Raw genomic sequence first — 57,671 nt, 5'->3', positions numbered from 1 at the left:
GATCTCGACGCGCTGGGCCTTCCCGCCCGTCCGTCGCACTGGCGCAAGAACCTGATGGCCTGCTCCGGCATCGAGTTCTGCAAGCTCTCGTTCGCCGAGACACGCAAGCGTTCGCAGGTGCTCGTGCCCGAACTCGAACAGCGTCTCGCCGACATCAACAGCCAGCTCGACGTGCCGATCACCATCAACATCAACGGTTGCCCCAACTCCTGCGCTCGCTCGCAGATCGCCGACATCGGCTTCAAGGGTCAGCTCGTCGACGACGGTGAGGGGAATCAGGTCGAGGGTTTCCAGGTTCACCTGGGAGGCAGCCTCGGATTCGACAGCGCCTTCGGACGCAAGCTGCGCCAGCACAAGGTCACCAGCGTCGAGATGGGTGACTACATCGACCGCGTCGTACGTCAGTTCGTGAAGAACCGCAACGAAGGTGAACGGTTCGCCGAATGGGCAGTGCGCGCAGACGAAGGAGATTTGCGATGACAGTGGACATTTCGCGAGCAACTGCCGACGAGCTTCGGTCCATCGCCGAGCGCGGTGCCGTAGAACTAGACGGAGCCAACGCCCAGGAACTGTTGCAGTGGACCGAGGACACGTTCGGTGACTCGTACATTGTTGCGTCGAACATGCAGGACGGAGTGCTGGTTCACCTTGCCGCACAGGTGCATCCGGGCGTCGACGTACTCTTCCTCGACACCGGCTACCACTTCCCGGAGACCATCGGCACGCGTGACGCGGTCGAGCAGGTCTACGGCGTCAACGTCATCAATGCGCGTGCGCTGGCAAGCGTCGCCGAGCAGGATGTCGCCGAGGGCAAGGATCTGTTCGCCCGTGATCCCAACCGCTGCTGCGCATTGCGTAAGGTCGCGCCCCTCAAGCAGGCGCTGTCCGGCTACAGCGCGTGGGTGACCGGCATCCGCCGCGTCGAAGCTCCCACCCGCGCCAATGCTCCCCTGATCTCCTTCGACGAGGCCTTCGGACTCGTGAAGATCAACCCGATCGCTCCGTGGTCGGACGAGGAGATGCAGAACTACATCGACACCCATTCCATCCTCGTCAATCCTCTTGTCGACGAGGGATATCCGTCCATCGGCTGCGCACCCTGCACCAGCAAGCCAGCCCCCGGCAGCGATCCACGTAGCGGTCGTTGGGCCGGTGCCTCCAAGACAGAATGCGGGTTGCACGCATCATGACAGTTGACTTGACACTTTCACGTCCTCAGCTCGACGGCACACAGTTCGATACTCTCGACGCCCTCGAGTCCGAAGCGATCCACATCTTCCGAGAGGTGGCCGGCGAGTTCGAACGCCCGGTCATTCTCTTCTCGGGCGGCAAGGACTCCACCGTGCTGCTGCATCTGGCGATCAAGGCCTTCTGGCCTGCGCCGCTGCCGTTCACCCTGCTGCACGTCGATACCGGCCACAACCTGCAGGAAGTTCTCGACTTCCGCGACCACGTCGTGGCCAAGTACAACCTGCGCCTGCACGTGGCCAGCGTCGAGGAGTACATCGCGGACGGTCGCCTCACCGAGCGCCCCGACGGTATTCGCAACCCGCTGCAGACCGTTCCGTTGCTGGACGCGATCTCCGAGAACCGCTTCGACGCCGTATTCGGTGGTGCTCGCCGCGACGAGGAACGGGCCCGCGCCAAGGAGCGGATCTTCTCGCTGCGCAACGCTTTCGGTCAGTGGGACCCCAAGAAGCAGCGCCCGGAACTGTGGAACCTGTACAACGGTCGCCACTCCCCCGGCGAGCAGGTACGAGTCTTCCCGCTCAGCAACTTCACCGAGCTGGACATCTGGCGATACATCGCCCGCGACAACGTCGAACTCGCCAGCATCTACTACGCCCACCAGCGTCCGGTGTACCAGCGAGACGGCATGTGGATGACGCCCGGCGTCTGGGGTGGACCGGCTGACGGCGAAGAGCTGCAGACCCTTTCGGTGCGTTACCGCACCGTCGGCGACGGTTCGACCACCGGCGCAGTCCTCTCCGATGCGGCTGACAACGAGGCCATCCTGGCCGAGGTTGCGGCATCACGTTTGACCGAGCGCGGCGCAACCCGTGGCGACGACCGAGTTTCCGAAGCGGCCATGGAAGACCGCAAGCGAGAGGGCTACTTCTGATGAGCGATCTGCTCAGACTGGCAACTGCCGGCAGCGTCGACGACGGAAAGTCCACCCTCGTGGGCCGTCTGTTGTACGACACCAAATCCGTTCTCGCCGACCAAATCGACGCCGTCACCCGCGCGTCAGTGGACCGTGGTCTCGACACCCCTGACCTCTCGCTGCTGGTGGACGGTCTTCGCGCCGAGCGCGAGCAGGGCATCACCATCGACGTGGCGTACCGCTACTTCGCGACCCCCAAGCGCACGTTCGTGTTGGCCGACACACCGGGCCACGTGCAGTACACCCGCAACACGGTCTCCGGCGCCTCGACGGCGCAGCTCGTGATCTTGCTGGTCGATGCCCGCAAGGGTGTCATCGCACAGACACGCAGGCACGCAGCAGTTCTCGCGCTCCTCGGTGTTCCGAAGCTGGTTCTCGCCGTGAACAAGATCGACCTCGTCGAGAACCCCGAAGAGGTCTTCACCTCGATCTCCGCCGAGTTCAACGAACTCACCAGTTCTCTGGGCTGGGCGAGCGAAGACGTCGTGGAGATCCCGGTGTCTGCCCTGCACGGAGACAACGTCGCGATCCGCTCGGAAAAGACCCCGTACTACACCGGTCCCACGCTGATCGAGCACCTCGAGTCGATTCCGGTCGACGCCGAGCCGCATCGCGTCGGCCTGCGTTTCCCGGTGCAGTACGTGATCCGTCCCCGCACCGCCGAGTTCCTCGACTACCGCGGCTACGCCGGTCAGGTTGCCGCCGGTTCCGTCGTGCCCGGCGACGAAGTGGTGATCCTGCCCTCGGGTACGCGCACCACCGTCACACGTATCGACACGGCCGACGGCGAACTGGACGTCGCCCACGCGGGACGCAGCGTCACGTTGATCCTGGCTGACGACGTCGACGTCTCACGCGGCGACACCATCGCGTCGCCGTCTGACGCACCCGAGCCGATCGGCGAATTCGACGCCACTGTCTGCTGGCTGGCCGAGAAGTCGCTGCGCCCCGGTGCACGATTGCTGCTCAAGCACGGCACGCGTACGACGCAGGCCATCGTGGGCAGCTTGGTGGAGCGCTTCAACGAGCAGGACCTGACCACAGATCAGGGCCCGGACACTCTCGAGCTCAACGAGATCGGCAAGATCTCGATCCGAGTTGCCGAGCCGATCGTGGCTGACGACTACGCCGTCAACCGCCACACGGGCAGCTTCCTGCTGATCGATCCCGCGGGCGGGAACACCCTCGCCGCAGGCCTCGTCGGCGACGTCATCTCCGCCGTCGAATTGGGCGAGCGCGTCTAAGTAGATGGTTCCGCTCATTGCTGTTGCGCACGGAAGCCGCGATCCCCGTTCAGCTCGGGTGATCGCGGCTGCCGTCGCGGCTCTTCGTGAAACGCGGCCCGATCTCGACGTCCGGATGGCTTTCCTCGATCTCAACGCGCCATCCATCGATCAGGTCCTCGATGGTGTTGCTGCCGACGGACACACGCAAGCTGTCGCTGTCCCCATGTTGCTGGGCAATGCGTTCCATGCTCGGGTAGATCTGCCCGGGCTCTTGGCCGCAGCCGCGATCCGCCACCCCCAACTAACCGTGTTCCAAGCTGACGTACTGGGTCGTGATGCTCGGCTGATCGAGGCCGTGCGTGAGCGAATCTTCGAAGCAGGTGCCCAGCTGGACGATCCGTCGGTGGGGGTCGCTCTTGCGGCAGTCGGCTCGTCCGACGCGCGCGCCAACGCCGCAACCGCAGAATTGGCGTCCACACTTCTGACCGGAACCAACTGGTCGGGTGTTCGAATCTGCTTCGCCACATCCGCGGAACCGACAGTTGCCCAGGCGATCTCCGCTCTCGAGCAGGACGGCGCCGAACGTGTTGTCGTTGCACCGTGGTTCTTGGCTCCCGGCCTACTGACCGACCGACTCAGCGCTGCCGCAGCAACGGCATGTCCGCGCGCGCGTTTCGCCGACACGATCGGTGGGCACTCTCTACTGATCGAAACGATGATCGACCGTTACCGACAAGTCGCTGATGCACTACCCGACCGTCTGGTCCGCTCCGCCTGATCCGGTTTCACAGGCCGTTATCAGATTGTTACCGTAGTGTTGGACCTGTCCAGCTCGCGAAGGCACCTCCTTCGCCTGCGAAACAGATCTTTGGGTGCAATCCCCTCAGAGCGCCGCGAGAGGGAACACCATCACTCACAATCTTCGCCTCGGCACAGCTGGCATCGCATGGGTCCTGTCGGTGCTCTACCTGCTTGTCGAAATCTTCACGGCCGGAGCCTGGAAGACGCCGTACAGCTTCGCGCGCGACTCCATCAGTTCGCTGGGCGTGACGACATGCAGCGTGGATTCGTGTTCGCCGATGCACGACGTCATGAACGCGGCTTTCATGATTCTCGGTGCGCTCACCATCCTCGGTGCGGCCTTGCTGCACAAGTACATTCCGAACGGTCGTGCGAAGAAGTGGATTCTCGGTCTTGCCGTCGTCGTTGCACTGAGCACCGCGGCCACCGGCCTCTTCCCGGCCAACGACGGAACCTTCGTTCACTGGACTGCCGTGTTCCCCGGCTTCGTCGCCCGGCATGCCGTTCTCGTACTCATGGCCTTTTCTTTCTGGCGTCATCGTAGGTGGATCGCAGTGTGGTCGGGGCTGTGCGCGGCCACCGGAATCGTCGGCGCCGTACTGCTTCTCGGACGAACCCTCACCTTCGGCCTCGGTGAACGCCTGACGCTGTACCCACTGCCTATGTGGATGGCTGTCACCGGCGTCGCAGCCCTGCTCGCATTGATGCGCCGAACCGTGTTGAAGAACGTGGAACTGACACTGCCCGGTAACGGATTCATCACCGCTCTGTTGTCGTTGCGCCCGCGCCGATCTCGCGCAGCAGTGCCCACCGACGTTCTCGCGCCCCGGGAGCTGACCAGTTTGTAGCGAACCGGGGGTGAGCAGGGACACACTGGTAAGCAGGCGACGCGAGGAGACTTCCATGACCAGTGCATCTGTTCGACACGGAATCGTGGCCGGTATCGACGGCTCGGCAAGCGCGGTCAACGCCGCGAGGTGGGCAGCATCGGCTGCAAAGAGATTCGACGAACCACTTCGCCTGACCCACGTGCTGCCAGGACAACCCGAGTCCGGTGGAGGTACCAACGTCACCGACGAAGAGATGTTCGACCACCACCTTCGCGTCGAGGGTGCAAAATTACTCGACGAGGTCGAGGACGCCATCCGCGATGATCACACCGACGTCACCATCGAACGTGGCCTCGTGACTGGTACTCCCGCAACCACACTCGTCGAACTCTCGAAGTCGGCTCGCATCGTTGCACTGGGTCAGGCCGGCACCAGCGAAATGCAGTCCGTGTTTCTTGGATCCGACACCATTCGGGTGGTCAACCGTGCGCACTGTCCCGTGGCCGTATTCCGAGGTACGGGTGATCACGCGATGGCCGACACCAGGCCCATCGTCGTCGGCGTCGACGGGAGCAAGCTCAGCGAACTCGCCGTCGCGCATGCTTTCGAATTTGCCGCGTTCCTCGATGCACCGTTGGTTGCGGTCCACACTTGGAACGAGCACGCCTCGCTGGGCGGGTACTCCGAAGCCAGGCGCTTCGTCGACTGGGGTCCGTACGAGCAGCATGAGCACGCACTGCTGTCCGAGTGCCTCGCCGGCTGGACGGAGAGGTACCCCGACGTCGAAGTCACCCGCAGCGTCCAACGCAGTGGACCGATGAAGGCACTGCTCGAGCATTCAGCGGAGGCGCAGCTCGTTGTCGTCGGTAGCCATGGCCGCAGTCCGTTCATGGCGTCGATCGTCGGTTCGACCAGTCAGAGCCTGATCCACCACGCCCAGTGCCCGGTCCTCGTTTGCCGCGAGGGCTGAACACGCACAGCTGCCGCACCCCCATTTCTGAGCGAACGGCACTTTCGGCGCCTTCAGTAGACCGAAAGTGCCGTTCGCTCAACCGGGAGTGGGGGTTAAACAGGCCAAACAGGGCAGACACGGCGAGCAGGTCAAACCTGGCCGACGACGCTCACCGTGACCGGCTCCTGCACCGGCGTCGACACCGGGGTCTCCGGCAGATCCGGCACCCGAGTTGCCCGGGCGTACACCGTCTCCCCCGCCTCGAGGTGCAGCGCTGCACTGTCACCGCGCGTGACCTGAGCCGAGAACAGCTCACCGGTTGCCTCGTTGCGCAGGTCGACCCGAACCTCGAAGCCGAGGTACACGACGCGCTCGACAGTTGCGCGTGTGACGCCGAGGGACTCGGCCGTTCCGGACTCCTGAGCGAGAGCCATGCTCGGATCGCGGCCGAGGCGGATGTCGTGCGGACGGACCAGCTGCCCGTTGAGCTTCGCGACGGATCCGAGGAAGGACATCACGAAGTCGTTGGACGGGCGGTCGTACAGGTCGGCAGGTTCACCGATCTGCTCGATTCGCCCCTTGTTCAGCACTGCGATTCGGTCTGCGACGTCGAGAGCCTCTTCCTGGTCATGGGTGACCAGGACGGTGGTGACGTGTACTTCGTCGTGCAGGCGACGCAACCATGTGCGCAGGTCGGCACGGACCTTCGCGTCGAGCGCACCGAAGGGCTCGTCGAGCAGGAGAACCTGCGGGTCGACAGCCAGAGCGCGCGCCAACGCCATGCGCTGACGCTGGCCACCGGACAGCTGCGCCGGGTACCGGTGTTGAAAGCCGTCGAGGCCGACGATCCCCAGTAGTTCGTTGACCTTCTTCTCGATCTCCGGCTTCGGGCGCTTTCGGATCTTGAGCCCGAACGCCACGTTGTCACGCACCGTCATGTGCTTGAACGCGGCGTAGTGCTGGAACACGAAGCCGATGTCACGCTTCTGCGGCGAGATGCCGGTGACGTCCTTGCCTGCAATGGTGATGGTTCCCGAATCGAGTTCTTCGAGCCCGGCGATCGAACGCAGCAACGTCGACTTTCCCGAGCCACTGGGCCCGAGCAATGCCGTCAACGAACCCGAGGGAATGTTGACCGTCACGTCGTCGAGCGCCGCGAAATCACCGTAGTTCTTGCGGGCCCCGGTCACTGTGATCATGTGGTGCTCCTCTTACGGTCCAGCAGCGTCATCAGCAACAGGACAATGATGGCGATGCCCATCAGCAGCGTTGCCGCCGAATACGCACCAAAGGTGTTGTGGTCGTCGATGTATCGCGAATGCACCAGCAACGTCAGTGTCTGGGATACCCCTGGGAAACCGGAAGAGACCATGATGACTGCGCCGAATTCACCGAGCGAACGCGCCACCGTCAACACGATTCCGTACGTCAAGCCCCAACGGATCGCGGGCAAGGTGATCCGCCAGAACGTCTGCCAGCCCGAGGCACCGAGCGTCGCGGCCGCTTGTTCCTGCTCGTCGCCGATCTCGTGAAGTACGGGTTCGACTTCCCGGACGACGAAGGGCAGCGTCACGAAAATCGTCGCGATCACCATGCCGGGCAAGCCGAAGATGACCTTGAACCCCAACGATTCGATCCCGCCGAACCAACCGTTGGCACCCCACAGAAGAATCAAGGACACACCGACGACGACGGGCGAGACCGCGAACGGCAGGTCGACCACAGACTGCAGAACTCCGCGGCCCGGGAACCGACCACGCACAAGAGCGAGTGCGGTGACGACGCCGAACACCACGTTCACGGGAACCACGATCGCCACGATGATCAGCGAGAGATTCAGCGCCGAGATCGCTGCCGGTGTCGTGATCGATTCGATGAACGGACCGATCCCGTTCTCGAACGTTCGTGTCAGGATCACGCCGATCGGCACGACCAACAAGACGAACAGGTAGACGAGAGCGATGGTCCTCAGACCGATCTTCGATCCTCTGGACACGTTCATCGGGAACTCTCCTCACGTCGCTGTCCGCGCGAAGCGAAGATTCGCAGGACGAACAGCGTCACGAATGCGATGGCGAGCAACGCTACCGACACTGCAGCGGCGTTGGTCGGACGATCGATCTCGATCTGCTGCTGAATGTACTGCGACGTCATCTGTGTCACTCGCGGGATGTTGCCGCCGATGAGGACGACGGAACCGTATTCACCGATCGCTCGCGCGAACGCGAGTCCCGCGCCGGAGATGACGGCAGGCGCCAGCGTCGGAAGAACGACGGAGCGAAAGATCGTCCAGTTGGAAGCGCCCAACGATGCAGCTGCTTCCTCGACCTCACGGTCGACCTCCATCAGCACCGGCTGCACAGAGCGAACGACGAACGGCAAGGTCACGAAAGCCAGCGCCACGATCAGACCGGGCTGAGTTGCATTGAGGTGGATGTCGATCGGCGACTGCGGGCCGTAGAGGGACAACAGCACGATCGACGCCACGATGGTCGGCAACGCGAACGGCAGGTCGATCATCGAGTTGACGATGCGCTTGCCCGGAAAGTCGTCCCGGACCAGTACCCACGCGATGATCGTGCCCATCACCACGTTGAGCAATGCGACGATCACCGAGACGAACAACGTCACGCGCAACGACGCCAAGGCAACGGGTGCGGTGACGGCGTCCCAGAATCCGGAGATCCCCTCGTCGAACGCGGTGGCGGTCAACGCGGCGAGCGGAAGCAGAACGATCACGGAGAGCCACAGGGTGGCAACTCCGATTCCGAGCGGCCCCACACTCCCCGTGACCCGCGCGAGTTTTCGCCGACGAGCCACGGGGGTGGGGTCAATAGTGTCAGTCACGTCAGTCTTACTTGGTCGCGTTGTCGTAGATCACTGCGATCGAACCGGTGTCCTTGGTGAACAGAGCGCTGTCCACGGCCTTCCAGCCGCCGAGGTCTGAGATGGTCCACAGCTTGGTCGGCTCGGGGAACTTGTCGGTGAACTTGGCAGCGACGGCGGGATCAACGGGACGGAATCCTGCTTCGGCCCAAAGCGTCTGACCCTCGGTCGTGTACAGGTAGTCCTTGAACGCGGTCGCCTTGTCGAGGACCTTGCTGTTCGAGATCACGGCAACCGGGTTCTCGATCTTGAAGGTCGTGGGCGGGGTGACGTGCTCGACCGGGTCGCCGTTGCCTTCGATGAACAGTGCCTCGTTCTCGTAGCTGATCAGAACGTCGCCGCTACCCTGCAGGAAGGCTTCCGAAGCCTCGCGTCCCGACTTGGGCTGGATCTTGACGTGGTCGTTGACCAAGGCGGTGACGTAGTCGAGGCCCGCTTGCGGGTTCTTGCCACCGTCGCTCTTCGCGGCGTACGGCGCCAAGAGGTTCCACTTGGCCGAGCCGGAACTGAACGGGTTCGGCGTGACGACCTCGAGGCCGGGCTGAAGCAGGTCGTCCCAGTCCTTGATCCCCTTCGGGTTGCCCGGACGGGTCACGATGGTGACAACCGATCCGAACGGAATTCCGTTGTAGGCGTCCTGGTTCCAATTCTGATCGACCAGACCGGCATCGACCAGGCGGGTGATGTCAGGCTCGACGGAGAAGTTGACGAAGTCGGCCTCGGCACCGTCCTTCACCTTGCGCGACTGGTCGCCCGAGGCACCGTACGAAGGGTTGAAGTTGACGTTCTTGCCCTCGTCGGTCGCCTGGAAGGCTGCGGTGAGCTTGTCGAAGCCGGGCTTCGGCACGGCGTAGGCGAACAGGTTGATCGTGCCGGCGCTACCGTCGCCGGCGGCGCTGTCACCACCTACGGTGTCGCTCGAGCCACCACTGCACGCTGTGAGTACCACGGCCCCCATGGTCGCGATAGCAGTGAGAAGTGTGCGGGAACGGCGTTTCATTGCAGATACCTTCCTGAAAGGACTGACAAACGAGGGTTGATCAAACGACAAGTCCGAGACCTCTGGGGCTGAATCCATCGCGACGTTCAGACATGAAAGGCCGACGGGCAAAGAGCCCTGAATCGGGGGCGCGAGCTACGCGCAGAGAAGTTCGAGTGGGGTGCGCAGCACCACCGGAGAGGTCGAACTCAGGAAATCAACAACAGGCGACGTCAGCGACGTCGAGCATGCCGACAGCAATCAACGCCAACTGGTGGCGGATTACGGGAGCTGTTGCTTCGGACACGCGGTGGACTTTAGCAGAGCACCGGCGCCCGCTCTAATCGGGAGAACTAGCGGGTGAGAAGCCACGCCACGATCACGAGGAGAATCAGGGCGATCAGGGCGAGAGTGACCCGTGAGCGGGGCATCAGCTTTCCTCTACTTCTCGAGAATTCCTACGCAACCAGCCGAACAGCGGCAGAGCGAGTACGGCAGCCAACGCGCGATCCAGACCGATGGCCACCAGGCGGCACAGCGGAACGACGACGATCAGGACCAATGCGACCTGCGGGATGAACGGGAGCCCCGCCATCCACAGCTCGAAGCTGTCCCACCAATCCGCTATCCGATCCACGCCATCACCCTATCCTTCGACCGAAACAGTCCCGACAGCGTGTGGATTGGACGTGTGTCGATTCTGGCCGGATGATGTCCGAATGAGTGCTGACGACGAAGTGGTGCAGACGATTCCTCCCGCCTCCACGGGTCACCATCGAAGCAACTTTCCCCCGATCGACGACTACGCGTTTCTTTCCGATTGCGAAACCTCGTGCCTGATTGCCCGCAACGGATCTGTCGAGTGGATGTGCGTTCCCCGCCCCGACTCCCCCAGCGTGTTCGGTGCCATCCTCGACCGCAGCGCAGGCCATTTCCGTATCGGCCCTTACGGCCAGAACGTGCCCGCAGCCAGACGCTATCTGCCGGGCGGACTCATCCTCGAGACAACATGGCAGACGGAGACCGGCTGGCTCGTCGTTCGCGACGCACTGGTTCTCGGCCCATGGCACAACGTCGACAAGCGATCGAACACGCACAAGCGCACACCGACCGACTGGGACGCGGAACACACGCTTCTCCGTACGGTCAAATGCGTCAGCGGCACCGTCGAACTCGAGATGAGCTGCGAGCCCGCGTTCGACTATCACCGCGGCACCGCCAATTGGGAGTACACCGGCAAGGTCTACGAGGAAGCGACGGCAACGTGTCGCTCCGCCAAGCCCGGCGACCATCCGACATTGCGCTTGACCACCGATCTCCGATTGGGTCTGGAAGGTCGCGAGGCCCGGGCCCGGACGCGACTGGTCGAAGGCGACAACGTCTACGTCGCGCTCTCGTGGTCGGATCTTCCCGCGCCGCAGACGTTCGACGAGGCCGCCGACAAGATGTGGCAGACGTCGAAGTCGTGGCGCGAGTGGGTGACCATCGGCAAGTTCCCCGATCACCCGTGGCGCGGATACCTGCAACGCAGCGCGCTCACACTCAAGGGGCTTACCTACGCACCTACCGGAGCCCTGCTCGCGGCTTCGACGACCTCGCTACCGGAAACACCAGGCGGAGAACGTAACTGGGACTACCGCTACGCGTGGGTTCGCGATTCCACCTTCGCACTGTGGGGCCTCTACACGCTCGGGTTGGACCGTGAGGCCAACGACTTCTTCAACTTCATCTACGACGTGTCGAGTTCGGACAACGGTCAGCCACATCCCTTGCAGGTGATGTACGGCATCGGCGGCGAGCGCACGCTCGAGGAGTCCGAACTCAACCATCTGTCCGGCTATGACGGCGCCCGTCCGGTGCGTATCGGCAACGGGGCGTTCGATCAACAGCAGCACGACATTTGGGGCACCATGCTCGACTCGGTGTACCTCCACATCCGCACCCGCGAGCGCGTCCCCGAAGCGTTGTGGCCGCTGCTCAAGAAGCAGGTCGAGGAAGCGATCAAGCATTGGCGCCAGCCCGACCGCGGGATCTGGGAGGTGCGCGGTGAACCGCAGCACTTCACGTCGTCGAAGATCATGTGTTGGGTCGCCCTCGATCGCGGCGCCAAGCTTGCAGAGATGCAGGGCGAGAAGAGCTTTGCGCAGCAATGGACGGCCATCGCCGACGAGATCAAAGCCGACATCCTCGCGCACGGTGTCGACTCGCGTGGAGTTCTGACACAGCGCTACGGACACGATTCACTCGACGCGTCTCTACTGCTGGCTCCGCTGCTGCGCTTCCTGCCTGCCGACGATCCGCGTATCCGCGCGACGGTGCTGGCGATCGCAGACGAGCTCACCGAAGAAGGTCTGGTCCTGCGCTATCGCGTCGACACCACCGACGACGGATTGAGCGGCGAGGAAGGCACGTTCACCATCTGTTCCTTCTGGTTGGTGTCCGCCCTCGTCGAGATCGGCGAACTGGATCGCGCAAAGCATCTCTGCGAGCGTCTGCTCGGGTTCGCGAGCCCGCTCAAGCTGTACGCGGAGGAGATCGACGCGCACACCGGTCGCCATCTGGGTAACTTCCCGCAGGCATTCACGCACCTGGCGCTGATCAACGCCGTGGTCCACGTGATCCGCGCCGAGGAAGCTGCCGAAGCCGGCGCATTCCAGCCCGCGCACAACGCAACCTAGACCCACCTGCTGTGCGCCTTTATTAACCGCCCGCGGTTAATAAAGGTGCACAGCAGTTCTAGCCGGCCACCGCTTCGAGTTGCGGCGTGATCGATTCGAGCGAGTACTTCAGCGACAGCGACGACGGAGTGTTCAGCCCGGCAACAGTCGGATAGTCGACGATGGCCAATCCGCCGCCCTTGACTGCGGGCAGGTCGGCGAACCCTGGCAGCTTCATCATGTCTTCCAGCGACCCTCCGTTCGGCAGCAGCACCACGACGTCGGCGCTGAGAGCGTCGACCCGTTCCGGGCTGAGTATCAGCCGACCACCGGTCACACCGGCCTCTTCGACCAGCTTGGGCGGCAACGACATTCCCAGGCGCGTGAACAGTCCCGAAGCACCGTCCTTGGGATCGGCGACGATCACCAACTGTGACGTCGGGAAGACGTACTGCGACAGAAGTGCCGTCTTTCCCTTCAGCCCCGGCAGTCGTTGTGCGAGCGCATCGATCTGCCCGTTCGTGGACTCGACGATCTCGTCGGCTCGCGACTCCTCGTCGAGAATTCGACCGAGAATCTCGACCTGGTCCTGCCACGGATCGACCTGGACGTCGGACAGACCGGCAATTGTCGGAGCGATCTTGCTCAACTGATCAAAATCGTCCTGATCGGCGACGGAGAACCCACCGAGAATCAGATCGGGATCCAAGGCTGCAATTTCTTCGACTTTGAGCGGGACACCGAACTGCTGAATCGCCGAGCGATCGAGTTCCTTCGCCGACGTGTCGACGCGGCTCTCCCACGGGAACAGGCCACGCTCGTCACCCATTGGTCCGGCAGCCAGGTACCCCACAGGCTGGATTCCGAGTTCGAGCAGGGCGTCGAGCCACTGGGTGTCGGCCGCGACGATGCGCGTCGGCGTCCCCGTGATCGTGGTGGCGCCGAACTTGTGGTCGACCGTGATGACCCGACCGCCCACGATCTCGTCGGCGTCCGAAGACGAACAACCACTGATACCGACTACCAGTGCTCCCAAGAGAGCCACCGCCGAGAACTTCATCGCACGCACGAAATACTCCTCCACTAGTTAGTAGAGGCTTACCTTCCCATATTGGACACGTCTATGTCCGACCTTGCTTTCAGGCGAAACGAGAGAGCAAACGCTCCGCATCGGCACCGACGCGTCGGACCACGTTGCCGGCCGGATGGGTTCCGTGCACGAGTCCGACAGCTTCTCCGGCGTAGACGACACCGCTGTGCGGATCCGACGGGTCGTACGCCTTTGCCAACGTCTCCTCGTCGGCGTCGACACCGTGCCAGGCAGCGGTGAACTCGTTGGCCACCGCGCGGCCACCCCACCGCTGCGGCCACGGCTGACTTCGCGCTCGGTCGAAAACGGAGGTGTAGATCGTGTCGGTGCTTCCGGCTTCGACGACGCGGTCGCGGGCGTAGTCCGGTCCGATTGTCTCCGGGCTGGCGAGCAGCGCCGTGCCGATCATCACGCCTTCGCCACCGGCAGCCAGTACTGCAGCCAAGCCGCGTCCGGTTCCGATACCGCCTGCTGCCAGCACTGGAAGCGTCGTCGCTTCCAGGATCTCCTGCAGCAGCGGTAGGGTTCCGATTCGGCCGGTGTGGCCGCCTGCCTCACCGCCCTGTGCGATCACGCCGTCGACACCCGCGGCCTCGACGATGCGAAGGTCGTCGAGCGTATTGATCTGTGACACAACAGGAATACCGGCGTCGTGGATGCGTCCGACGTAGGCGGCGGGATCACCGAACGACAAGGTGATCATGGTCGGTGCGACGGCAATCGCGGCGTCGAGCATCAGCTCGTTCTCGGGCAGCGACCACGTCATCAGGCCGACGCCGAATATTCCGCCGATCGACCGGGCCACCTCGGCTTCGGCCTCGATCCACTCCGGTGTGTTGTACCGGGCCGCGCCCAGTAGACCCAAACCACCGGCAGCCGAGACAGCTCCGGCGAGCGCACCGCCAGCGCGGCCACCCATGGGCGCCCCGAGAACCGGGATTTCGATTCCGAACTCTCGGGACAACCAGGTGGTGACCATGCGCTCCTACTTCTTGGGCTTCTCGCCAACCGATTCCGACGTCAGGGCTGCGACGAATGCTTCCTGAGGCACCTCGACGCGGCCGATGGTCTTCATGCGCTTCTTGCCTTCCTTCTGCTTCTCGAGCAGCTTGCGCTTACGGCTGATGTCGCCGCCGTAGCACTTGGCAAGAACGTCCTTGCGGATTGCGCGAATGTTCTCGCGCGAGATGATCTTGGCGCCGATCGCTGCCTGGATCGGAACCTCGAACTGCTGGCGCGGGATCAGCTCACGAAGCTTCGACGTCATGCGTCCGCCGTAAGCGCCGGCGTTGGAGCGGTGCACGATCGACGAGAACGCGTCGACGGCCTCCCCTTGCAGAAGGATGTCGACCTTCACCAGGTCGGCCTGCTGCTCACCGGCCTCCTCGTAATCGAGGCTGGCATAACCCTTGGTGCGGGACTTGAGGGCGTCGAAGAAGTCGAACATGATCTCGCCCATGGGCAGTTCGTAGCGCAGTTCGACGCGAGTCTCGGAGAGGTAGTCCATGCCGCCGAGTTCACCGCGACGGGACTGGCACAGCTCCATGATGGCGCCGACGTACTCGCTCGGGGCGATGACGGTGCACTTGGCGACCGGCTCGTAGACCTCGCGGACCTTGCCTTCCGGCCAGTACGACGGGTTGGTGACGATGACCTCGGCCCCGTCCTCCATCACGACGCGGTAGACGACGTTGGGCGCGGTGGAAATCAGTTCCAGGCCGAACTCACGCTCAAGGCGGTCGCGGGTGATCTCCATGTGCAGCAGGCCGAGGAAGCCGCAGCGGAAGCCGAATCCGAGGGCAACCGACGTCTCCGGCTCGTAGGCCAATGCCGCGTCGTTGAGACGGAGCTTGTCGAGAGCGTCGCGCAGCACCGGGTAGTCCGAGCCGTCCATCGGGTAGAGACCTGAATAGACCATCGGCTTGGGATCGCGGTAGCCGACCAGCGGTTCGGTCGCGCCGTTGCGGGTTGTGGTGACGGTGTCACCGACGCGCGACTGGCGGACGTCCTTCACACCGGTGATGAGGTAGCCCACCTCGCCGACGCCCAGACCGATACTGGCCTTCGGCTCAGGGGAAATGATGCCGACCTCGAGCAGTTCGTGTGTGGTGCCCGTCGACATCATCGTGATCTTCTCGCGGGGACGGATCCGACCGTCGACCACACGTACGTAGGTGACCACGCCGCGGTAGGCGTCGTAGACGGAGTCGAAGATCATGGCGCGAGCCGGACCGTCAGCATCACCCACGGGTGCGGGGATCTGCACGATTACTTCGTCGAGCAGTTCCTTGACGCCCACGCCGGTCTTGCCCGACACGCGCAGGACATCGCCGGGCTCGCAGCCGGTGATGTGCGCGATCTCTTCGGCATATCGGTCGGGGTCCGCGGCCGGGAGGTCGATCTTGTTGAGGACGGGAATGATCTTGAGATCCTTCTCCATCGCCAGGTAGAGGTTGGCCAGCGTCTGAGCTTCGATACCCTGAGCTGCGTCGACCAGCAGAATTGCGCCCTCACACGCTTCGAGCGCACGGGAGACCTCGTACGTGAAGTCGACGTGGCCGGGAGTATCGATGAGGTGGAGAACAAACTCTTCGCCGTCGACGGTCCAGGGCAGACGAACGTTCTGGGCCTTGATGGTGATGCCGCGTTCACGCTCGATGTCCATGCGGTCCAGGTACTGCGCACGCATCGCCCGCTCTTCGACCACACCGGTGAGCTGCAGCATGCGATCTGCCAGCGTCGACTTACCGTGATCGATGTGCGCGATGATGCAGAAGTTCCGGATCTGCGCAGGATCCGTGAACGTCTTGTCGGCGAAGCTGCTGATGGGAGACCCCTTAGTCGGACCGGCACCGGCCCGGATCCGGGCCACTGTCAACCCTCAGGATATCCAAGTCTCGGCGCCGCCGTACCAGGGGTTCCCACGGGCAGGTGATTATGCTCGAACGCTATGGCAAGCATGTGGAAGCAGATCGGCAGAACCCTCGGCGCCCTCGCGGTGGAGAAGGGACCTGCGCTACTGCGCCAGTTGCAGTCGTCAACGTCTCAGTCGTCCACCTCGAAGCCTGGTCCGTCCGGCCGACCGATCGCCGCGCGGACATCTCCGACCGCACATCGCGCCAGGAGGGTGGAGTACTCCCCCGACCTCGACGGCAAAGCCGATCCGGGCGAGATCGTCTGGACCTGGGTTGCCTACGAGGAAGATCCGACCCAGGGCAAAGACCGTCCGGTGCTGGTAGTCGGCCGCGACGGCGACACGCTGCTCGGTCTGATGTTGTCTTCGCAGAGCAAGCGCGAAGGTGAGCGCGATTGGCTCGCAATCGGTTCGGGCCCGTGGGACGGCGAGGGCCGACCGAGCTGGATCCGGCTCGACCGGGTGCTCGATGTTCCCGAGAGCGGAATACGCCGCGAGGGCGCCGTCATGGATCATTTGAAGTTCGACGCGGTCGCGGCAAAACTTCGGGCCGACTTCAGCTGGAGCTGAAGCCGACCCGAAGGGATAGAAGCAGTATCGATCAGCTGTCCATACGGTTGAACCGTCCGAAGAGTGCTCGATAGATGAGTGCGCCGAGTGCACCGCCGATCAGCGGGAACACGATGAACAACCACACTTGACCTAGTGCGCCGTCCTGGAACGGCGCGACAGCGAGGCTTCGAGCGGGGTTGACGGAGGTGTTGTCGATCGGGATCGAGATCAGGTGAATGACGGCCAGGGTGAAGCCGATGGACACTCCGGCAAGCGGTACGTCCGAGATCTGATCGGTCGACGCGAGAACGACGAACACCAGCAGCGCTGTCAGCAGGATCTCGATGATCATGGCGGCACCGATGCCGTAACCGTCCGAGACCACGTTGCCGAGAAGGTTCTTCTCGGCAGACGGACTGTGTGCACCCCAACCGTTTGCGCCCAGTCCGTCAGCAGCACGGTTGTACGCCGGAAGACTGTTCGCGACCGTGTAGATCACGACGCCTGCTACCAAACCGCCGATCACTTGCGCGACAACGTAAATCGCCGCATTGACGGCCGAGATGCGCCCGATCACGAATTGACCGAGAGTCACCGCCGGGTTGACGTGGCAACCGGAAATCGGCCCGATCGCATACACGAGGAACAGCAGGGTCAAACCGAACGCGAGGGCCACTCCGAGATTGCCGACTTTCGCCCCTGCGAATACGGCAGTTCCGACCGCGGAGAACACGAGCACAAAAGTCCCCACCGCTTCGGCCGCATACTTCTTCACATCCGAGATCGGTTCGACCTCAGTCAATTCCTGTGCAGTTGGAGACATATTCCCACCTTCTTCTCATCGAACGGTAGTAATGCTCACGCCACTAGATTTGCCGGACTTTACGCAAGCCGGGTGATCTCCACAACAACTTCGAGATCTGTGGAGCGGCCACCGGAAAAGATTCCCTTCAAAGGCGGCACATCCGAATAGTCCCTTCCTATACCGACCGAGACGTGCTGTTCATTCACAGCTATCGCATTGGTCGGGTCGTATCCCCACCACGCGCCAGTCCACGCCTCGATCCACGCGTGCGATTCCCCCACCACCGTGTCCCCGACTGCCGCATCACGTTTGGGGTGGAGATAGCCGGAAACGTATCGACACGGAATGCCCATCGTTCGTAGCAATACCAAGGTCAGATGCGCATAATCCTGGCAGACGCCTTTCCTGGCAGACCAAGCCTCGACGGCCGACGTGTGCACTCCGGTCGTGCCGGGTACATATGACATTTCACCGTAAACCCATTGGGACGCAGCCACTACTGCATCTTCAGGTGATTTATCTTTGCGCAATTCCTTGGCAATTGTCGCCAGCTTACGATCACGCGGAACATATCTCGTGAAACTCAGTTGCTCGTTGAATCGATCTTTAATCGCTTCACCCGACAATTCATCCCAGTCGACGGTTTCCTCGGGCTGAACGAACGGTTCTGTTTCCACCACCGACAGTCCGGTCACTTCGAGTTCGGTGTGCGGGGCGTGCAAGTCGAACGCGGTCACCGCGGTGCCCCAGTAATCGGTGTATCGGTAGGAACGCGTTGCCGGTTGCGTTTCGACGCGCGTGAGGATCACCGTCTGCCTGGTGTCGCCGCGAGGTGTCAATCGCGCTTCGTTGTACGACGACGTCACCGGAGCGTCGTACGCATATCCCGTGGTGTGCACGACCCTCATTCGCCAGCTCACAGCTCTCCCTCCACCGTCGACTCCGCATACGCGGCGCCGGCATCCGTCCATGCGACCCACGGCGCAGCGTGGAAGTACTGAAGCGCAATCGCTTCACCCAGTTCGCGGCAGGTCTCCTGCCAACCGAGCAACCGACCTTGCAGATCTTCGAGCAACACGCCCTGCGGCAGAAATTCCAGTTCGCTGCGTGCGCGGCCGAGAAGCCGCGGCGCCTCCGCCCGAATTCCAACACGGCTGCCCGGCTGCGGGTCGAGTTCCTGCAGACACTTCTCGGCCTGCCTGATCGAGTGGAACACCGAACGCGGAAAGAGCCTGTCCAACAAGATGAACTCGACCACCCGATTGGCGTCGAGCGCTCCGCGATACGTACGCAGATACGTGTCATGCGCACCCGCCGAGCGAAGCACACTGACCCACGCCGGCGACGACGGGCGGTCACCGGCGCGCGCCAGCAGCATTCGCACGATCATGTCGACACGTTCGATCGAGCGCCCCAGCAGAAGGAACCGATAGCCGTCATCGCGGCTGAGCGTGGAATCCGCCAGGCCCGCGAACATCGCCGCGCGTTCCTCCACGTAGCGGAAGAACTCGTGCGGCCCCAACCTGCGTGATGCACGTTCACGCTCGGCCAATCCGTTGTACGTGGTGTTCAAGCACTCCCACATCTCACTAGACGTGACCTCACGCGCTCCGCGAGCATTCTCACGAGCACTCGCCAGCGAATCCACGATCGAACCAACCTGATTGCGACTGAACGCAACCAGATCGGTGAGCGAGCGTACGTCGAGCTTCTCCTCCGGCGCTTCGATGCCGAGGACACGCAAGAGCAGACGCGACGTGCGGTCCGGGTCGACGGTGGCGTCGTCGAGAAGTTGGTGGACGGCGACGTCGAGGATCCGAGCGGTGTCGTCCGCTCGCTCGACATAGCGGCCGATCCAGTAGAGGGACTCTGCGTTGCGAGCAAGCATCAGTCACCACGCTCCGTTCGCTGATAGTTCTTGGTAGCTGGGCAGTTCAGAGGAATTCACTGTTGCTGCTGCTGCTGTTGTGAGGTACTCAGCTCCGGCCCCTGCACCGGTTCCGCGGATTCCGGAGGCTCGGACACCAACTCCTCGCCGGACAGCTCCGGGTCCTCGTGTGAGGTGCGGCTCGCAAGCACCCATGTGTCCTTGCTTCCGCCGCCCTGGCTGGAGTTGACCACCAGCGAACCTTCCGGAAGCGCCACCCGGGTCAGGCCGCCGGGCAACACCCACACGTCTTCGCCGTCGTTGACGGCAAAGGGCCGCAAGTCCACATGGCGCGGGGAGAGAACGTCGTCGATCTTGGTCGGCACCGTGGACAACTGCACGAGAGGCTGCGCGATCCACCCGCGTGGGTCCGCCTTGATCTTGCGGGTGATCGCGGCCAGTTCCTTGGGGCTCGCGTCGGGCCCGAAGACGATTCCGTAGCCGCCGGACCCTTCCACCGGCTTGATGACCAGTTCCGCGACCCGGTCGAGGACTTGCTCGCACTCCTCGTCCAACCAACAACGGAACGTGTCTACGTTCTGCAAGAGCGGCTTCTCACCGAGGTAGTAGTCGATGATCTGCGGAACGTAGGTGTAGACCAGCTTGTCGTCACCGACTCCGTTGCCGACGGCACTCGAGATCACCACGTTGCCCGCTCGCGCCGCATTCAGTAGGCCGGCGACGCCGAGAATCGAATCCGGGCGGAAGTGCATCGGGTCGAGGTACTCGTCGTCGATGCGGCGATAGATGACGTCAACCTGGCGCTCACCTTCCGTCGTGCGCATGTAGACCATGTTGTCGCGGCAGAACAGGTCGCGACCTTCGACGAGTTCCACGCCCATCTGACGAGCGAGCAGCGAGTGCTCGAAATAAGCCGAGTTGGCAATACCTGGTGTGAGAACAACCACTGTTGGGTCCGCTTCGTTGAGTGCAGCACCCGCGCGCAGCGCTCTCAGCAGGTGTGTTGCGTAATCACCGACCGCCCTCACCTTGTGGGACATGAACAGATCCGGGAACACCCGAGTCATGGTGCGACGGTTTTCCATCACATAGGAGACGCCGGACGGAGATCGCAGGTTGTCCTCGAGAACTCGGAACTCCCCAGCCTCGTCACGGACCAGGTCGATACCGGCGACGTGGATTCGCACACCATTAGGCGGCACGATGCCGGCCGCTTCGCGGTGGAAGTGCTCACACGAGGTGACCAGACGGCGCGGCAGCACGTGATCGCGCAGGATTCGCTGCTCTCCGTAAATGTCCGCGAGAAACAACTCGAGCGCCTTCACACGCTGCTTGATGCCCTTTTCCAGCCGCGACCACTCCTGTGCGGCAATGACCCGCGGCACCAGATCCAATGGAAATGGCCGTTCCTGCCCGGACAGCGAGAATGTCACGCCCTGGTCGATGAATGCGCGTCCGAGCGCGTCGGCACGCGCGGCGAGGTCGGCACTGCTCGTCGGCGCCAGGGCTTTGAACACGCCCTTGTACGGAGCACGCACCGAGCCGTCGGGCTCGAACATCTCGTCGAAAGCCAACTCGTAGCGACCGATATCTGAATATCCGTCGAACACTGCAGCGGGACGCGCTCGGGTGGTGGTCGAACCTGTTTTACTCGAACTTTTCGAAGGCGGCGGCGTCATAGGGCAACATGCTGCTACAAGTGGGGCTATTCGGCAGCGCGGCGAGAAATCGGGCGCTCGGTGTACTCTTCTCGACAGACGCAACGTGCGACGGTTTGGGTTCTTGGGCCCTCGGCTGGTAATCTTGCCAGTCGGTGCATCAGTGCGCCCACAGCTTTCTCGACCGTAACCAGCTAAAGACGACAAGGATTTTACGCGTGGCCAACATCAAGTCCCAGGTGAAGCGAATCCGTACCAACGAGGCGGCCCGACTCCGTAACCAGTCGGTGAAGTCCTCGCTGCGTACCGCGATCCGTTCATTCCGCGAGGCTGCGGCAGCCGGTGACAAGGACAAGGCCAACGAGCTCCTCGTCTCCACCAGCCGCAAGCTCGACAAGGCAGCCAGCAAGGGCGTCATTCACGCCAACCAGGCTGCCAACAAGAAGTCTGCACTCTCGCAGGCTGCCAACAAGCTCTGACGTTTTCACTGTGACGGTTCGCCGTCATACTGGTTCGTCTCGATAGCCGCCAGGTCGAAAGACCAGGCGGCTATTTTGCGTCTTCAATCGGATCACATCCATGTCTTGCACCGAATATGTGGACCGGGCTGCAACCATCTGATGATGGCGGTCAACGGGCACGGGAGACGCCCTCGCAGCTGGTTGTTCACGACTGTCTTCTGGGCGGTCGTCGCTTTCGGCGTATTGGCCGCCCTGGGAATCCCTCGTTGGTGGGAATCATCGACGGTTGCAGTCGTCGGAGGTGCCGCAAGCTACGGATGGTGGAGGCGCAGGCAACGTAGCGAATTCCGGATCTTCTTCGGCATGATGTGTTCACTCGTTGCGGTTCTGGCGTTTCTCGCCGTTGGACGAGCGCTTCTCACCGCTGTGAAGGTGCCGGTGGACAGCGTCGGCCAAGAAACAATTGTCTGCGGCAGTGTGGTGAATCCGGTGCCGCACGACTCACTACGAGTGACCGACATCAGAACAGGTGAACCAACGACACGGCCTCAGGCCATTCCGCACACTCAGTTGGAGCAAGCCTGCGTGAAACGCCTCGACTACCGGGCGGGTGAGGCCGCGGCCGCCACTGTCATCGGACTCCTTCTGGCCGGCCGCGCAGTAGGCCACGTTGTTCTCAGTTCTTCCGCAACGCGCACACTTTCCGCACTGCCATCTCCAGGGCGAAGGACGAGTCGACTGCGGCGCCCTTCACGTCGGCGTTGAGGGCGGCGACGATCTGCATCGCAGCGCCGATCGACGTGGGATCCCAGCCGCCGACCTCCTTGATTGCCTTCTTGACCTTCCACGGCGGCATTCCGAGATCCGACGCCAACCGGAACGGGTCACCGCCCCGTGCAAACGGGCCGACCTTCGCGATCGTGTGGACTGCGTCGGCGAGGGCATCCGCGAGCAGAACATGGGCTGTTCCGATCTGATCGGCCCACCGGAGTGCCTCGAGTGCACCCCGGGTATCACCGACGATGACCTTGTCGGCCACGTCGAAGCCGGAGACCTCGGCCTTCCCCGAGTAGTACTTGTGGACCGCTTCGACGTCGATCTTGCCGCCGGTATCCGCCGCCAATTGTGAGCAGGCCGATGCCAGTTCACGGAGGTTGGAGCCGACACTTTCGATCATCGCCGCGATCGCATCTGGCGCAACCCTGACGTCTGGGGTCCGGAACTCACCGCGAACGAAGTCGACAAGCTGGCTCTTGTTCAGTTTTCCGCAGCTGTGCACCGTCGCGCCGAGCTTCTCGAGCGCCGGCGCCAACGCCTTCGCGCGACCACCGCCCGAGTGCACGACGATCAGAACGACACCTTCCGCAGGCTCACGCGCAGCCTCGAGAACAAGAGCTACGGCATCCTTGCCTGCTTCTGCAGCCGATTCCAAGACGATCACACGATCTTCGGCAAAAAGAGAGGGGCTCAGCAGCTCAGCCAACTCAGGAGCATTGGTGTCGCCCGCACGCATCTTCGTCACCGGGAGATCCGAAATACCCTGGCCGCGATCACCGCGGACGGCTCTGATGAGCTGCGACACCGTGCGGTCGATGAGGAACTCGTCGTCCCCCAGAACAAGATGCAGCGGATCGACTCCAGACGGATTACTCACCCGAAGATGGTCCCACGAGGAACCGACACGATCGACACAGACCCGCTGCCCCCGCCGTACACCGCGACAGTGCCGTCGACGTCCGTCCGAACCACCGCCCCGCCCAACGAATCCAGTTCGTCGAGAACCTCAGCATTCGGGTGTCCGAAACTGTTGCCGGCGCCGACGCTGATCATCGTCAACCTCGGACGCACCGCTTCCAAAAATGCCGACGACGTGGTCCGGGAACCGTGATGGGGCAGCTTCAACACATCGGCCTTCACGTCCGTCCCCGATCGGAGAATAGCCTCCTCCCCCGCAACTTCGGCGTCACCCGTCAACAGAATTCGACCCGCGTCCGTGTGCGCCATCACCACCAGCGATTGATCGTTGGCAGCATCCGCGGCGTCGACGGAATCGCGGGGCTCTGGAACCAACGGTCCGAGAACCTCCATGTTCACCGATCCCAATGTCAGCTCTGCACCCGCCCGCAACGAGACGACCGGAATGTCGTGAGAATCGGCAGCACTCTTGACCGATCGAAAACCCGACTCCGGCAACAACATCGAACCCACCCCTATCGCGGTGACCGAACGCCCACCCAGAACTGCTTCCAATCCTCCGATGTGATCGGCGTGAAAGTGACTGATCACGAGCAACGCGATGTCGCTGACACCCAACATGTTCAGACAACGATCCATCGAAGTGGGATCAGGACCGACATCGATGACAACTGCTCTGTCGTCGCCGGTCGCGAGCACAAGACCGTCCCCTTGACCGACGTCGCACATGACCACTACCCACCCCGGAGCAATACGACCACCCCCGAACACGTGTTGAAAGATCAGGGCCAGAACGACACCCAGCACGAGAACGCCGACCACCAGCCGCGAAATCCGATTCCACAGCGCCAGCGCTACGGCCAGTAAGACGCCCGCGATGACAAGAGCACCGATCATTCCTGACGGCACCACCACCGACGCTCCCGGAAGTGACGCGGTCCACTCGGACACGTACAGCAGCCACCCCATCGGAGGCCGGACGAGCGGAGCAATGAACACGGCAATCGATGGACTGATAAGCGCGCACAGGGCAATCACCGCACCGAACACCGTGATAATTCCGATCACGGGAGCTACTGCCATGTTCGCGGCAATCGTGACGACACTGAATGTTCCCGCCATGGCGCCCACCAACGGTGCAGTCACGACAAACGCGGCACTGGAGACGGCTGTCATCTCCGCGAGCCATCGAGGCCAACCTCGTCGATGGAGGACATCCACCCACACGGGGGCAATGATCACCAGTGCACCCGTGGCCGTGGTCGACAGCGCAAATCCCCAGTCGACGGCAAGCTCGGGCATCACGACAACCAGAACGATGACGGCGGCGGCAAGAGCAGGCAGCGCCTGTTTACGACGACCGACGACCAAGCTGAGCAGGGCGATCAGGCCCATCACCGACGCACGCAGAACACTCGGCGACGGCCTCGCGACGACAACAAATGCAACGAGGGCCATCAGTGCCAAGACGGCCCCGACCCGCGGACTCAGCGCCGCTGCTCTGACCAACAGCAGAACGGCCCCGAGCAGAATGCTGATGTTGGCGCCGGATACCGCGGTGAGATGGGAAAGCCCGGCAACGGTGAAGTTGTCCTTCACCACCGGAGACAACGCCGACGTGTCTCCGACGACGAGGCCAGGCAGCAGACCTGCCTGATCCGGCGGGAGCGCAGCCGAGCACGCAGCGGCGAAACGAGTGCGCACCACGCTCGCCCATCGCTGGTACCAGGGCACGTCTCCCACCGCGACTGGAGGCCCTTCGGATGTGATCACGGCGAGCGTGGAATCGCTATGCCAAGGCTGACTCGCCCGGCCGCGAACCGTGAGGCTCTGCCCTGGAACAACTTCGAGCCACGACGAACTGGGTGCCCGGATGGTGACCAAGCCGCCACCGGAGTACCTGTGGTTATGTGAAGCCACAGAATTGACGGTTGCCCTGAAGAAGACCTGCCCTTGACCAGCCGCGCCGGCGACCACGTGCGGATCCTCAGTGGGTTCCACTTCGACACTCACCCAGGCTCCTTCGAGGGCAGCTCGGGTCAGTGGGTGACTCTCCGCCTCGAACGCCCGCCATCCGCTGACGACACTGCATCCGGCACCGAATAGTAATGCCGCCAACATGATTCGTGACCACCCTGCAGATGTCCGGCGCACAACCACGTAGCTGAGGATTGCCGCTGGAACCGCACATGCCACTGCCAGTACCCACGCAGTGGTCGCACCGTACAAGGTCCCCACCGCGCTGCTCCCCCACACTGCGACGGCCGACAGAAGCAGTCGAGCGTCGAGGACCGGCGAGGCTTCCGGTTCGTTCACACCGACACCAGCACTCGAAGCTTCGCCAACCTTGCCGGGCCGATCCCGTCGACTTCCCCCAATTGTTCGATGTCCGTGAATTTTCCGTTGGAAGTGCGCCAGGAGATGATCGCCGCAGCCGTTACCGGCCCTACCCCGGGAAGATCGTCCAGTTCGGCCTCGGTGGCGGTATTGAGGTTCACCAGCCCAGTCCCGCCGGACTCCCCCGCAGCGGCGGGGCGGGCCCCTCCTGCAGTGGTACTCGAACTCGCTGAAACACCACCGGACTGATCGGCCGCACCCACCACGATCTGATCACCATCGGCAAGCTTCTGAGCCAGGTTCAGGCCCACCGTCTCCGCGCCGTCGAGCAGGCCGCCTGCCGCGGCGAGCGCGTCGGCAATGCGCGAGCCCGGAGGTAGGTTGACAAGCCCCGGCGTGCGCACGAGTCCGACGACACTGATCACCAGAGCCTGAGGCGGCTGCTCTGGTACGACGCCGGTAGGTACGGGACCGACTGATTCACCATCGTCAGCAGCGACATTCTGCGCCGTGACATTCTGGGGCGAGGGCAACGGTGGGACCGCCTGCATACTCGGAGAATCCCACCACACGGCGAACAAGCCGATCGCCGTGGCCAGAACTGCAACGATCGCCAACACCCCGGTCGCCGATCGGCTCGGGCGCCAACGTGTTCCGCGCCAACGCTCGGGCAGCCGATCGAACCTAGAGGCGTCGGGTTGAGCTTCGCATTCGTCCGCGTCGTAGTCCTGAAGCCACTCAGGGGATCTCTCGAAAGACGCTGAATCCTCGAATTCGTCGACGTCCTCATGTCGCCGCCTGTAGTTGCCGTCCATCGCCGCGAGGCGATCACGCGCCCGCTCGCGCTCCTCGCTGATCCTCATGACTGGACGATAACGAGAGACCTCGCCGCCAACGACGAACAATTTCAATCTGTGGAGAACTCCAGGGTTGTGGAGAAACGATCAGGCGCTCGCGTCGATCGTGATGTCGATGTCCGGTAGCGGACACACCACAACACCGATCGCGCCGACTCCGACGTGCGCTCCGATAACCGCACTGAAGTCGGTGACCACGGATTCCGCTACATCGGGAATGCGCTCGGCCAACTGTTCGGCTATCCCGTCCGCGCGCTCTCGTGCTCGCATGTGATGCACGGCTATCGCCACACGACCGAGACCGGCGCGTTCGACTGCCGAATCCACCAAGCGTGCAAGCGCTTTGGTGGTGGTGCGTGTTTTCTCGCCGAGCACGAGCTTGCCGTCCACCAGATGCAGGATCGGCTTCATCGCCAATGCAGTACCCAGCAACGCAGCCGCGGTTCCGATTCGTCCGCCCCGGCGCAACTGATCAAGTTTGTCGACCACGATGTAGCAGCGCCCACGGCTTGCGACGTCGACCGCCCGGCCGTACGCCTCTTCGAGTGAGGCACCCTTCTCGGCCAAGCGTGCAGCTTCGAGAGCGGGATATCCCAAACCCATTCCGGCGGACTGTGAATCGACGATCCGGACCGCGCCACCGAACTCCTGGGCAGCGACTCGTCCGGCTTCCCACGTTCCCGAGAGCTGACGTGAAATATGAATGGCGAGGACACCGTCACCGTCGCTCATCTCCAGGGCGCGTGCGTACGCTTCGGACAACTCGGCGGGCGACGCTCCGGCCGTTGTCACTCCCGACAGATCGTTCGGCATTGCGTCGACACCCTCACGCAAGTCGCAGCCGTCACGGAGCACATGGAGGGGAACCACCTGAATGCCACATGCGTCGGCCGACTCCTGCGGGATGCAGGCGGAGGAATCCGTGACGACGACGACCGGCATTCTGCTACCCGACTTCGCTCGGCGGTGATACCAGTTGCGGCGAAACCACTTTCTTCGACTCCACCCCGCGAATCGCAGCGATCATCGCGCGGGCTACGCCGACGTGACCGTCCCAACCCCAGTGGATACCGTCGGGATTGCCGTTCTCGGAAAAGACGTTGTCTCGCACTGCATCCGCGAGGTCGACCACGGGAACGTCTTTCTCCGTTGCCCACTCGGTGATCGCGGACACCGCGGCCGGCCGGCCGGCGTGCACGCTCGCGTAGGCATCGCTGCGGTGCACGGATGGCAGGGTCGCGATCATCGGCAGTTCCGGCCGCATGTACTCCAACGCGTTTCGCGAGCTTTCCAGATACTCGACGCTCAGCTTGGGAGGAAGGGCGACCGGGCGGCCCAGAGGTGCAAGCCGCGGCTGCAGCCACTGATAGCCCTCGCGCACCACGCGTCGAAGCGCCGGAGGACGAACGTAGCGGATGGTCTCGCGGAGCGCGGTAGGCAATGGGGACGGCAGCGAGTCCATACCGCCGACCGCGAACACGACGGCGCCGGCCCGCGGCACCGCCGCCCACACACGAGGATCCTGAGTCAGTGCCCACCACGCGTCGCGGCACGTCCAGCCGATACGCGCGACCAACTCGACATCCCAGCCGAGTTCGTCGGCCACGATGTTGGGCCAGATGCGTGGATGATCTGCCGCGAGGCCGCCTTTGGGGCCGAAATACGACAGCGAATCCGCGAGCACAAGGAGGACGGGGCGCTGCCCGTCGGCACTTTCAGAGGACGTCATTTGCGACACTCGCAGAAGCATTCCATACGTCGAGTCGCCACTCGATCGACTTGACGTCACCATGTCCGCTGAGTTGCACCCAACTTGTGTTTCCCAATCCGCCGAGGACGGCCCAGCGATCGATGGGCAGGTCGAGCAATGCCGCTGTCAGTGCCGCGATCAAACCTCCGTGCGCCACCAGAACCACGGGCCTCTCGGCCCAGTCCGGGTGCGTCTGGAGTAGTTCGTGAACTACGGGAAGGCTGCGATTAGCGACGTCGATTCGGCTTTCACCGCCGGGCGGCGCCAACGTGGCATCTGCCCGCCAGGCAGATCGCACACCGGGAGTGCGCTCGTCGACGTCGTGATGGGTCAGGCCCTGCCATTCGCCCAGGTGTGTCTCACGCAGACGCGTGTCGGTGAGGACCGGAAGTCCGGCGGCATCACCGACAGCGACGGCCGTGAAGTACGCCCGACGCAGATCCGAGGACACGATCGTCAACGGCTTGCGATCGGCGATCACCGGACCTGCACTCTTGGCCTGGGTACGCCCCAACTCCGACAGGTCGGTGTCGAGTTGCCCCTGCATCCGAGAGTCGGCGTTGTATTCGGTCTGCCCGTGACGTAGCAGGATGAGTCGGCGGACAGGGTTCGACGCCGCACTGGGCGCCGATGAAGTCACAGCGAGGGATCCTGCGCGTCCGGCTCGGAAACCGTGTCGGTCTCGAACACCGTGTTGGCGTCGGCGGGGCCGGGACGGTTCTGTCCGAGACCTTCGACCTCGACCGTCGGGCAGTCCTTCCACAGGCGATCGAGAGCGTAGAAGTTGCGCTCCTCGTCGTGCTGGACGTGGACGACGATGTCGGCGTAGTCGAGCAGTGCCCAGCGGCCCTCGCGGGTGCCTTCACGACGGACAGGCTTGTGTCCGGCTTCGCGGAGGCGATCCTCGATGTTCTCGACGATCGAGTTGACCTGACGCTCGTTGGTCGCGGACGCGATCACGAAGCAGTCCGTGATGACAAGCTGTTCGGACACATCGAGCACCACCACTTCGGTGGCCAGCTTCTCGTCGGCTGCCAGGGCCGCGATGCGTGCCATGTCGATGGCTTCGGTGTTTGCGCTCACTCGATGTTCTCCAGTTTCGTCTTCAGAAAATACAGATTGTTCTCGGCAAGCGAGAACGTGTTTTTAGTTCCCGGCTAGCTCGAGTCGGTTGCGCCCGGGACGGCTTCCGACTTCCCCGGCGCGGGCTCCGACATCGTTGTAGCTCCGTCGCGGCGCTCCGCGTCGACAGGTCGATACAGGTTCCGCTTCGAGATGTACTGCACCACTCCGTCCGGCACCAGGTACCAGACAGGGCGGTCTTCACTTGCCCGACGCCGACATTCAGTCGACGAAATGGCAAGTGCCGGAATCTCTATCAACGTGACCGCGTCGGCGGGCATGGTGTCGAGGTGACCGGCCAGGTGTTCGGCATTGAGATCGAAACCCGGTCGCGATACCCCGACGAACTTCGCCAATGCGAACAACTCTTCCCAATCTTGCCAGGAAAGGATGCTGGCCAGCGCATCGGCACCGGTGATGAAGAAGAGTTCGGCGTCGGGGTGGTAGGCCCGGAGGTCTCGCAGTGTGTCCACGGTGTACGTGACTTTCTCACGATCGACGTCGACCCGAGAGACGGAAAACCGCGGGTTGGAGGCGGTGGCGATGACCGTCATGAGGTAACGGTCCTCGGCAGGACTGACGCCCTTCCCCTGCTTCTGCCAGGGCCGTCCGGTGGGGACGAAGATCACTTCGTCGAGTCCGAACCTGTCGGCGACCTCACTCGCCGCAACGAGGTGCCCATGGTGAATGGGGTCGAAAGTGCCACCCATCACTCCGAGGCGTCGAGCACGTTCCACCGATAGTCCCTTCTGCACGAGTGTCGAGCTTACGGGTCAGACCGGCAGCAGTCGGGACACGACTTCAGCGAGCTGCTGGGCCGAGCGGCACTCATGCATGCTGATGACCTCGTTGTAGACCTTTGCAGCGGAGTCGCCCGTCCCCCATTGCCCCTTCGGCTCAGGGTTGAGCCAGTGCGCGTGCTTGGCTACTGCCACCATCTGCGACAGCGACTGGAGGTTGGGATCGCGGTAGTTGTTGCGACCGTCGCCCAGGACCAACAGCGACGTGCGACTGGTGATGCTCTGCGCGAACTTCTCCTGGAACACACCGAAAGCGTGTCCGTAGTCGGAGTGGCCGTCATAGGTGATCAGTTCGGCCTCACGCACCATCCGTGACATCGCGGACCCGAGGTCTGCGTTCGAGTCGAAGAACCGCGTGACCTCGTCGGTCGTGTCGATGAACGCGAACACCCGCACGCGCGAGAACTGCTCGCGCAACGCGTTGACGAGCAGCAGGGTGAAATGGCTGAACCCTGCCACCGAGCCGGATACGTCGCACATCACCACAAGTTCGGGCCGCGCTCGCTTCGGCTTGCGCTGCACCAGATCGATAGGCACTCCACCCGTCGACATGGACTTGCGCAAGGTGCGACGCAGGTCGATCGAACCCGCGCGGGAGCGGCTACGACGCACAGCGAGACGGCTGGCCAGCAGACGAGCCAGGGGGGCGACGTTCTTCTTCAGCGTGGTCAGTTCGGCGTCGGAGGCCCGCAGGAAGTCGACTTCCTCGGCGAGTTTCGGAACGCCGTACGTGGCGACCCGTTCCTTGCCCAGATTCTCAGCGGTGCGTCGACGCGTTTCCTTCTCGACCATCTTGCGGAAGTCCGCGATGCGCTGCGCTGCCGTGCGCTTGGCGACCTCGGATTGATAGTCGGAGTTGTCCTTGCCTTCGGACCCGGAACCCTCTTGATTGCCGAGAAGACCCTGCAGGATCTTGTTGAGCAAAGTCTCCGGCGCGACGTCGCGCAGTGCCTGGTAAGCGGAGAACGACGGGCCGTTGCTCGACTGGTACTGCCCGAGTTCCTCGACCATTGCCGCGGTGAGAAGTTCGGTCAACTCCATCGCCTCGTCGCTGCCGTCTGTCAGCAATTCGGCGATCAGCTCACGCAAGGCCTGCAGATCGATCGAACCGTCGGGCTTACGAGGCAGTGACACGTCGACGTCTCCGACCGCCCGGTCACCGATCGCTTTGGGAAACCACAGATCGAAGACGGCATCGAACGTGGCCCGGTGGGTCGGCCTCCGCAGGAGCGAGCACGCCAGCCCTTCACGAAGAGCCTCACGATCGAGCAGATCGAGAACCGACATGACCTGACCGGCGTCGACGGTCTCGGACGGTCCGACCATGATTCCGCGTCGTCGCAGCGCCTCGACAAAATCGACGAGGTGACCGGGAATCCCGTGCGGCGCTGCCAGGCCGCCAGGCGAAAGCGGCGACGTCGATCCTGCGGGAGCCATGTCAGACCTCAGTTCAGCCGAAGTTCAGCGGCGGCACGCACCTGGTCCGACTGGTGCTTGAGTATCACGCCGAGCGTGGCGCGAACGGCATCGTCGTCGAGAGTGTCCATGCCCAGAGCCAGGAGTGTGCGGCCCCAGTCGATGGTCTCCGACACCGAAGGGACCTTCTTGAGCTGCATTCCGCGAAGAACACGAATGGTGTTGACCAGCTGCTCGGCAATCGCTTCGGGCAGTTCCGGCACCCGACTGGCGAGGATGCGGCGCTCGAGGTCCGCATCCGGGAAGTCGAGATGCAGGAAGAGGCAACGACGCTTGAGTGCCTCGGAGAGTTCGCGAGTGGCATTCGAGGTCAACACAGTGAAGGGCTTGCGGGTGGCGGTAATAGTTCCGAGCTCGGGGATCGTGACCGCGAAGTCGCTGAGGACTTCGAGGAGCAGTCCCTCGATCTCGACGTCTGCCTTGTCGGTCTCGTCGATCAACAGCACCGTCGGGTCCTCGCGGCGAATGGCCTTGAGTAGTGGACGTGCGAGAAGGAACTCCTCCGAGAACACATCCGCCTTCGTCGAATCCCAGCTGTGGTCAACTGCGACATCACCCCTAGCCCCGCTCGCCCCGCCCGACTGAATTCGGAGAATCTGCTTCGCGTGGTTCCACTCGTACAGCGCACGAGCCTCGTCGACACCCTCGTAGCACTGCAAACGCACCAGTTCGGCACCCGTGGTCTGCGCGACCGCGCGGGCGAGTTCTGTCTTTCCGACACCGGCCGGGCCCTCGATGAGCAGCGGCTTGCCCAGGCGGTCGGCCAGGAACACCGAGGTGGCCGTGGCCTTGTCGGACAGGTAGCCGGTTTCGGCCAGACGTTCGATCACGTCGTCGACGGTCGAGAAGAACGGCGTCGTGTCGGGAAGTGCTCGGTCCACGGTTAACTCCTTGAGAGGTGGGGCAAGTCTGGTGAAAGATCAGGCGGGTCGGGTGTGCCCGTCGCCCCAGACGATCCACTTCGTGGACGTCAGTTCCGGCAGCCCCATGGGGCCGCGCGCGTGCAGTTTCTGGGTGGAGATGCCGATCTCGGCGCCGAATCCGAACTGTTCACCGTCGGTGAATGCAGTCGACGCGTTGACCATCACTGCCGCGGCGTCGACGCGAGCGGTGAACTCGCGGGCAGCCGAGAGATCGGACGTCACGATGGCTTCGGTGTGGCCCGTTCCGTACTGGTCGATGTGCTCGACGGCAGCGTCCAAGTCCTTGACGACCTTGAGAGCGACGTCGAGGGTGAGGTATTCCTTCGACCAGTCGTCCTCGGTGGCGGGGACCAGTCCCGGCAATTCACCGTGCACTACAACGTCGTGCATCTGGAGCGCTTCAAGCAGCTTCGGCACGGCGGTCTCGGCGATCGCAGCGTCGACCAGCACGGTTTCGGCTGTATTGCAGACACTGGGCCGACGGGTCTTGGAGTTGAGAAGAATCTTCTCGGCCATCAGGAGATCGGCGGCCGAGTGAACGTAGACGTGGCAGTTGCCGACACCGGTCTCGATGGTGGGCACGGTGGCATCACGCACGACTGCGCTGATCAAGCCGGCACCGCCGCGCGGGATGACTACATCGACGAGGCCGCGGGCCTGGATGAGGTGTGTGACCGTCGACCGATCCGCACTCGGCAGAAGTTGAACGGAGTCCTCGGGGAGGCCCTGAGCAACCAACGACGCGCGCAGCGCCTCCACCAACGATTCGTTGGACTTGACTGCCGAGGACGAACCACGAAGCAGCGCAGCATTTCCCGACTTGAGAGTCAGCCCGAAAGCGTCGACGGTGACATTGGGGCGAGCCTCGTAGACCATGCCGACGACACCGAGCGGAACGCGCTGCTGGCGTAGTTCCAAGCCGTTCGGCAGAGTTGATCCACGAAGCACCTCACCGATCGGATCGGGTAGCCCGGCAACCTGACGCAAACCCGACGCGATGCCCTCGATCCGGTCAGCGGTCAGCCGAAGACGGTCGAGCAGTGATTCCTCGGTGCCGCCGGCCTTCGCGGCGTCGATATCGAGAGCGTTGGCCGCGAGAGTCCGATCACTGGCCGCGAGTACCGCGTCGGCTGCGCCGTGGAGCGCAGCGTCCTTCTGCGCGGTGGTCAGCAGAGCCAGGACGCGCGAGGCCTTACGGGCTCGGCGGGCGGCGTCGTGCACGACGGCCTTGGTGTCGGACGCATTCGAGTCGACGGTTTCTGCGGTGGATGTCACAGCGGTCATGAATACACATTAACCACCCACCGTGGCGGCCTGCTCGGCGGAACAAGGCTGTGACCACCCGAGAACAATTCGGCGGACCGCCGGGGAACAATTCGGCGGACCGCCGGGGAACAATTCCGGCGCGAGGCACTGTTGCACCCACCGACCTTCTTCTTCGAGTCAGGAGCCATCCGTGAGTGTGTTGTTCGAGCCATTGACCCTGCGCGGCGTCACCATCCCGAACCGCGTCTGGATGGCACCGATGTGCCAGTACTCGGCTGACGTCATCGGCGACCAGGTCGGAGTGCCCAACGAGTGGCATCGCACGCACTTGGTGAGCCGCGCGATCGGCGGCACCGGCCTGATTCTCACCGAGGCGACGGCCGTCAGTCCCGAAGGCCGGATATCGGCAGCTGATCTGGGAATTTGGAACGACACGCAGGCGCAAGCCTTCGCCGAGATCAACGCACAACTCGCGTACTTCGGCGCAGTGCCTGGGATCCAGCTGGCACACGCCGGACGCAAAGCGTCGACGCAGGTTCCGTGGCGCGGAGGCAAGAGCCTGCCAGCCGATGACCGTCTGTCCTGGCAGACAGTGGCTCCCAGCGCGGTTCCGTTCGGCCATCTCGCCGATCCGGTCGAGCTCACCACCGAGGGCATCGAAAAGGTCGTCGCGAACTTCGCAGCGGCGGCAACCCGCGCACTGAAGGCCGAATTCAAGGTCGTGGAAATTCACGCGGCTCACGGATACCTGATCCATCAGTTCCTCTCCCCCGAGAGCAACAAGCGAACTGACCGCTACGGCGGAAGCTTCGAGAACCGCATTCGGTTGCTCCTGGAAATCCTGAGTGCCGTCCGCGAGGTGTGGCCGGCCGAGTTGCCGCTCTTCGTCCGGGTCTCGGCGACGGATTGGCTGACGGAAGAGCGCGGACTGGAAGTCGACAGCTGGACCGCCGATCAGACCGTTGCCCTCGCCAACATCCTCTCCGACTACGGAGTGGATCTCGTCGACGTCTCCACCGGCGGTAATTCACCGGCGGCGCAGATTCCGGTGGAACCGGGATACCAGGTTCCGTTCGCCCGTCGGCTACAGAACGAGAGCCTGCTACCGGCCGCCGCCGTCGGCCTCATCACCGAACCCGAACAGGCCGAGAAGATCGTCGAGGACGGAAGCGCAGTGGCGGTGCTCCTCGGCCGCGAGCTGCTGCGTGATCCCTACTGGGCGCGCCGGGCGGCCCGGGAACTGAACGCCGAGGTAGGACCACATATCCCGTCGCAGTACGCCCGCGCCTTCTAGCCCGAAAATCGGCGCCCGCGCACAACTTTGATAGCGTAAGCGTCTTACTTGCCGGTAGTCCGGAGCCCTGTGGGCTCCGGACACTGCCGCGGGCCAGAGCCGTGCGACGGGGGTCGCAACGAGCCACAGGGCACGCGGACGCTCGATTTCCCGACCGGCTCATCGGCGAGTGGGCAACGAAAAGAAGCGTGCATCAGGTACGTGCCCCGCTCGGTTCGATGATTGCGCTGGGGAGCGCATGTCATGACTACACCAGAGAACTCGATCAGCGCTCTCGAAGTGGCCGAATCACCCGATGTCTGCGTCACCGACAATGCGTCCGTCAAGCGCGCTGTCAAGGCGACGATGCTCGGAAATGCCATGGAGTGGTTCGATTTCGGCGTTTACGCATATCTAGCTACCACTATCGGAAAAGTGTTCTTCCCGGACGCGAGCGGCAGCGCTCAACTCCTCTCCACCTTTGCAATTTTTGCGGCAGCCTTCATCGTCCGCCCACTCGGCGGATTGTTCTTCGGTCCGCTCGGTGACCGCATCGGACGCAAGAAAGTCCTGGCCACCACCATCATTCTGATGGCGGGCAGTACCTTCGCCATCGGCCTCATCCCGAGCTACGAATCCATCGGTATCGCCGCCCCGATCCTGCTGGTACTCCTACGCCTACTGCAGGGCTTTTCCACCGGCGGCGAATACGGCGGGGCCAGTACGTTCGTCGCCGAATACGCGCCGGACAAGCGGCGCGGATTCTTCGCCAGCTTCCTCGAATTCGGCACCCTGGCAGGATATGTGGCGGCAGCGGGCATCGTCACGATCATCCAGACCGTCGTCAGCGCCGAGGACCTCCTCCAGTGGGGCTGGCGCATCCCCTTCCTCATTGCCGGACCGCTGGGTCTCATCGGCCTGTATCTCCGTCTGCGCTTGGAAGAAACCCCCGCGTTCCAGATGATGGAGCAGGCCGAAGAGCGCTCCCTCGCAGACGAATCCACCGGCAAGAAACTGCGCGAAACTCTCGTCGACAACTGGCGACCGCTCGTCCTGTGCATCGTTCTCGTGGCCACGTACAACATCGCTCACTACGGCCTGCTCAGCTACATGCCGACGTACCTGACAAACACGTTGGGCTACGACGAATCCCACGGACTCATCCTGATGATCATCGTCATGATCGTGATGATGATGGGAATCAGCTACGTCGGAAAGTTCTCGGACCGAGTCGGGCGTAAACCATTGCTGCTCAGCGGCTTCATCGGATTCTTCGTCCTTTCCCTGCCCGCATACCTGCTGATCGGCGTCGGCAATTACGTGACAGTCTTCCTGGGACTCGCAATTCTCGGCGGATTGCTCCTGCTGTTCGTCGGAGTGTTCCCGTCGGTGCTGCCCGCACTGTTCCCGACCGGAATCAGGTACGGCGGCTTGGCAATCGGATACAACCTCGCGGTCTCCATCTTCGGCGGAACCACTCCCCTGGTGCTGACTGCCCTCGAAAGTGCAACGGGCAGCAACCTGGTCGCGCCGATGTACATGATGATCGCCGCAGTGATCGGCGGTATCGCGGTACTGCTCATCCCCGAGACGGCCCGCAAGCCACTCGACGGTTCGCCGCCCTCCGTCGCCACCGACGAGGAAGCACGTCGGATCATCCGCAAGGTTCGTCGAAAGAGAATGAAGGCCGATAGCCTCGAGGTATGAGCACGCCTCGAATCGTCGTCGTCGGCAGTATCAACATGGACCTGACCACCTCAGTAGCCAGATTTCCCGCTCCGGGAGAAACGCTGCTCGGCACTGCCTTTGCCACCACAGTGGGAGGCAAAGGCAGTAATCAGGCCATCGCCGCCGCGAAGGCAGGAGGCGACGTGTCGTTCATCGGAGCGGTCGGCGACGACGGTTTCGGCACCCAGTTGCGAGACACGCTAGAAGGCGCCGGCGTCGACACCGCATTGCTACGTAGTGTCGACGGCCCGAGTGGCGTTGCCGCCATCACCGTGAGCGAGGACGCGGAGAACAACATCATCGTCGTCTCAGGCGCCAATTCCTCGGTCACCTCGTTGTGCGATGCAGACCTCGACGCGATCGCACACGCCGACGTTCTCCTGTGCCAACTCGAAATACCCCTCGACACGGTCACCGCAGCGGCCCAGCACGCGCGTGCCAACGGAACAACCGTCATCCTCAATCCTTCGCCGGTACAAGACCTTCCGGGCGCCCTGATCGAGTCTGTCGACATCCTGATCGTCAACCAGACGGAGTCGGAGCAGTTGGCCGCGGTCACCGGTCACGTCCGATACCTCGTCACGACGCTCGGGGCAGGCGGCGCGGATCTCAGGTCGGGCGAGAAGACAATTCACGCCGACTCCCCGGCCGTGACCCCCGTGGATACAACCGGCGCAGGCGATGCCTTCACTGGGGCCTTCGCCGTGGAGTGGGTGCAGGACCAGGAACGCGCCCTGCAGTTCGGTGCCACGGCGGGAAGCCTGGCGACGACGGTTCGCGGCGCTTCGGTGTCGTCACCCACTCGCGCTGCGATCGAGAAAGTGCTGAAGCGTCAGGCTTGACTCTGACACGGAAAGCTCGGCTTGACTCTGACACGGAAAGCTCGGCTTGACCCTGACACGGAAAGCTCGGCTTGACCTTGACACGGAAAGCTCGGCTTGACCCTGACACCGTGTGAGGTCGTAAACCTGTAGGTGTCGGGTTCGTGAGGGAGAAACGGGGCAAGCAACCATGTTGAGCATCGGAGACTTCGCGAGAGCCAGTCGTGTGTCGGTGCGCATGCTCCGCCACTACGACGCCATCGGCCTGCTCACACCCGCGAGGGTCGACGCATCCACCGGGTATCGCTCGTACACCGCGGGCCAGTTGGCGCTGCTCAACCGCATCGTCGCGCTCAAGGAGTTGGGCCTGACCTTGACCCAGGTCCAGCAGGTGGTGGAGTCAGCGATCACCGTCGACGAGATCCGCGGGATGCTCACGCTTCGCCGAGCAGAGCTCGAAACCCGAATCCAGGAAGACACCGCGCGACTGGCGCATGTACAGGCGCGCCTCCGCATCATCGAAAGTGAGGGACAGATGTCCGCATACGAGGTTGTGATCAAGTCCGTTCCGGCGCTGCGGGTCGCGGAGTTGACCGGTACCGCCAAGACGATGGATCCGTCGTCGATCGGTCCGGTGGTTCGTGGGCTGTACGAGCGGCTTTGTACCGGCTTGGATCGCGCCGGCGTCGTCCCGATCGGACCCGCTGTCGCGTACTACGAGGATGCCGGTGACGACGAGAACGTCGTCGTCCATGCGGCGCTACCGGTCAACGCGGATCCTGAGGGCGACTACGAGTTCGCTGTGGTGGACCTGCGGGCCGAAGAGCAAGTGGCCTCGCTGCTGCACAAGGGTTCGATGGACAACTGCCTGCCCGCTTATCAGGCGTTGGCTCAATGGATCGACGCAGCGGGATACCGCAATGCCGGCCCCAGCCGTGAGGTGACGCTGGCGTGCCCGGAGGATGTCGACGGCTGGGTCACCGAGCTGCAGGAACCTGTTGCCAAGGCCTGAAGCCCGCACGTGTCGGCAGGGTCGTGCACCATGGGGTCCATGACCACCGCCACTGCCCCAGCCATGCGCGACGAAGCCGAGCGGCTGCTCCGCGAACTCGCGGGGCCGGATGCCCGCCTACGCGAGGACCAGTGGACGGCCATCGAGGCGCTGGTGGTGCAGCGCAAACGCGCGCTCGTCGTACAGCGGACCGGCTGGGGCAAGTCGGCGGTCTACTTCATCTCGGCGAAGCTGCTCCGGGCAACAGGCCACGGCCCCACGGTCATCGTCTCTCCGTTGTTGGCCCTGATGCGAAACCAGGTCAGTTCTGCCGAGCGTGCCGGGGTGCGCGCCGCAACCATCAACTCGGGCAACGTCACCGAGTGGGACGACATCCACGCCCGCGTTGCAGCCAACGATCTCGACGTACTGCTGGTCAGCCCCGAGCGCCTCAACAACCCCGACTTCCGCGATCAGGTTCTTCCGTCCCTGGCAGCTGATGCCGGCCTGGTAGTGGTCGACGAGGCCCACTGTGTTTCCGACTGGGGACACGACTTCCGTCCCGACTATCGGCGCATCAGAACATTGATCGCCGAACTCGGCGAGGGCATTCCCGTCCTCGCGACCACGGCTACGGCCAACAACCGAGTCGTCGAGGACGTGTCCGCCCAACTCGGCGTCGGCGGCGAGGAAACGCTCGTGCTTCGCGGCGGGCTCGAACGCGAGTCGCTTCACCTTTCCGTGGTTCACATTCCCGAGGCGACGGCGCGCGCTGCCTGGCTCGCCGACATGCTCGAGACGCTGCCGGGATCGGGCATCATCTACACACTGACGGTCTCGGCCGCACGAGACCTCGCAAGCCTGCTCTCCGAACGCGGGCATACCGTCGCTGCCTACACGGGCCAGACCGATCCCACCGAACGTGAATCCCTCGAGCAGGACTTGTTGGGCAATCGTGTCAAGGCCCTGGTGGCCACCTCGGCCCTCGGGATGGGCTTCGACAAGCCTGATCTCGGGTTCGTCGTCCACCTCGGCGCACCGTCGTCGCCGATCTCGTACTACCAGCAGGTGGGCCGCGCCGGTCGTTCCACCGACAGGGCCGACGTGATCCTGCTGCCGGGCGCCGAGGACAAGCAGATCTGGAGCTACTTCGCCTCGGTCGCCTTCCCCCGCGAGCATCTCGTCCGCAGCGTCATCGAGCACCTCGACACCGAAAAGGCCACGTCGACACCGGCACTCGAACCTCTGGTGGAGCTCAATCGAACGCGTCTCGAGATGGTCCTCAAAGTCCTCGACGTCGACGGCGCGGTCAAACGTGTCAAGGGCGGCTGGATCAGCACCGGCGAACCTTGGGTGTACGACGCCGAGCGCTACGGCCGACTCGACGACGCTCGCCAGGCCGAGCAGGCCGCAATGGTCAAGTACCAGAGCATCACGACGTGTCGAATGACCTTCCTGCGTGAACAACTCGACGATCCGGGCCTGACCTCGGAGAACTCACAGTGCGGTCGCTGCGACAACTGCACCGGCGATCGCTACGACACCACTGTCGACACAGCCGCCCTCGACGAGACTCGGGCGCGCTTGCAGCGCCCCGGATTCGACCTGGAGCCGCGCAAGATGTGGCCGACCGGCCTGAGCAAGCTGGGCGTCAAGCTGTCCGGGAAGATCACCGAGGGACCGGAAACCGGACGCATTCTCGGACGGATGTCGGACCTGGGCTGGGGCCAACGTCTCCGCGCGCTTTTCGACGGTCCCGACGCCGAGGTACCCGATGCGGTGGTCAGCGCGTGTATCAGCGTTCTGGCGGCCTGGAATTGGGCCGAGCGCCCCACCGGTGTCATGGCACTCGAATCCACGACGCATCCGTTGCTGGTGTCGAGCCTGGCTGCCAAGCTGGCCGAGGTCGGGCGATTGACCGACCTGGGCACCCTTCGCTTGCGACCCGACCACCCTCCGGTGTCGGCAGCGAACTCCGCCTATCGCGTGTCCGGACTGGTCGATGTTTGGGAAGTCCCGGACATGAGTATCCACCAGGGACCAATACTTCTTGTCGACGCAATCGCCGATACCGGTTGGACTTTCACGATGGCCGCACGCGCACTTCGACAGGCTGGTGCTCACTCTGTACTTCCGTTGGCGCTCGCGAGCCCGAAATAGCGAGTTTTTGCCCGAAATAGTCGCTCCGACAACGGCAAAAGTTACATAATGTGAGCACCATCACATTCATGTCCTCACCTGGGGCGCAACGGGTTCCCCACGGCCCGAAACGGACATCTGCATGACTTCGACAGCAATGATTGTTACGTTCAGATGACCGATGAAGCCTGTTGATACGAGAGCTATCCCGACCACCGCGCCGGACGCGGTGTTGTTCAGAAGCCCACAGATCCATGACGGAGTCCGGCTCTGGGAGATCGCACGTGATTCGAAGGTACTCGACCTCAATTCGAGTTATGCATACCTGTTGTGGTGCAGGGATTTCAGCGCGACGTCCATCGTCGCAGAGGTAGACGGCCGCGTAGTCGGATTCGTTTCCGGTTATACCCGTCCCAGCGCGCAGGAAACCCTGTTCGTGTGGCAAGTTGCGGTCGACGAAGACCAGCGCGGCAAGGCAATTGCTGCCCGCATGCTGTCCGACTTGATGGATCGCACTGCCCCGCTGGGTGTTACACACCTGGAGACGACGATCAGCCCCGACAACGAGGCTTCGATCGCACTCTTCACTGCGCTCGCACGTCGACGCGAAGTACCGATAACCAGGCAGACCTTGTTCTCGCCCAACGATTTTCCCGATGGACACGAAGCCGAAAATCTTTACACGATCGGCGCCTAGCGCACTTCGCGCTCGGCATACAGCATGCCCCGGAGGAACAAAGAAGATATGAATATCAACGAAGCAAGCATTTTCGAAACCCTCGAGTCCGAGGTTCGCAGCTACTGCCGTGACTGGCCCGCAGTGTTCACCAGCGCATCCGGATCCTGGATTCGTGACGAGAACGGACGCGACTACCTCGATTTCTTCGCCGGCGCCGGCGCACTCAACTACGGCCACAACAACCCGGTGCTCAAATCGGCACTGGTCGACTACATCATGAACGACGGCATCACGCACGGCCTCGACATGTCCACCGTCGCCAAACGCGAGTTCCTCGAGACCTTTCAGCGCAACATCCTCGAGCCGCGCGGCCTGGACTACAAGGTCCAGTTCCCCGGCCCGACCGGCTCGAACACCGTCGAGGCTGCACTGAAGCTGGCTCGCAAGGTCACCGGACGTTCGGCAGTCATCAACTTCACCAACGCATTTCACGGAATGACACTTGGTGCACTCTCGGTGACCGGCAACTCGATGAAGCGCGCGGGCGCCGGTGTCCCCCTCGTGCACACGACACCGATGCCCTTCGACAACTACTTCGACGGCGTCACCGAGGACTTCCAGTGGTTCTCCCGCGTTCTCGATGATTCCGGCAGTGGAATCAACCGCCCCGCGGCAGTGATCGTCGAAACCGTGCAGGGTGAAGGTGGCGTCAATGTCGCTCGCCCCGAATGGCTTCGGGCGCTGGCAACACTGTGCTCGGATCGCGGAATCCTGCTGATCGTCGACGACGTCCAGATGGGTTGCGGCCGCACCGGCCCGTTCTTCTCCTTCGAAGAGGCCGGAATCGTTCCCGACATCGTCACATTGTCCAAGTCGATCAGCGGCTACGGAATGCCCATGGCGCTCACGCTGTTCAAGCGTGAACTCGACGTCTGGGGACCGGGCGAGCACAACGGCACCTTCCGTGGCAACAACCCGGCGTTCGTCACCTCCAAGGTGGCACTCGACCACTACTGGTCCGACGACGCACTGACCAAGACAACGCTGAAGAAGGGCGCACGCATCAGCGAATGCTTCGCCAATCTCTCCGATCAGTTCCCCGGCGAGGTCTCTCACCGCGGACGCGGCCTGGTCCAGGGCCTGGTCTTCGACCAGCCGGAGCGCGCCGGAAAGGTCTGCCAGCTGGCATTCGACGAGGGACTGCTCGCCGAGACCTCCGGACCCTCCGACCAGGTTGTGAAACTGCTTCCGGCACTGACGATTACCGACGAAGAGCTCGAGCACGGCCTCTCCATCCTGGCCGAGGCGACACTCAAGGTCTGCAGCTAGAGGAAGGACTCTCCCATGATCGTTCGCACCACCACCGAGATCACCGACACCGACCGCGACATCACGAGTGAGGACGGCAACTGGCGCAGCAAGCGCATCGTCCTCGGCGGCGACCGCGTCGGGTTCTCGTTCCACGAGACCACCATCAAGGCGGGTTCGGTCAACGAGTTCCATTACGCCAACCACGTCGAGGCCGTCTGGCTCGTCGAGGGCACCGGCAAGCTGATCGACCTCGACAACAACAAGGAATACGACCTCGCACCGGGGTCGATGTACCTGCTCAACGGCCACGAGCGTCATCGGGTCGAGCCCGACACGCAGATGCGCATGCTGTGCGTCTTCAATCCGCCGGTCACCGGGCGCGAGGTACACGACGAGAACGGTGTCTACCCACTGGTGGAGGTCCCCGCGTAGCGTCTAGTCATGGCGACTGACACCTCTCCACGCGTAGCGATCGGCCCCGTCCCCGATGCACTGCTCGACAGCGCGGTGCTTCGGGGCGGTGGTCTGATCAGTCCGATCGACACTGCCGACGCCCTGATCTGGGCGGGCTCACCCGAAACATTTCCGTCTGAGTTACCGGCGTCGGTCAGGTGGGTGCAGCTGCCGTCGGCGGGAATCGAGGATTGGTTCGACTCCGGTGTGATTCCGAAGGACACGGATATCACGTGGACCTCGGCGGCCGGCGCGTTTTCGGCTTCGGTGGCCGAGCACGCGCTCATGCTGCTGTTGGCCGGAGTTCGTCACCTGCCCGCGCACATCGAAGCTCGAACGTGGCGTCAGTTCGAGTTCTTTCCCAAGATCGGCACCCTTCGTGGTTCGACGGTTGCGATCATCGGCGCAGGCGGTATCGGCCGCGCGCTGATTCCGATGCTGGCCGCGCAGGGGGCGGACAGCATCGCAGTCAATCGTTCCGGTAGCCCGGTTCCCGGGGCGATCTCCACGTACCCCGCATCCAGGATGGATGAAATCTATTCTCGCGCAGATCACTTCGTGATTGCCGCCCCGGCCACCCCGGCCACCCGTCACCTCGTGGGCCGTGCGCAGTTGGCGGCGATGCAACCCCATTCCTGGGTGATCAATGTCGCGCGCGGATCACTGGTCGACACCGACGCGCTGGTCGAGGCAATCGAGTCGGAACAGATCGGCGGCGCCGGTCTCGACGTCACCGATCCCGAACCCCTCCCGGACGGTCACCCTCTGTGGGATCTGACGAATGCGATCATCACACCCCACGATTCCAATCCGCCAGGCGTTCGCCCCGCCGCGTTCGCGGATCACGTCTCCAAGAACGTGACCCGCTTCGCGAAGGGTGAGGCGCTGGCTGCCCTCGTGGACCCCGTCGCCGGATACTGAGCACGCCGCCGAAGCCTGAATGATCCGGCGAAAGCTGCCGAAAGTTACTGTGGCGACTCCGTATCCGGGAAGAAGAGCGCCCGCGCCCGGCGAGCGACTTCCTCGGCAGGTACATCCTCGACCTTCGTGCATACTGCCCACCTGTGGCCGAAAGGATCGAGAAACACCCCATGCCGGTCGCCCGAAAATGTATCGGCCACAGCCGTGACCAGCGTGCCTCCCTCGGCGACGGCCCGAGCGACAAACTCGTCCGTGTCCTCGATGTAGACGACGATCGACGAATGCACCCAGCCGTCCTGCGGTGATTTGAGACCGAAGTCCGGCATCTCCTGCGAGAGTTGCAGCATCGAATCGCCGATCCGGATCTCCGCATGCATGAGGGAGCCGTCAGGTGCGTTCATCGCATCGACTATCTCGGCTCCAAGTGCTCGTTTGTAGTAGTCGAGTGCGGCATGACCGTCCGGCACCGCAAGGTAGGGAGTGATCGTGCGGTAACCAGCAGGGATTGGGTTCACTGTGTTCATGTCTACGAGTATTGACGATCGCACACGTGTTCTATTGAACATTTCGGACTTCCTCCGCGCCTCCGTCTCGCACACGCGCCTATCCTGGAATGGTGCCTACCGACAACAGCCGCCTCGACGCCCTTCCCGAGCTCCTGGCCGGCCGTCGCCTGGCAGTTCTGACGGGCGCCGGCATCTCCACCGACTCCGGAATCCCGGACTACCGCGGACCTGATTCACCCCCGCGCAATCCGATGACGTTCCAGCAGTTCATCGGCGATCCGGCGTTTCGGCGGCACTACTGGGCGCGCAACCACATCGGCTGGCGATACATGGACAGCTCGCGACCCAACCAGGGCCACCGAGCCGTCGCGGCACTCGAGCGAACAGGGCGAGCCATCGGTGTGATCACCCAAAACGTCGACCTCCTGCACACCAAGGCCGGCGCGCGAAACGTCATCGACCTCCACGGCACCTACGCGCAGGTTCGATGCCTGAGCTGCCAGCGGCTGATCTCCCGCACCACTCTCGCGGAGAGACTGGAAGAAGCCAACCCAGGATTCGCCGAAACAGTCGCTGCTGCAACAGGAGTCGAGATCGCGCCCGATGCAGATGCCGTGATCGAATCCACCGCACACTTTCGCGTCGTGGATTGCGCCGTGTGCGGTGGGCTACTCAAGCCGGACATCGTCTACTTCGGTGAATCCGTCCCCAAGGAACGTGTGGCCCGTGCATACAGCCTCGTCGACCAAGCCGATGCACTGTTGGTAGCCGGGTCGTCGTTGACGGTGATGTCCGGTCTGCGTTTCGTTCGGCATGCCGCCAAGACCGGGAAGCCGATCGCCATCGTCAATCGCGGAACGACTCGCGGCGACGAATTCGCCGAACTCAAGCTCGAAGTCGGTTGTGCTGAAGCACTTTCCGCCCTGGTCGAGCACGACAGTTACAGCGCCACCAAGTCGTCCGCGTGAACCACGGGACGCTGCATGTCGGCCGGTAGATCGGTGGTGGAGCGCCCCAGGATCTCCTCGATCTCCGTAGCGTCGAATGCGACGACACCCCGGGCGACGGGCTTCTCCCCCGGCCCCATCAGGGACACGACGTCGCCGGCGTGGAAGTCACCGGATACACCGACAATGCCCGCAGACAGCAGGCTTCGACGCTTGGACACGACCGCGCGAACGGCGCCGTCGTCGAGGTGGAGGTCGCCCTGTGTGTCGGCGGCGTGACGGACCCAGAATCGGCGAGCCGACAATCGCGTCGGCCGCGGCGCAAAAGCGGTTCCGACATCGGCACCACTGAGTGCTTGCGCGGCGTCCGAGGCTGCGGCCAGCAGAACCGGCACTCCGGAATCAGCGGCCAGGCGTGCTGCTGAGAGCTTTGACGCCATGCCTCCGGTACCGAGAGCGCCACCCGAACCGGCAACCACACCGTCGAGATCCTCGGGACTGTTGACCTCGGGAATCAGTGTGGCATCGCCCTTTCGGGGATCGCCGTCGTAGAGACCGTCGACATCCGACAACAGGATCAACGCGTCGGCACCGACCAGATGCGCAACCAGAGCAGCCAGCCGATCGTTGTCACCGAACCGAAGTTCGGTGGTGGCGACAGTGTCGTTCTCGTTCACGATTGCCACCGCGTGCAACGCCCGCAGACGATCGAGCGTCCGTTGAGCGTTCCGGTGCTGCGTCCGTCGAGCGATGTCATCCGCAGTGAGAAGGACCTGCCCGACGGTGCGCCCGTAACGGGCGAACGACGTACCCCAGGCGTGAGCCAGCGCCAACTGTCCGACGCTGGCCGCGGCCTGCTTGGTCGCGAGATCCCGCGGTCGCTTAGTCAGTCCCAGCGGTGCCAATCCAGCTCCGACGGCACCGGACGAGACGACGACAACATCGGAACCCGCACGCATGCGGGCCTCGATGGCATCGGCCAACAGATCGAGTCGGTGAGTATCGAGTCCCGCGACCAGACTGGTGAGCGCAGACGACCCGATCTTCACGACGATACTGTGAGCCGACGCTATCGACTCCCTGGTGGACCCGAGCACAGTCCCGTTCCCTCTCTTCGGTTTTCGTCCTGAAATCGCGTGTGTCAGGCGTCTTCGTCAAGCAGACCGCGGCGGACGCGACGAGCATGCTTGCGCTCGTCGGCGCCGATGCGCTCCACCTGATCGAGACGCGGATCGGTTCCACGGCCCGTTCGGGTCAGATCGATACCGGCCGGCGTCATCGGCTCCCACTCGAAGCTCACGTCACCGATGGTGACGGAAGCACCTGGCTGAGCGCCCTTCTTGACCAATGCGTCCTCGACACCCAATCGAGCAAGACGGTCTGCGAGGTAGCCCACGGCTTCGTCGTTGTCGAAGGCGGTCTGCCGAATCCACCGCTCCGGGCGAGTGCCGCGGACGACAAATCCGCCGGGAATATCGGGATCCTTCTCGATCGTGAAGCTGGAATCCTTGACCTTGACCGGGCGAATGACCTGGCGCTTCGGCTCGGGCTTCGGATGGGCTTCGCGGTAGTCACGGACCATCTTCGCCAGCGCGAAGGTCAACGGTCGCAGGCCTTCTCGGCTCACTGCGGAGATAGTGAAGACCGGCCATCCGCGGGCTTCGATCTCAGGCGTGACCATTTCGGCCAACTCGGCTGCCTCGGGAACGTCGGTCTTGTTGAGGATGACGACCCGCGGACGCTTGTCGAGGTCACCGAGTCCCGAGTCGCCGGAGAGCGCGGGCGTGTATGCAGCCAGCTCTGCTTCCAAGGCGTCGATGTCAGAGATCGGGTCGCGTCCCGGATCGAGAGTGGCGCAGTCGATCACGTGCGCCAACACGGCGCAGCGTTCGATGTGGCGCAGGAAGTCCAGGCCCAAACCGCGGCCTTCGCTGGCGCCGGGGATCAGCCCGGGCACGTCGGCGACGGTGAAGGTGGTGTCACCGCTCGAGACAACACCGAGGTTGGGGACCAGAGTTGTGAAGGGGTAGTCGGCGATCTTCGGCTTGGCCGCCGACAGAACGGACACCAGCGAAGACTTACCGGCAGAGGGGAATCCGAGCAGACCGACGTCGGCTACCGACTTGAGCTCGAGAACCAGGTCACGCTCGACACCGTCCTCACCGAGGAGTGCGAAACCGGGAGCTTTGCGGGCCTTCGACGCCAGCGCTGCGTTACCGAGTCCGCCGCGGCCGCCCTGAGCGGCGTCGTAGCGCGAACCGACTCCCACGAGGTCGGCCAGCACGTTGCCGTCGGTATCGAGAACGACAGTGCCATCGGGGACCTTGAGGATGAGGTCTTCACCGTTTGCACCCTCGCGATTGCTGCCGGCGCCCTGCTTGCCGTTGGTCGCCTTCGCGTTGGGATGGAAGTGAAAGTCGAGGAGGGTGTGGATGTTCTCGTCGACTACAAGGATGACGTCGCCACCGCGACCTCCGTTGGCACCGTCCGGACCGCCGAGCGGTTTGAACTTCTCGCGGTGTACGGAGGCGCAACCATTGCCGCCTTTTCCAGCGCTGACGTGCAGCACAACACGGTCAATGAATCGGGACATGACTGCCGGATCCTTCCTCAGTCAATTGCGGGTCTCACGCGATGAGCTGAACTTCTGGTGAGCAGGGTTGCTCGGGATAACCAGGTACTGCTTAAACAAACGATAGGGGCGGACCGGGTTATTTCAACCCTGGTCCGCCCCTATCGGGAGCTTGGAACGCGTCACTCTCTTACCGAAAGCAGAACCGGCTTACCGAAGTAGAACCGATGACGCACAACTAGCGAGAAAGACTAGACCTCAGCCGCAACGACGGCCGGAACGATGTTCACGGTCTTGCGTCCACGCTTCTGGCCGAACTCGACTGCACCGGCAGCGAGAGCGAACAGGGTGTCGTCGCCGCCACGGCCGACGTTGACGCCGGGGTGGAAGTGCGTGCCGCGCTGGCGAACCAGGATTTCGCCTGCGCTGACCGACTGGCCGCCGAAGCGCTTCACGCCGAGGCGCTGGGCGTTTGAATCGCGACCGTTACGGGAGCTGGATGCACCCTTCTTATGTGCCATGCTATTGACCCTCCTCGGGTGAAATTAGCTAGAAAGAACTGGTTACTTGATGCCCGTGACCTTGAGCACCGTGATCGGCTGCCTGTGGCCCTGACGCTTGTGGTAACCGGTCTTGTTCTTGAACTTGTGGATGCGGATCTTCGGGCCCTTGGTGTGCTCGACGATCTCACTGGTGACTGCGACCTTGGCCAGCTTGGCCGAGTCGGTGGTCAGGTCAGATCCGTCGACCACGAGAACGGGAGCAAGCGAGACAGCAGTGCCGGGCTCACCCTCGATCTTCTCGACCTTGACGAGGTCACCAACAGCGACCTTGTACTGCTTTCCGCCGGTCTTGACGATCGCGTACGTTGCCATCGGAGGGCTACCCCTTGCTTCTTCGAACTTGCTCGCGCTGCTGCCTGAGGCTTCAAATGCATCGCGACTGGTCTGGTTTATGTCACCTCGGCTCGGTACTGACGTACCGGGACATTCACGCGCACTCTAGGCACACGGAATCTCTACCGCCGGGTGGCGACCCTCCAAGGTTACGGGAAAGCAACCGTCAGGGTCAAACCGCCCCGCCGAGGGGTGGTGCTCACTACTCTGTACTGCTTCTACCAGCTGAAACTTCGGATAACGGTTGGATGTCCTAGCTCATCGCCAAGACATCCAACCGACCGAACGACGGTAGTTCTACTCTCCGTCGACCGGCGGACCCGCGGGACGTGCTGCTGCACGCCTGCGACGGGGCCGCTTGACGACGACAACTTCTTCCTCAGCCGGAATTTCGGCGGCCGGAGCCGGAGCGTCTTCCACGACCGCTTCCGCCACGGGTTCCGGAGTCGGAATCACGAAGACCGTGCCCACCTCGGGAGCTGCTTCGGCAACCGGTGCAGACGCCGCACGCGACGCCCGACGACTACGCCGACGACCTCGGGGAGCTGCTTCCCGCTCGTTACCCACTGCGGGAGCTTCTTCCGCAGCAGAGTCCACAACAGGAACGTCAGGGCGCTCAGTAGCAGCAGGAGCATCAAACGGCCGATCCTGTTGCCGATCGGCACTTTTGGATGCACCATCCCCCGAAGACGTACCGGCGGAATCCGACTCGATCGAGTCGGCCGCGACGGTCTCGTCGTCGTCGTGGTGATGCGAGGCCATCGCCAATGCCACCGGATGAGCCCGTTTGACCGTCGCGTCGACGGCCGGGACCTCCGGCGTCGGAGCTTCCTGTCCGTTGGATTCGGTCGAAGCCGACTTGTCTCCGCGGCCACGCTTGTTCTTGCGCGAGGTACCGGAATCACTGCGCTGCGAGCCCGAACGCGATCCGCCGTCGTCCGAGGACTTCACCTCGACGGGCTCGGAGTGGACGATGATGCCGCGTCCGTGGCAGTGCTCACAGGTAGTCGAGAAGGCCTCGACCAAGCCGGTGCCCAACTTCTTGCGCGTCATCTGCACGAGTCCGAGTGACGTGACCTCCGACACCTGATGGCGCGTGCGATCGCGACCCAGGCATTCGGTGAGCCGACGCAGGACCAGGTCCCGGTTCGATTCGAGGACCATGTCGATGAAGTCGACGACGATCATTCCGCCGATGTCCCGCAGGCGCATCTGGCGAACGATCTCCTCGGCAGCTTCAAGGTTGTTACGGGTGACGGTTTCCTCGAGGTTTCCGCCGGCTCCGGTGAACTTGCCGGTATTGACGTCGACGACAGTCATGGCCTCGGTGCGGTCGATCACCAGGGTGCCGCCAGACGGCAGCCACACCTTGCGATCGAGTGCCTTTGCCAACTGCTCGTCGATACGGCGAGCCGCGAAGACGTCGATTCCGTTGTTCGGCGTGTACTTCTCGAGCCGCGGAAGCAGGTCGGGAGCGACGGAGTTGATGTAGTTCTCGACCGTCGTGTGCGCCTTCTCGCCCTCGATGACCAGCTTGGAGAAGTCCTCGTTGAACAGATCGCGAATGACCTTGACCAGCATGTCCGGCTCTTCGTACAGCGCCTGCGGGTTGCCGGACTTGCCGGTGTCCGCAGCGGCGGCCTGCTCCTCGATGCCGGCCCACTGCGCCTGCAGACGAGTCACGTCGCGCGCCAACTCTTCTTCGCTGACACCCTCGGACGCCGTACGAATGATCACGCCGGCGTCGGCGGGAACGATGTCACGCAAGATTTCCTTGAGACGCTTGCGCTCGGTGTCCGGGAGCTTGCGGCTGATACCCGTGGACGTACCACCGGGCACGTAGACGAGGAAACGACCGGCAAGCGAAATCTGTGTGGTCAGTCGCGCGCCCTTGTGCCCAACCGGATCCTTGCTGACCTGAACGAGCACCTGATCGCCAGGCTTGAGAGCCTGCTCGATCTTGCGCGAGTTGCCACCGAGACCGGCTGCCTCCCAGTTGACCTCACCGGCGTAGAGCACGCCGTTGCGGCCGCGCCCGATGTCGATGAAGGCAGCTTCCATGCTGGGGAGCACGTTCTGGACGCGTCCGAGGTAGACGTTGCCGACCATCGACGCGGACGCCGAGTTGGTGACGAAGTGTTCGACGAGCACTCCGTCTTCGAGGACTGCTACCTGTGTAGTCGCGTGCGGCTGACCGCTGTCTGCTCGATCGCGCACGACCATGACGCGGTCGACGGCTTCACGACGGGCAAGGAACTCCGACTCGGTCAGAATCGGCGGGCGACGACGGCCGGCGTCACGACCGTCGCGGCGGCGCTGACGCTTCGCTTCCAGACGCGTCGAACCACTGATGCCCTGGACCTCGTCCTTGACACGGGTCTTGTTGCGCGGTTCGCGCTCGTGAACGACGGTGTTCGGCGGATCGTCCTCGGAAGTCGCAGTCGCGTCGGTGGCCGCATCGGTGCCAGTCTTACGACGGCGACGGCGACGGCGGCGACGGCTCGATCCGTCAGCGTCGAGGTCGGAATCGTCGGCGTTCTCGGATTCCGCATCCGCGTCGGACTCGGTCTTGTTTCCGGATTCTCCCCCGGAAGCGTCTTCGGTTTGCTTCTCGACTGCCTCGGGGGCAGTTTCCTGCTCCGCTTCGGTGGTCGTATCCGACTCGTCATCCGAGCCCTGCTCGCCGCCCTGTTCTCCACCCTGTTCGCCACCCTGTTCTCCGCGGCCACGGCCACGTCCACGGCGTCCACGACGACGGCGACGCGGCTGATCGTCGTCCTCGTCCTCGGACTCGGCGCTCTCAAGCTCGGTTTGCGGGGCGGTCACAGCCGGCTCTTCGACGGCTGGAATTACAACCGGCGAGACCTCGGGTGCGACTGTTTCTGTTTCCGCAGTTGTCTGCTTCTCTTCGACGACTGCCGGTGCAGCAGGCTCACGGCGGGCGCGACGACGACGCGGGGCCACCTCGGCTGCCTCGAGATCCGGCTGCAGGAACAGCGGAACCTGCGGCGCGGCGGGGGCAACCTCGGGCTGATGGGTCTGCGGTGCCTCGAAGGAGGTGAACAGATCTGACTGCTCGGCTTCCTTGCTCTGCAGCGCAGCAGCGGCGTCGAGTCCAGCGCTGATCTCGGCAACCGCCGGATCCACCACTTCTTCTGCTGCCGGTTCTTCGACAACTACAGTCTTTTTGCGGGTTCGCCGAGCCCTCACCGGCTTCTCGGCTGGAATCTCCGCAGCAGGCTGCTCGGCCGGAGTTTCCACAGCAGGCTGCTCGGCAGCAGGCGCTTCGACAACCGGGTCGATGAGGGCGTCGAGCTCGGCGACGACCGGCTCGATGGCCTCGGCCGCGGAAGTCAGCGAGGCATGAATCCGCTGAGCGATGTCACGTTGGAGACTCGACTGCGCACTGCGCAATTCGGTACCGAGCGCTGCAGCTTCGGCAAGGACCTGCTTGCTGGTGACGCCGAGCATCTTTGCCAGCGCGTGTACGCGCATCTTGTCGGGAAATTCCGGGGTGGTGCTGGAATCTGATTCGGTTGGGGATTGATCGGCCACGTAAGTCTCCTCAGCCCCCGGGCGCGTCCAACCCAGAAGTCGAGTTGTCACGCGGCCACGCGGGAGCGTGCTGTGTGTACTCGCACTCAGAAGTGAGTACGAGATTGTAAGGTCTCGCTCCGCATGGTCCGCAGTGCCCGTTATTCACTGCGAACACATGAAGTGCCTGGCTGGATGGCCGTTGTCCTGAGCGCGAGCGCCTGATCATCCAGCGTGCATAGGTCCAGGGATTTCCTGTTGACCTGGAGCAGCGATGAAAGGGCATCGAACCTAGGTGTCATCCGGTTGAACGTGCGTAAAACAAATTGCGGTTCAACTGAAAGCAGTATCCCACACCAACGCGCCTTCAACTGCAAAGGGCGCACCGATGTGGGATACGTGCCGAGAATTCGCTGTGGAGATGTGGGCCGAAGGCCCGGATAGAAGATTCAGATGGACGACAGCGCGGGGAACCACAGAGCGATTTCACGCTCTGCCGACTCCACGGAGTCACTGCCGTGAACGAGGTTCTGCTGCGCTTCGAGTCCGAAGTCGCCACGGATTGTGCCCGGAAGTGCCTTGTCGACCGGGTCAGTTCCGCCGGCCAACTGACGGAAAGCAGCGATGGCGCGGGGGCCTTCGAGCACTGCGGCCACCAGTGGGCCGGAGGTGATGAACTCCAACAAGCTCGGGTAGAACGGGCGCTCGGCGTGCTCTGCGTAGTGGCTACCAGCCACCTCTTCGGAAGCTACGCGGAGCTCGAGTGCTGCAATTGTCAGGCCTTTGCGCTCGATACGGCTGAGGATTTCTCCTACGTATCCACGGGCAACGGCGTCGGGCTTGATCAGTACGAGGGTGCGCTCAGTCACAGCGGACAGCCTAAATGGTCAGTCCCGTTGGCCGGGAAGCAGGCCCTTGTCCATCCGGCGCTTGATGTCTCTCTGCAGGTAGACGAGGTATCCCCAGACGATCCCGAAGGTGATGGCCACACCCACGATCGACGGGTGGACGAAGAAACCGAACAGAAGAATCACCTGCAGTGCGACGTTGAACCCCATCGCCCACGGCTTGCCCTGGACTCCCGCTCCCAGAATCATCAGTATGGCCAACCCGATGATGAATCCGGCCGAGAGCGCGGTGAGGCCACCGCCGACGACCGCAACGACCGGCAATGCCAGCAGCACGACGATCGCCTCGAGGATCAGGGTTCCGGCCATCACTCCGCGGAAACTCTTCCACGGGTCCTTGGTCGGAGGCCCGAACTCACCGGCAGTGTCGCCAGGCTCGGGATTGGATTCTGACGGGGTACTCACGCGGGGTCCTTTCCGAACAGCGTGCGGGCGGCGCCTGCGGTCACGACGGATCCCGTCACCACGACACCTGCCCCTGATACGGCTTCGCCGGGTTCGGCGACCTGCTCGGCGATTTCGATCGCGACTTCCAAGGCGTCGGCAAGCACCGGCGCGACGACGACGCGCTCGTCGCCGAACTTCGCGACGGCAATGTTGGCCAGTTCCTCGACGTCCATCGCCCGCGGTGATCCGTTGTGGGTGACAACGATCTCGTCGAAGACGGATTCGAATGCGGTCAAAATTGCGTCGACGTCCTTGTCCGCCATGACGCTGACCACTCCCACGAGCTTGCGGAAGTCGAACTCCGCGGCCAATGCGGCCGCGAGGGCGCGGGCACCGTCAGGATTGTGGGCGGCGTCGAGAAATACGGTCGGCGCACTCCGAACACGTTCGAGGCGACCAGGATTGACGATCGAGGCGAACCCGTTGCGGATTGCATCCTGATCGAGTTGTCGATCCGGACCGGCACCGAAGAACGCTTCGACAGCAGCGAGCGCGAGGGCCGCGTTTCGCGCCTGATGCTCGCCGTGCAGAGGAAGGAAGATGTCGGTGTACACACCGCTCAGACCCTGAAGTTCGAGCTGCTGTCCTCCTACCGCGATCTGGCGAGCAAGCACCTTGAACTCCGAACCTTCGCGAGCGACCGCAGCTTCGACCTCGACTGCTCGCCGCAGCAGTACCTCCATGACTTCGGGAGTCTGCTCGGCGATGATCGCGACGGTGTCCACCGGAACCAGATCCTCACGGCCCTTCTTGATGATTCCGGACTTCTCCTGCGCGATCCCGGCCAGGTCGGTACCCAGATACTCGGCGTGATCGAGACTGATCGGGGTGATCACCGCGACCTGTCCGTCGATCACGTTTGTGGCGTCCCAGCGTCCGCCGAGACCGACCTCGACCACGGCGACGTCGACCGGTGCCTCCGCGAATGCTGCATAGGCCATCGCGGTGAGCACTTCGAACTTGCTCATCGCCGGTCCCCCGGCTTCTTCGGACTGTGCGTCGATCATCTGCACGTACGGCTCGATCTCGCGGAACGTGTCCACGTAGAGCCGCGGTGAGATCGGATGACCGTCGATGCTGATCCGCTCGGTCGCGATCTGCAGATGAGGGCTGGTGGTTCGGCCGGTACGACGATGCAGAGCGCTCATCAAAGAGTCGATCATGCGCGTCACCGACGTCTTGCCGTTGGTCCCCGTCACGTGCACCGAAGGATAGTTGTGCTGCGGCGAGCCCAGCACGTCCATCAGCGCCTCGATACGAGTCAGTGACGGCTCGATCTTGGTCTCGGGCCAACGCTTGTCGAGTTCGGCCTCGACCAGCGCCAGTTCGGCGATATCGACCGGAGTCGGAACCGAACTCTGAGCGTCGAACTGGGACGGCTCGTACGAACTCACTTGTCGGCCAACTCCTTCAGACGTCCTGTGATGCGCTCGATCTCTTCGACGGCGATCTGGCGACGGTTCTTGATCTTGTCGACGACGGCGTCGGGTGCCTTCGCCAGAAAAGCCTCGTTCGCAAGCTTGTTGTCGGCGGTGACGAGTTCCTTCTGCGCTGCCGCGAGGTCCTTTTCGAGCCGCTTCTTCTCGGCACCGAGGTCGATGGTGCCCGAGGTGTCGATGTCGACCGTGACGGTGCCCTGGCTCAGACGCACCTCGACGGAGATCGACGCGGTGAATCCCTCTCCGGGTTCGGTCAGCTTGGCCAGCGCTGCCACGTAGGCGAACTGACCGCCCATGGCGGCCTCCGAAAGCCCGGACGCACGCGCCGGAACCTTCTGGGAAGGCTTGAGCCCCTGATCGTTTCGGAAACGTCGCACCTCGGTGATCAGTTTCTGGGTGTCTTCGATCCGGGTGGCGGCCGCAGTGTCGACTGCAACGCCGGACAGCGTCGGCCAGTCGGCGACGACGACGGATTCGCCTCCGGTGAGCACCTTCCAGAGGGTTTCGGTCACGAACGGGATGACCGGGTGCAGAAGGCGGAGCAGTGCATCGAGAACGTTGCCGAGCACTGCGCGGGTGTTCGCGGCGACGGCCTCGTCGTCGGCGAACTGCACCTTGGCGAGTTCGAGGTACCAGTCACAGACCTCGTCCCACGCGAAGTGGAAAAGGCCTTCGCATGCCTTGCTGAACTCGTAGCGCTCGAAAGCGGCATCCGCCTCGGCCTGAACCGTGTCGAGACGGTCGAGGATCCAGCGGTCGGCGTCGGTAAGTTCGCTTCGAGCGGGCAGTGGCGCCGGAGCGGCTCCGTTCATCAGAGCGAACTTGGTCGCGTTGAACAACTTGGTAGCGAAGTTGCGTGAGGACTGCGCCGAATCCTCGCCGACGGACAGGTCACTGCCCGGGTTGGCCCCGCGAGCGAGTGTGAATCGCAGAGCGTCGGCGCCGAAACGATCCACCCAGTCGAGTGGGTCGATACCGTTGCCTCGAGACTTCGACATCTTCTTGCCGAACTGATCGCGAACCAGTCCGTGCAGGAACACGTCCTTGAACGGCATCTGCGCGCCGGACTTACCCGGACCGGCGGTGATCGACTCGTCCTCGGACACATACGTGCCGAACATCATCATGCGGGCGACCCAGAAGAACAGGATGTCGTAGCCGGTGACGAGAACGCTGGTGGGATAGAACTTTTCGAGTTCGGGTGTCTTGTCGGGCCAACCCATCGTCGAGAAGGGCCACAGTCCGGAGGAGAACCAGGTGTCGAGGACGTCGGGATCCTGAACCCAGCCTTCCGGTGCCGTTTCGTCAGGACCGAAACACGCAACTTCGCCCTCGGGGCCGTACCAGACCGGGATGCGGTGTCCCCACCAGAGCTGACGGGAAATGCACCAGTCGTGCATGTTGTCGACCCAGTCGAACCAGCGCGGTTCCTGGCTTGCCGGGTGAATGACGGTGTCGCCGTTGCGAACCGCGTCACCTGCAGCCTTGGCCAGGGTTTCGACCTTGACCCACCACTGCAGCGACAGGCGCGGCTCGATAGCTTCACCACTGCGCTCGGAGTGTCCGACGCTGTGCAGGTACGGGCGCTTCTCGGCTACGACGCGTCCCTGCTCGGCGAGGGCTTCGCGAACCTTGACGCGAGCCTCGAAGCGGTCCATACCGTCGAATTCGGTTCCCGTATCGGCAATCTTGCCGGTCTTGTCCATGATGGTGGGCATCGGCAGGTTGTGCCGCAGGCCCATTTCGAAGTCGTTGGGATCGTGGGCCGGCGTGATCTTCACTGCGCCGGTTCCGAACTCGGGATCGACGTAGTCGTCCGCGATGATCGGGATCTGACGCCCGGTGAACGGATGATCGAGAGTTGTGCCGATGAGGTGCTTGTAGCGCTCGTCTTCGGGATGGACAGCCACTGCGGTATCACCGAGCATCGTCTCGACACGGGTGGTCGCGACGATGACGTGCGGCTCGTTGTCGTCGAGCGAGCCGTAGCGCAGGGAGACCAGCTCACCCTCGACGT

At 63.2% G+C, this 57,671-nt stretch carries 54 protein-coding genes (2 of these 54 cut by a window edge); 20 read left to right on the top strand and 34 right to left on the bottom strand.

The genetic code is table 11. From position 1 onward, the window contains the following. The 7 genes from R4P65_RS08680 to R4P65_RS08650 form a co-directional block, all read left to right on the top strand. Positions 1–480: the final stretch of a nitrite/sulfite reductase gene (locus R4P65_RS08680; RefSeq protein WP_230813917.1), read on the top strand. It extends 1,251 nt beyond the left edge of the window; the window shows 480 of its 1,731 coding nt (coding positions 1,252–1,731); its start codon lies off the left edge, out of view; it ends in the stop codon at positions 478–480. Continuing rightward, on the top strand, positions 477–1,190 hold the full coding sequence (locus R4P65_RS08675) for a phosphoadenylyl-sulfate reductase (protein ID WP_317826198.1): 714 nt from the start codon (positions 477–479) through the stop codon (positions 1,188–1,190). The genes R4P65_RS08680 and R4P65_RS08675 overlap by 4 nt, the downstream gene beginning before the upstream one ends. Further along, a complete protein-coding gene (gene cysD, locus R4P65_RS08670) occupies positions 1,187–2,122 on the top strand; it encodes a sulfate adenylyltransferase subunit CysD (RefSeq protein WP_020908199.1) in 936 nt (311 codons plus the stop codon). Before R4P65_RS08675 ends, cysD begins: the two co-directional genes overlap by 4 nt. Continuing rightward, entirely contained in the window at positions 2,122–3,408 is a 1,287-nt protein-coding gene (locus tag R4P65_RS08665; RefSeq protein ID WP_230813920.1) for a sulfate adenylyltransferase subunit 1, read from the top strand. The genes cysD and R4P65_RS08665 overlap by 1 nt, the downstream gene beginning before the upstream one ends. 4 nt (positions 3,409–3,412) lie before the next feature. Beyond that, on the top strand, positions 3,413–4,168 hold the full coding sequence (locus R4P65_RS08660; protein ID WP_317826197.1) for a sirohydrochlorin chelatase: 756 nt from the start codon (positions 3,413–3,415) through the stop codon (positions 4,166–4,168). Between the two features lie 94 nt (positions 4,169–4,262). Further along, the gene (locus tag R4P65_RS08655) at positions 4,263–5,039 is read left to right on the top strand and encodes a DUF998 domain-containing protein (protein WP_317826196.1); all 777 of its coding nucleotides are present in this window, start codon (positions 4,263–4,265) and stop codon (positions 5,037–5,039) included. 55 nt (positions 5,040–5,094) lie between these two features. Then, positions 5,095–5,991, top strand: a complete 897-nt coding sequence (locus tag R4P65_RS08650) for a universal stress protein (protein ID WP_317826195.1) — start codon at positions 5,095–5,097, stop codon at positions 5,989–5,991. Positions 5,992–6,122: 131 nt separating this feature from the next. Here R4P65_RS08650 and R4P65_RS08645 read toward each other — a convergent pair whose 3' ends face one another. The 6 genes from R4P65_RS08645 to R4P65_RS08620 all read right to left on the bottom strand — a co-directional run bounded on the left by R4P65_RS08645 (position 6,123) and on the right by R4P65_RS08620 (position 10,475). Beyond that, complete coding sequence (locus R4P65_RS08645) at positions 6,123–7,172, bottom strand: sulfate ABC transporter ATP-binding protein (protein WP_317826194.1); 1,050 nt, start codon at positions 7,170–7,172, stop codon at positions 6,123–6,125. After that, positions 7,169–7,975, bottom strand: a complete 807-nt coding sequence (cysW, locus tag R4P65_RS08640; RefSeq protein ID WP_283304165.1) for a sulfate ABC transporter permease subunit CysW — start codon at positions 7,973–7,975, stop codon at positions 7,169–7,171. The genes R4P65_RS08645 and cysW overlap by 4 nt, the downstream gene beginning before the upstream one ends. Further along, positions 7,972–8,820, bottom strand: a complete 849-nt coding sequence (cysT, locus tag R4P65_RS08635) for a sulfate ABC transporter permease subunit CysT (RefSeq protein ID WP_283304164.1) — start codon at positions 8,818–8,820, stop codon at positions 7,972–7,974. Before cysT ends, cysW begins: the two co-directional genes overlap by 4 nt. 7 nt (positions 8,821–8,827) lie before the next feature. After that, entirely contained in the window at positions 8,828–9,859 is a 1,032-nt protein-coding gene (locus R4P65_RS08630) for a sulfate ABC transporter substrate-binding protein (RefSeq protein WP_317826193.1), read from the bottom strand. Between the two features lie 196 nt (positions 9,860–10,055). Then, complete coding sequence (locus R4P65_RS08625; protein ID WP_309599318.1) at positions 10,056–10,145, bottom strand: Ms4533A family Cys-rich leader peptide; 90 nt, start codon at positions 10,143–10,145, stop codon at positions 10,056–10,058. Between the two features lie 123 nt (positions 10,146–10,268). Continuing rightward, entirely contained in the window at positions 10,269–10,475 is a 207-nt protein-coding gene (locus tag R4P65_RS08620) for a hypothetical protein (protein ID WP_003944489.1), read from the bottom strand. 82 nt (positions 10,476–10,557) lie between these two features. Between R4P65_RS08620 and R4P65_RS08615 the strand changes: the two genes are divergently transcribed. Further along, positions 10,558–12,516 (top strand): glycoside hydrolase family 15 protein, encoded by a 1,959-nt coding sequence (locus R4P65_RS08615; protein WP_003944557.1) that lies wholly within the window; start codon positions 10,558–10,560, stop codon positions 12,514–12,516. Between the two features lie 58 nt (positions 12,517–12,574). Here the strand turns inward: R4P65_RS08615 and R4P65_RS08610 are convergent, their stop codons facing one another. The 3 genes from R4P65_RS08610 to lepA all read right to left on the bottom strand — a co-directional run bounded on the left by R4P65_RS08610 (position 12,575) and on the right by lepA (position 16,463). Beyond that, on the bottom strand, positions 12,575–13,555 hold the full coding sequence (locus tag R4P65_RS08610) for an ABC transporter substrate-binding protein (protein ID WP_317826479.1): 981 nt from the start codon (positions 13,553–13,555) through the stop codon (positions 12,575–12,577). 79 nt (positions 13,556–13,634) lie between these two features. After that, positions 13,635–14,564 carry a nitronate monooxygenase gene (locus tag R4P65_RS08605; RefSeq protein ID WP_317826192.1) on the bottom strand — a complete coding sequence of 310 codons (930 nt, stop codon included), beginning with the start codon at positions 14,562–14,564 and terminating at the stop codon, positions 13,635–13,637. A 6-nt stretch (positions 14,565–14,570) separates the two neighbouring features. Next, the gene (gene lepA, locus R4P65_RS08600; RefSeq protein ID WP_230813932.1) at positions 14,571–16,463 is read right to left on the bottom strand and encodes a translation elongation factor 4; all 1,893 of its coding nucleotides are present in this window, start codon (positions 16,461–16,463) and stop codon (positions 14,571–14,573) included. A 72-nt stretch (positions 16,464–16,535) separates the two neighbouring features. Here lepA and R4P65_RS08595 point away from each other — a divergent pair, with 72 nt between their 5' ends. Continuing rightward, positions 16,536–17,069, top strand: coding sequence for a type II toxin-antitoxin system PemK/MazF family toxin (locus R4P65_RS08595; protein ID WP_230813934.1), 534 nt, complete (start codon positions 16,536–16,538; stop codon positions 17,067–17,069). A gap of 31 nt (positions 17,070–17,100) precedes the next feature. Here the strand turns inward: R4P65_RS08595 and R4P65_RS08590 are convergent, their stop codons facing one another. The 4 genes from R4P65_RS08590 to R4P65_RS08575 are packed head-to-tail and all read right to left on the bottom strand — an operon-like array spanning position 17,101 to position 21,423. After that, on the bottom strand, positions 17,101–17,874 hold the full coding sequence (locus R4P65_RS08590) for an aquaporin (protein ID WP_214881388.1): 774 nt from the start codon (positions 17,872–17,874) through the stop codon (positions 17,101–17,103). A 59-nt stretch (positions 17,875–17,933) separates the two neighbouring features. Beyond that, on the bottom strand, positions 17,934–18,764 hold the full coding sequence (locus R4P65_RS08585; RefSeq protein WP_095969749.1) for a transglutaminase domain-containing protein: 831 nt from the start codon (positions 18,762–18,764) through the stop codon (positions 17,934–17,936). 8 nt (positions 18,765–18,772) lie between these two features. Continuing rightward, the gene (locus R4P65_RS08580; RefSeq protein ID WP_019749046.1) at positions 18,773–19,744 is read right to left on the bottom strand and encodes an alpha-E domain-containing protein; all 972 of its coding nucleotides are present in this window, start codon (positions 19,742–19,744) and stop codon (positions 18,773–18,775) included. Positions 19,745–19,800: 56 nt separating this feature from the next. Beyond that, positions 19,801–21,423: a circularly permuted type 2 ATP-grasp protein gene (locus R4P65_RS08575; protein ID WP_230813938.1), complete on the bottom strand. Its 1,623-nt coding sequence runs from the start codon at positions 21,421–21,423 to the stop codon at positions 19,801–19,803. 197 nt (positions 21,424–21,620) lie between these two features. On the opposite strand from R4P65_RS08575, the gene rpsT reads away from it, so the two are divergent. Further along, positions 21,621–21,881, top strand: a complete 261-nt coding sequence (gene rpsT, locus R4P65_RS08570) for a 30S ribosomal protein S20 (RefSeq protein ID WP_003944567.1) — start codon at positions 21,621–21,623, stop codon at positions 21,879–21,881. Positions 21,882–22,539: 658 nt separating this feature from the next. Here the strand turns inward: rpsT and holA are convergent. From holA to R4P65_RS08515, 11 genes are all read right to left on the bottom strand, one after another. Next, positions 22,540–23,517, bottom strand: coding sequence for a DNA polymerase III subunit delta (holA, locus tag R4P65_RS08565; RefSeq protein WP_317826191.1), 978 nt, complete (start codon positions 23,515–23,517; stop codon positions 22,540–22,542). Next, positions 23,514–25,874, bottom strand: a complete 2,361-nt coding sequence (locus R4P65_RS08560; protein WP_317826190.1) for a DNA internalization-related competence protein ComEC/Rec2 — start codon at positions 25,872–25,874, stop codon at positions 23,514–23,516. Before R4P65_RS08560 ends, holA begins: the two co-directional genes overlap by 4 nt. Further along, on the bottom strand, positions 25,871–26,758 hold the full coding sequence (locus R4P65_RS08555; RefSeq protein ID WP_317826189.1) for a ComEA family DNA-binding protein: 888 nt from the start codon (positions 26,756–26,758) through the stop codon (positions 25,871–25,873). Before R4P65_RS08555 ends, R4P65_RS08560 begins: the two co-directional genes overlap by 4 nt. Before the next feature lie 81 nt (positions 26,759–26,839). Further along, the gene (locus R4P65_RS08550; RefSeq protein ID WP_317826188.1) at positions 26,840–27,694 is read right to left on the bottom strand and encodes a DegV family protein; all 855 of its coding nucleotides are present in this window, start codon (positions 27,692–27,694) and stop codon (positions 26,840–26,842) included. Positions 27,695–27,698: 4 nt separating this feature from the next. Then, entirely contained in the window at positions 27,699–28,481 is a 783-nt protein-coding gene (gene octT / locus R4P65_RS08545) for a diglucosylglycerate octanoyltransferase (protein ID WP_019749052.1), read from the bottom strand. Further along, complete coding sequence (locus R4P65_RS08540; protein ID WP_269590745.1) at positions 28,468–29,142, bottom strand: histidine phosphatase family protein; 675 nt, start codon at positions 29,140–29,142, stop codon at positions 28,468–28,470. The genes octT and R4P65_RS08540 overlap by 14 nt, the downstream gene beginning before the upstream one ends. Then, positions 29,139–29,585 (bottom strand): ribosome silencing factor, encoded by a 447-nt coding sequence (gene rsfS / locus R4P65_RS08535; protein WP_003944502.1) that lies wholly within the window; start codon positions 29,583–29,585, stop codon positions 29,139–29,141. The genes R4P65_RS08540 and rsfS overlap by 4 nt, the downstream gene beginning before the upstream one ends. 74 nt (positions 29,586–29,659) lie before the next feature. Further along, positions 29,660–30,379, bottom strand: a complete 720-nt coding sequence (gene nadD, locus R4P65_RS08530; protein ID WP_269590744.1) for a nicotinate-nucleotide adenylyltransferase — start codon at positions 30,377–30,379, stop codon at positions 29,660–29,662. A gap of 18 nt (positions 30,380–30,397) precedes the next feature. Then, positions 30,398–31,861: a vWA domain-containing protein gene (locus R4P65_RS08525; RefSeq protein WP_317826187.1), complete on the bottom strand. Its 1,464-nt coding sequence runs from the start codon at positions 31,859–31,861 to the stop codon at positions 30,398–30,400. Between the two features lie 8 nt (positions 31,862–31,869). Next, complete coding sequence (locus R4P65_RS08520) at positions 31,870–32,781, bottom strand: MoxR family ATPase (protein WP_317826186.1); 912 nt, start codon at positions 32,779–32,781, stop codon at positions 31,870–31,872. 39 nt (positions 32,782–32,820) lie between these two features. Beyond that, a complete protein-coding gene (locus R4P65_RS08515; RefSeq protein ID WP_317826185.1) occupies positions 32,821–34,107 on the bottom strand; it encodes a glutamate-5-semialdehyde dehydrogenase in 1,287 nt (428 codons plus the stop codon). A 172-nt stretch (positions 34,108–34,279) separates the two neighbouring features. On the opposite strand from R4P65_RS08515, the gene R4P65_RS08510 reads away from it, so the two are divergent. The 9 genes from R4P65_RS08510 (at position 34,280) to R4P65_RS08470 (ending at position 44,405) form a co-directional block, all read left to right on the top strand. Next, on the top strand, positions 34,280–35,383 hold the full coding sequence (locus tag R4P65_RS08510) for an NADH:flavin oxidoreductase/NADH oxidase (protein ID WP_317826184.1): 1,104 nt from the start codon (positions 34,280–34,282) through the stop codon (positions 35,381–35,383). Between the two features lie 243 nt (positions 35,384–35,626). Continuing rightward, positions 35,627–37,069, top strand: coding sequence for an MFS transporter (locus tag R4P65_RS08505; protein WP_317826183.1), 1,443 nt, complete (start codon positions 35,627–35,629; stop codon positions 37,067–37,069). Continuing rightward, entirely contained in the window at positions 37,066–37,932 is an 867-nt protein-coding gene (locus R4P65_RS08500; RefSeq protein ID WP_317826182.1) for a ribokinase, read from the top strand. The genes R4P65_RS08505 and R4P65_RS08500 overlap by 4 nt, the downstream gene beginning before the upstream one ends. A gap of 169 nt (positions 37,933–38,101) precedes the next feature. Further along, positions 38,102–38,923, top strand: a complete 822-nt coding sequence (locus tag R4P65_RS08495) for a MerR family transcriptional regulator (protein ID WP_317826181.1) — start codon at positions 38,102–38,104, stop codon at positions 38,921–38,923. A gap of 39 nt (positions 38,924–38,962) precedes the next feature. Then, positions 38,963–41,062 (top strand): RecQ family ATP-dependent DNA helicase, encoded by a 2,100-nt coding sequence (locus R4P65_RS08490; protein WP_317826180.1) that lies wholly within the window; start codon positions 38,963–38,965, stop codon positions 41,060–41,062. 160 nt (positions 41,063–41,222) lie between these two features. Further along, positions 41,223–41,738 (top strand): diaminobutyrate acetyltransferase, encoded by a 516-nt coding sequence (gene ectA / locus R4P65_RS08485; protein WP_317826179.1) that lies wholly within the window; start codon positions 41,223–41,225, stop codon positions 41,736–41,738. 48 nt (positions 41,739–41,786) lie between these two features. Beyond that, positions 41,787–43,049, top strand: a complete 1,263-nt coding sequence (gene ectB, locus R4P65_RS08480) for a diaminobutyrate--2-oxoglutarate transaminase (protein WP_230813966.1) — start codon at positions 41,787–41,789, stop codon at positions 43,047–43,049. A gap of 15 nt (positions 43,050–43,064) precedes the next feature. Continuing rightward, positions 43,065–43,463: an ectoine synthase gene (locus R4P65_RS08475; RefSeq protein ID WP_003944463.1), complete on the top strand. Its 399-nt coding sequence runs from the start codon at positions 43,065–43,067 to the stop codon at positions 43,461–43,463. A gap of 9 nt (positions 43,464–43,472) precedes the next feature. Continuing rightward, on the top strand, positions 43,473–44,405 hold the full coding sequence (locus R4P65_RS08470; protein WP_003944513.1) for a D-isomer specific 2-hydroxyacid dehydrogenase family protein: 933 nt from the start codon (positions 43,473–43,475) through the stop codon (positions 44,403–44,405). Positions 44,406–44,449: 44 nt separating this feature from the next. Here the strand turns inward: R4P65_RS08470 and R4P65_RS08465 are convergent, their stop codons facing one another. Further along, positions 44,450–44,971, bottom strand: coding sequence for a VOC family protein (locus R4P65_RS08465; protein WP_317826178.1), 522 nt, complete (start codon positions 44,969–44,971; stop codon positions 44,450–44,452). A gap of 50 nt (positions 44,972–45,021) precedes the next feature. On the opposite strand from R4P65_RS08465, the gene R4P65_RS08460 reads away from it, so the two are divergent. Continuing rightward, positions 45,022–45,879, top strand: a complete 858-nt coding sequence (locus tag R4P65_RS08460) for an NAD-dependent protein deacetylase (RefSeq protein ID WP_317826177.1) — start codon at positions 45,022–45,024, stop codon at positions 45,877–45,879. Here the strand turns inward: R4P65_RS08460 and proB are convergent. The 9 genes from proB to R4P65_RS08415 all read right to left on the bottom strand — a co-directional run. After that, positions 45,852–46,955 (bottom strand): glutamate 5-kinase, encoded by a 1,104-nt coding sequence (proB, locus tag R4P65_RS08455; protein WP_317826176.1) that lies wholly within the window; start codon positions 46,953–46,955, stop codon positions 45,852–45,854. The genes R4P65_RS08460 and proB overlap by 28 nt on opposite strands. Positions 46,956–46,999: 44 nt before the next feature. Continuing rightward, complete coding sequence (gene obgE / locus R4P65_RS08450; protein ID WP_019749068.1) at positions 47,000–48,451, bottom strand: GTPase ObgE; 1,452 nt, start codon at positions 48,449–48,451, stop codon at positions 47,000–47,002. A gap of 230 nt (positions 48,452–48,681) precedes the next feature. Further along, positions 48,682–48,951 (bottom strand): 50S ribosomal protein L27, encoded by a 270-nt coding sequence (gene rpmA / locus R4P65_RS08445; RefSeq protein ID WP_003944532.1) that lies wholly within the window; start codon positions 48,949–48,951, stop codon positions 48,682–48,684. Between the two features lie 42 nt (positions 48,952–48,993). Then, positions 48,994–49,305, bottom strand: a complete 312-nt coding sequence (gene rplU / locus R4P65_RS08440) for a 50S ribosomal protein L21 (RefSeq protein WP_230813976.1) — start codon at positions 49,303–49,305, stop codon at positions 48,994–48,996. Between the two features lie 318 nt (positions 49,306–49,623). Next, positions 49,624–52,881, bottom strand: a complete 3,258-nt coding sequence (locus tag R4P65_RS08435) for a translation initiation factor IF-2 N-terminal domain-containing protein (protein ID WP_317826175.1) — start codon at positions 52,879–52,881, stop codon at positions 49,624–49,626. A 428-nt stretch (positions 52,882–53,309) separates the two neighbouring features. After that, positions 53,310–53,729, bottom strand: coding sequence for a nucleoside-diphosphate kinase (gene ndk, locus R4P65_RS08430; RefSeq protein ID WP_019749070.1), 420 nt, complete (start codon positions 53,727–53,729; stop codon positions 53,310–53,312). Positions 53,730–53,747: 18 nt separating this feature from the next. Then, positions 53,748–54,173 (bottom strand): DUF4233 domain-containing protein, encoded by a 426-nt coding sequence (locus R4P65_RS08425; RefSeq protein WP_317826174.1) that lies wholly within the window; start codon positions 54,171–54,173, stop codon positions 53,748–53,750. Beyond that, positions 54,170–55,609 (bottom strand): bifunctional tetrahydrofolate synthase/dihydrofolate synthase, encoded by a 1,440-nt coding sequence (folC, locus tag R4P65_RS08420; protein WP_317826173.1) that lies wholly within the window; start codon positions 55,607–55,609, stop codon positions 54,170–54,172. The genes R4P65_RS08425 and folC overlap by 4 nt, the downstream gene beginning before the upstream one ends. Next, positions 55,606–57,671, bottom strand: the 3' portion of a protein-coding gene (locus tag R4P65_RS08415) for a valine--tRNA ligase (RefSeq protein ID WP_317826172.1). 616 nt of this gene lie beyond the right edge of the window; 2,066 of the gene's 2,682 nt are visible here — the last part of the coding sequence; the start codon falls outside the window, past its right edge; the stop codon is at positions 55,606–55,608. Before R4P65_RS08415 ends, folC begins: the two co-directional genes overlap by 4 nt.

The organism is Rhodococcus sp. IEGM 1318, from assembly GCF_033142465.1.
Lineage (GTDB): Bacteria > Actinomycetota > Actinomycetes > Mycobacteriales > Mycobacteriaceae > Rhodococcus_F > Rhodococcus_F qingshengii_B.
This window is presented reverse-complemented; position numbering and strand designations above follow the sequence as displayed.

Excerpts from the sequence above, each read along its gene's own strand:
- R4P65_RS08675 (WP_317826198.1), top strand. The coding sequence starts at position 477 with ATGACAGTGGACATTTCGCGAGCAACTGCCGACGAGCTTCGGTCCATC.
- cysD (WP_020908199.1), top strand. The coding sequence starts at position 1,187 with ATGACAGTTGACTTGACACTTTCACGTCCTCAGCTCGACGGCACACAG.
- R4P65_RS08665 (WP_230813920.1), top strand. The coding sequence starts at position 2,122 with ATGAGCGATCTGCTCAGACTGGCAACTGCCGGCAGCGTCGACGACGGA.
- R4P65_RS08660 (WP_317826197.1), top strand. The coding sequence starts at position 3,413 with ATGGTTCCGCTCATTGCTGTTGCGCACGGAAGCCGCGATCCCCGTTCA.
- R4P65_RS08650 (WP_317826195.1), top strand. The coding sequence starts at position 5,095 with ATGACCAGTGCATCTGTTCGACACGGAATCGTGGCCGGTATCGACGGC.
- R4P65_RS08645 (WP_317826194.1), bottom strand. The coding sequence starts at position 7,172 with ATGATCACAGTGACCGGGGCCCGCAAGAACTACGGTGATTTCGCGGCG.
- cysW (WP_283304165.1), bottom strand. The coding sequence starts at position 7,975 with ATGAACGTGTCCAGAGGATCGAAGATCGGTCTGAGGACCATCGCTCTC.
- R4P65_RS08630 (WP_317826193.1), bottom strand. The coding sequence starts at position 9,859 with ATGAAACGCCGTTCCCGCACACTTCTCACTGCTATCGCGACCATGGGG.
- R4P65_RS08615 (WP_003944557.1), top strand. The coding sequence starts at position 10,558 with ATGAGTGCTGACGACGAAGTGGTGCAGACGATTCCTCCCGCCTCCACG.
- R4P65_RS08610 (WP_317826479.1), bottom strand. The coding sequence starts at position 13,555 with ATGAAGTTCTCGGCGGTGGCTCTCTTGGGAGCACTGGTAGTCGGTATC.
- R4P65_RS08605 (WP_317826192.1), bottom strand. The coding sequence starts at position 14,564 with ATGGTCACCACCTGGTTGTCCCGAGAGTTCGGAATCGAAATCCCGGTT.
- R4P65_RS08595 (WP_230813934.1), top strand. The coding sequence starts at position 16,536 with ATGGCAAGCATGTGGAAGCAGATCGGCAGAACCCTCGGCGCCCTCGCG.
- R4P65_RS08590 (WP_214881388.1), bottom strand. The coding sequence starts at position 17,874 with ATGTCTCCAACTGCACAGGAATTGACTGAGGTCGAACCGATCTCGGAT.
- R4P65_RS08585 (WP_095969749.1), bottom strand. The coding sequence starts at position 18,764 with ATGAGGGTCGTGCACACCACGGGATATGCGTACGACGCTCCGGTGACG.
- R4P65_RS08580 (WP_019749046.1), bottom strand. The coding sequence starts at position 19,744 with ATGCTTGCTCGCAACGCAGAGTCCCTCTACTGGATCGGCCGCTATGTC.
- R4P65_RS08575 (WP_230813938.1), bottom strand. The coding sequence starts at position 21,423 with ATGACGCCGCCGCCTTCGAAAAGTTCGAGTAAAACAGGTTCGACCACC.
- R4P65_RS08555 (WP_317826189.1), bottom strand. The coding sequence starts at position 26,758 with ATGAGGATCAGCGAGGAGCGCGAGCGGGCGCGTGATCGCCTCGCGGCG.
- R4P65_RS08550 (WP_317826188.1), bottom strand. The coding sequence starts at position 27,694 with ATGCCGGTCGTCGTCGTCACGGATTCCTCCGCCTGCATCCCGCAGGAG.
- octT (WP_019749052.1), bottom strand. The coding sequence starts at position 28,481 with ATGACGTCCTCTGAAAGTGCCGACGGGCAGCGCCCCGTCCTCCTTGTG.
- R4P65_RS08525 (WP_317826187.1), bottom strand. The coding sequence starts at position 31,861 with ATGGCTCCCGCAGGATCGACGTCGCCGCTTTCGCCTGGCGGCCTGGCA.
- R4P65_RS08515 (WP_317826185.1), bottom strand. The coding sequence starts at position 34,107 with ATGACCGCTGTGACATCCACCGCAGAAACCGTCGACTCGAATGCGTCC.
- R4P65_RS08505 (WP_317826183.1), top strand. The coding sequence starts at position 35,627 with ATGACTACACCAGAGAACTCGATCAGCGCTCTCGAAGTGGCCGAATCA.
- R4P65_RS08500 (WP_317826182.1), top strand. The coding sequence starts at position 37,066 with ATGAGCACGCCTCGAATCGTCGTCGTCGGCAGTATCAACATGGACCTG.
- R4P65_RS08495 (WP_317826181.1), top strand. The coding sequence starts at position 38,102 with ATGTTGAGCATCGGAGACTTCGCGAGAGCCAGTCGTGTGTCGGTGCGC.
- R4P65_RS08490 (WP_317826180.1), top strand. The coding sequence starts at position 38,963 with ATGACCACCGCCACTGCCCCAGCCATGCGCGACGAAGCCGAGCGGCTG.
- ectA (WP_317826179.1), top strand. The coding sequence starts at position 41,223 with ATGAAGCCTGTTGATACGAGAGCTATCCCGACCACCGCGCCGGACGCG.
- ectB (WP_230813966.1), top strand. The coding sequence starts at position 41,787 with ATGAATATCAACGAAGCAAGCATTTTCGAAACCCTCGAGTCCGAGGTT.
- R4P65_RS08475 (WP_003944463.1), top strand. The coding sequence starts at position 43,065 with ATGATCGTTCGCACCACCACCGAGATCACCGACACCGACCGCGACATC.
- R4P65_RS08470 (WP_003944513.1), top strand. The coding sequence starts at position 43,473 with ATGGCGACTGACACCTCTCCACGCGTAGCGATCGGCCCCGTCCCCGAT.
- R4P65_RS08465 (WP_317826178.1), bottom strand. The coding sequence starts at position 44,971 with ATGTTCAATAGAACACGTGTGCGATCGTCAATACTCGTAGACATGAAC.
- obgE (WP_019749068.1), bottom strand. The coding sequence starts at position 48,451 with ATGTCCCGATTCATTGACCGTGTTGTGCTGCACGTCAGCGCTGGAAAA.
- rpmA (WP_003944532.1), bottom strand. The coding sequence starts at position 48,951 with ATGGCACATAAGAAGGGTGCATCCAGCTCCCGTAACGGTCGCGATTCA.
- rplU (WP_230813976.1), bottom strand. The coding sequence starts at position 49,305 with ATGGCAACGTACGCGATCGTCAAGACCGGCGGAAAGCAGTACAAGGTC.